56 protein-coding genes, 1 pseudogene and 2 riboswitches (1 of these 59 running past the window's edge) are annotated in these 55181 nt (G+C 71.8%); of the genes and pseudogenes, 13 read left to right on the forward strand and 44 right to left on the reverse strand.

All coding sequences use genetic code 11. The annotated features are described in order from the left end of the window. The 17 genes from IEZ20_RS34040 to IEZ20_RS34120 form a co-directional block, all read right to left on the reverse strand. A protein-coding gene (locus tag IEZ20_RS34040; protein ID WP_189305914.1) for a helix-turn-helix transcriptional regulator crosses the window boundary here: on the reverse strand, positions 1–140 show its start. The gene continues 2899 nt to the left of window position 1, outside the view; the window shows 140 of its 3039 coding nt (coding positions 1–140); it begins with the start codon at positions 138–140; its stop codon lies off the left edge, out of view. 242 nt (positions 141–382) lie between these two features. Then, a complete protein-coding gene (locus tag IEZ20_RS34045; protein WP_373304024.1) occupies positions 383–634 on the reverse strand; it encodes a hypothetical protein in 252 nt (83 codons plus the stop codon). Positions 635–775: 141 nt separating this feature from the next. Beyond that, the gene (locus IEZ20_RS34050; RefSeq protein ID WP_189305916.1) at positions 776–1333 is read right to left on the reverse strand and encodes a hypothetical protein; all 558 of its coding nucleotides are present in this window, start codon (positions 1331–1333) and stop codon (positions 776–778) included. A gap of 35 nt (positions 1334–1368) precedes the next feature. Next, complete coding sequence (locus tag IEZ20_RS34055) at positions 1369–1944, reverse strand: GNAT family N-acetyltransferase (protein ID WP_189305918.1); 576 nt, start codon at positions 1942–1944, stop codon at positions 1369–1371. Then, positions 1922–4153 (reverse strand): MMPL family transporter, encoded by a 2232-nt coding sequence (locus IEZ20_RS34060; protein ID WP_189306045.1) that lies wholly within the window; start codon positions 4151–4153, stop codon positions 1922–1924. Before IEZ20_RS34060 ends, IEZ20_RS34055 begins: the two co-directional genes overlap by 23 nt. 112 nt (positions 4154–4265) lie before the next feature. Beyond that, a complete protein-coding gene (locus tag IEZ20_RS34065) occupies positions 4266–4712 on the reverse strand; it encodes a hypothetical protein (protein ID WP_189305920.1) in 447 nt (148 codons plus the stop codon). Positions 4713–4837: 125 nt separating this feature from the next. Next, entirely contained in the window at positions 4838–6352 is a 1515-nt protein-coding gene (gene gatB, locus IEZ20_RS34070) for an Asp-tRNA(Asn)/Glu-tRNA(Gln) amidotransferase subunit GatB (RefSeq protein WP_189305922.1), read from the reverse strand. Between the two features lie 16 nt (positions 6353–6368). Next, the gene (locus IEZ20_RS34075; RefSeq protein WP_189305924.1) at positions 6369–6608 is read right to left on the reverse strand and encodes a hypothetical protein; all 240 of its coding nucleotides are present in this window, start codon (positions 6606–6608) and stop codon (positions 6369–6371) included. Then, on the reverse strand, positions 6605–8098 hold the full coding sequence (gene gatA / locus IEZ20_RS34080; RefSeq protein ID WP_189305926.1) for an Asp-tRNA(Asn)/Glu-tRNA(Gln) amidotransferase subunit GatA: 1494 nt from the start codon (positions 8096–8098) through the stop codon (positions 6605–6607). The genes IEZ20_RS34075 and gatA overlap by 4 nt, the downstream gene beginning before the upstream one ends. A gap of 4 nt (positions 8099–8102) precedes the next feature. Next, positions 8103–8399, reverse strand: a complete 297-nt coding sequence (gene gatC, locus IEZ20_RS34085; RefSeq protein WP_189305928.1) for an Asp-tRNA(Asn)/Glu-tRNA(Gln) amidotransferase subunit GatC — start codon at positions 8397–8399, stop codon at positions 8103–8105. Between the two features lie 94 nt (positions 8400–8493). Continuing rightward, positions 8494–8988 (reverse strand): cupin domain-containing protein, encoded by a 495-nt coding sequence (locus IEZ20_RS34090; RefSeq protein ID WP_189305930.1) that lies wholly within the window; start codon positions 8986–8988, stop codon positions 8494–8496. Between the two features lie 146 nt (positions 8989–9134). After that, positions 9135–11369 (reverse strand): putative bifunctional diguanylate cyclase/phosphodiesterase, encoded by a 2235-nt coding sequence (locus tag IEZ20_RS34095; protein WP_189305932.1) that lies wholly within the window; start codon positions 11367–11369, stop codon positions 9135–9137. Between the two features lie 259 nt (positions 11370–11628). Next, positions 11629–13824 (reverse strand): NAD-dependent DNA ligase LigA, encoded by a 2196-nt coding sequence (ligA, locus tag IEZ20_RS34100; RefSeq protein ID WP_189305934.1) that lies wholly within the window; start codon positions 13822–13824, stop codon positions 11629–11631. Between the two features lie 15 nt (positions 13825–13839). Continuing rightward, entirely contained in the window at positions 13840–14847 is a 1008-nt protein-coding gene (locus IEZ20_RS34105) for a methionine synthase (RefSeq protein WP_189305936.1), read from the reverse strand. Between the two features lie 32 nt (positions 14848–14879). After that, positions 14880–15263, reverse strand: coding sequence for a hypothetical protein (locus IEZ20_RS34110; protein WP_189305938.1), 384 nt, complete (start codon positions 15261–15263; stop codon positions 14880–14882). After that, positions 15260–15958 (reverse strand): SDR family oxidoreductase, encoded by a 699-nt coding sequence (locus tag IEZ20_RS34115; RefSeq protein ID WP_189305940.1) that lies wholly within the window; start codon positions 15956–15958, stop codon positions 15260–15262. Before IEZ20_RS34115 ends, IEZ20_RS34110 begins: the two co-directional genes overlap by 4 nt. Positions 15959–15965: 7 nt before the next feature. Further along, complete coding sequence (locus IEZ20_RS34120; RefSeq protein WP_189305941.1) at positions 15966–16505, reverse strand: LOG family protein; 540 nt, start codon at positions 16503–16505, stop codon at positions 15966–15968. Positions 16506–16596: 91 nt separating this feature from the next. Between IEZ20_RS34120 and IEZ20_RS34125 the strand changes: the two genes are divergently transcribed. Continuing rightward, positions 16597–16920, forward strand: a complete 324-nt coding sequence (locus IEZ20_RS34125; RefSeq protein WP_189305943.1) for a DUF427 domain-containing protein — start codon at positions 16597–16599, stop codon at positions 16918–16920. Positions 16921–16957: 37 nt separating this feature from the next. Continuing rightward, entirely contained in the window at positions 16958–17740 is a 783-nt protein-coding gene (locus tag IEZ20_RS34130; protein ID WP_189305946.1) for an alpha/beta fold hydrolase, read from the forward strand. A gap of 75 nt (positions 17741–17815) precedes the next feature. Here the strand turns inward: IEZ20_RS34130 and mnmA are convergent, their stop codons facing one another. Next, a complete protein-coding gene (mnmA, locus tag IEZ20_RS34135) occupies positions 17816–18943 on the reverse strand; it encodes a tRNA 2-thiouridine(34) synthase MnmA (protein ID WP_189305948.1) in 1128 nt (375 codons plus the stop codon). A gap of 60 nt (positions 18944–19003) precedes the next feature. Between mnmA and IEZ20_RS34140 the strand changes: the two genes are divergently transcribed. Further along, positions 19004–19696 (forward strand): N-acetylmuramoyl-L-alanine amidase, encoded by a 693-nt coding sequence (locus tag IEZ20_RS34140; RefSeq protein WP_189305950.1) that lies wholly within the window; start codon positions 19004–19006, stop codon positions 19694–19696. A gap of 53 nt (positions 19697–19749) precedes the next feature. On the opposite strand, the gene IEZ20_RS34145 is transcribed toward IEZ20_RS34140, so the two are convergent. The 3 genes from IEZ20_RS34145 to IEZ20_RS34155 form a co-directional block, all read right to left on the reverse strand. Then, complete coding sequence (locus IEZ20_RS34145) at positions 19750–20919, reverse strand: cysteine desulfurase family protein (protein WP_189305952.1); 1170 nt, start codon at positions 20917–20919, stop codon at positions 19750–19752. A 283-nt stretch (positions 20920–21202) separates the two neighbouring features. Beyond that, positions 21203–21481: a DUF4190 domain-containing protein gene (locus IEZ20_RS34150; RefSeq protein WP_189305955.1), complete on the reverse strand. Its 279-nt coding sequence runs from the start codon at positions 21479–21481 to the stop codon at positions 21203–21205. 52 nt (positions 21482–21533) lie between these two features. Beyond that, on the reverse strand, positions 21534–21701 hold the full coding sequence (locus IEZ20_RS34155; protein WP_189305957.1) for a hypothetical protein: 168 nt from the start codon (positions 21699–21701) through the stop codon (positions 21534–21536). Positions 21702–21847: 146 nt separating this feature from the next. On the opposite strand from IEZ20_RS34155, the gene IEZ20_RS34160 reads away from it, so the two are divergent. Beyond that, positions 21848–22474: a TetR family transcriptional regulator gene (locus tag IEZ20_RS34160; RefSeq protein ID WP_189305959.1), complete on the forward strand. Its 627-nt coding sequence runs from the start codon at positions 21848–21850 to the stop codon at positions 22472–22474. Between the two features lie 82 nt (positions 22475–22556). Here the strand turns inward: IEZ20_RS34160 and IEZ20_RS34165 are convergent, their stop codons facing one another. Next, complete coding sequence (locus IEZ20_RS34165) at positions 22557–23540, reverse strand: helix-turn-helix transcriptional regulator (RefSeq protein WP_189305960.1); 984 nt, start codon at positions 23538–23540, stop codon at positions 22557–22559. A gap of 113 nt (positions 23541–23653) precedes the next feature. On the opposite strand from IEZ20_RS34165, the gene IEZ20_RS34170 reads away from it, so the two are divergent. Continuing rightward, positions 23654–24253, forward strand: coding sequence for a TIGR03086 family metal-binding protein (locus tag IEZ20_RS34170; protein WP_189305962.1), 600 nt, complete (start codon positions 23654–23656; stop codon positions 24251–24253). Here IEZ20_RS34170 and IEZ20_RS34175 read toward each other — a convergent pair. Further along, positions 24240–25100 carry a thioesterase family protein gene (locus IEZ20_RS34175; protein ID WP_189305964.1) on the reverse strand — a complete coding sequence of 287 codons (861 nt, stop codon included), beginning with the start codon at positions 25098–25100 and terminating at the stop codon, positions 24240–24242. The genes IEZ20_RS34170 and IEZ20_RS34175 overlap by 14 nt on opposite strands. A 150-nt stretch (positions 25101–25250) precedes the next feature. Between IEZ20_RS34175 and IEZ20_RS34180 the strand changes: the two genes are divergently transcribed. Then, positions 25251–26540: an alpha/beta hydrolase gene (locus IEZ20_RS34180; protein ID WP_189305966.1), complete on the forward strand. Its 1290-nt coding sequence runs from the start codon at positions 25251–25253 to the stop codon at positions 26538–26540. On the opposite strand, the gene IEZ20_RS34185 is transcribed toward IEZ20_RS34180, so the two are convergent. From IEZ20_RS34185 to IEZ20_RS34230, 10 genes are all read right to left on the reverse strand, one after another. After that, positions 26449–27108: a trimeric intracellular cation channel family protein gene (locus IEZ20_RS34185; RefSeq protein WP_189305968.1), complete on the reverse strand. Its 660-nt coding sequence runs from the start codon at positions 27106–27108 to the stop codon at positions 26449–26451. The genes IEZ20_RS34180 and IEZ20_RS34185 overlap by 92 nt on opposite strands. Positions 27109–27155: 47 nt before the next feature. Next, positions 27156–28547 carry a M1 family metallopeptidase gene (locus IEZ20_RS34190; RefSeq protein WP_189305970.1) on the reverse strand — a complete coding sequence of 464 codons (1392 nt, stop codon included), beginning with the start codon at positions 28545–28547 and terminating at the stop codon, positions 27156–27158. A 98-nt stretch (positions 28548–28645) separates the two neighbouring features. After that, on the reverse strand, positions 28646–30211 hold the full coding sequence (locus IEZ20_RS34195; RefSeq protein ID WP_189305972.1) for an ABC transporter ATP-binding protein: 1566 nt from the start codon (positions 30209–30211) through the stop codon (positions 28646–28648). Further along, positions 30208–31299 carry an ABC transporter ATP-binding protein gene (locus IEZ20_RS34200; RefSeq protein ID WP_189305974.1) on the reverse strand — a complete coding sequence of 364 codons (1092 nt, stop codon included), beginning with the start codon at positions 31297–31299 and terminating at the stop codon, positions 30208–30210. Before IEZ20_RS34200 ends, IEZ20_RS34195 begins: the two co-directional genes overlap by 4 nt. Next, complete coding sequence (locus IEZ20_RS34205; protein WP_189305976.1) at positions 31296–32303, reverse strand: ABC transporter permease; 1008 nt, start codon at positions 32301–32303, stop codon at positions 31296–31298. The genes IEZ20_RS34200 and IEZ20_RS34205 overlap by 4 nt, the downstream gene beginning before the upstream one ends. Positions 32304–32375: 72 nt before the next feature. Beyond that, positions 32376–34127 (reverse strand): ABC transporter substrate-binding protein, encoded by a 1752-nt coding sequence (locus tag IEZ20_RS34210; protein ID WP_444545266.1) that lies wholly within the window; start codon positions 34125–34127, stop codon positions 32376–32378. Positions 34128–34182: 55 nt separating this feature from the next. After that, positions 34183–35181 carry an ABC transporter permease gene (locus IEZ20_RS34215; protein ID WP_189305980.1) on the reverse strand — a complete coding sequence of 333 codons (999 nt, stop codon included), beginning with the start codon at positions 35179–35181 and terminating at the stop codon, positions 34183–34185. A 350-nt stretch (positions 35182–35531) separates the two neighbouring features. Further along, positions 35532–36350 (reverse strand): enhanced serine sensitivity protein SseB C-terminal domain-containing protein, encoded by an 819-nt coding sequence (locus tag IEZ20_RS34220; protein ID WP_189305982.1) that lies wholly within the window; start codon positions 36348–36350, stop codon positions 35532–35534. 165 nt (positions 36351–36515) lie between these two features. Further along, a complete protein-coding gene (locus IEZ20_RS34225) occupies positions 36516–37307 on the reverse strand; it encodes an enhanced serine sensitivity protein SseB (protein WP_189305984.1) in 792 nt (263 codons plus the stop codon). Positions 37308–37397: 90 nt separating this feature from the next. Continuing rightward, positions 37398–38066, reverse strand: coding sequence for an AAA family ATPase (locus tag IEZ20_RS34230; protein ID WP_189305986.1), 669 nt, complete (start codon positions 38064–38066; stop codon positions 37398–37400). 179 nt (positions 38067–38245) lie between these two features. Then, a riboswitch (glycine riboswitch) is annotated at positions 38246–38343 on the forward strand. Then, positions 38344–38457: riboswitch (glycine riboswitch) on the forward strand. 42 nt (positions 38458–38499) lie between these two features. Between IEZ20_RS34230 and gcvT the strand changes: the two genes are divergently transcribed. From gcvT to IEZ20_RS34250, 4 genes are all read left to right on the forward strand, one after another. Next, positions 38500–39618: a glycine cleavage system aminomethyltransferase GcvT gene (gene gcvT / locus IEZ20_RS34235; RefSeq protein ID WP_189305988.1), complete on the forward strand. Its 1119-nt coding sequence runs from the start codon at positions 38500–38502 to the stop codon at positions 39616–39618. 138 nt (positions 39619–39756) lie between these two features. Next, positions 39757–40134, forward strand: coding sequence for a glycine cleavage system protein GcvH (gene gcvH, locus IEZ20_RS34240; protein ID WP_189305990.1), 378 nt, complete (start codon positions 39757–39759; stop codon positions 40132–40134). 14 nt (positions 40135–40148) lie between these two features. Next, positions 40149–41414: a serine hydroxymethyltransferase gene (gene glyA, locus IEZ20_RS34245; RefSeq protein WP_189305992.1), complete on the forward strand. Its 1266-nt coding sequence runs from the start codon at positions 40149–40151 to the stop codon at positions 41412–41414. Positions 41415–41476: 62 nt separating this feature from the next. Beyond that, on the forward strand, positions 41477–42844 hold the full coding sequence (locus IEZ20_RS34250; RefSeq protein ID WP_189305995.1) for an L-serine ammonia-lyase: 1368 nt from the start codon (positions 41477–41479) through the stop codon (positions 42842–42844). A 76-nt stretch (positions 42845–42920) separates the two neighbouring features. On the opposite strand, the pseudogene IEZ20_RS34255 reads toward IEZ20_RS34250, so the two are convergent. Next, positions 42921–43898: pseudogene (locus tag IEZ20_RS34255) on the reverse strand (M28 family metallopeptidase); the annotation flags it as partial. 197 nt (positions 43899–44095) lie between these two features. Here IEZ20_RS34255 and IEZ20_RS34260 point away from each other — a divergent pair. Beyond that, entirely contained in the window at positions 44096–45127 is a 1032-nt protein-coding gene (locus IEZ20_RS34260) for a phosphatidylinositol-specific phospholipase C domain-containing protein (protein ID WP_189306049.1), read from the forward strand. Between the two features lie 36 nt (positions 45128–45163). Further along, positions 45164–45718, forward strand: a complete 555-nt coding sequence (locus IEZ20_RS34265; RefSeq protein WP_189305997.1) for a glycoside hydrolase family 25 protein — start codon at positions 45164–45166, stop codon at positions 45716–45718. Between the two features lie 81 nt (positions 45719–45799). On the opposite strand, the gene IEZ20_RS34270 is transcribed toward IEZ20_RS34265, so the two are convergent. The 4 genes from IEZ20_RS34270 to IEZ20_RS34280 all read right to left on the reverse strand — a co-directional run bounded on the left by IEZ20_RS34270 (position 45800) and on the right by IEZ20_RS34280 (position 48020). Further along, positions 45800–46492 carry an NADPH-dependent F420 reductase gene (locus tag IEZ20_RS34270; protein ID WP_189305998.1) on the reverse strand — a complete coding sequence of 231 codons (693 nt, stop codon included), beginning with the start codon at positions 46490–46492 and terminating at the stop codon, positions 45800–45802. 70 nt (positions 46493–46562) lie between these two features. Continuing rightward, on the reverse strand, positions 46563–46685 hold the full coding sequence (locus IEZ20_RS40845; RefSeq protein ID WP_373304026.1) for a hypothetical protein: 123 nt from the start codon (positions 46683–46685) through the stop codon (positions 46563–46565). 150 nt (positions 46686–46835) lie between these two features. Continuing rightward, positions 46836–47048 (reverse strand): EF-hand domain-containing protein, encoded by a 213-nt coding sequence (locus tag IEZ20_RS34275; protein ID WP_189306000.1) that lies wholly within the window; start codon positions 47046–47048, stop codon positions 46836–46838. A 60-nt stretch (positions 47049–47108) separates the two neighbouring features. Further along, positions 47109–48020: a MerR family transcriptional regulator gene (locus tag IEZ20_RS34280; protein WP_189306002.1), complete on the reverse strand. Its 912-nt coding sequence runs from the start codon at positions 48018–48020 to the stop codon at positions 47109–47111. Positions 48021–48067: 47 nt separating this feature from the next. Between IEZ20_RS34280 and IEZ20_RS34285 the strand changes: the two genes are divergently transcribed. After that, positions 48068–48739, forward strand: a complete 672-nt coding sequence (locus tag IEZ20_RS34285; RefSeq protein ID WP_189306004.1) for a GNAT family N-acetyltransferase — start codon at positions 48068–48070, stop codon at positions 48737–48739. On the opposite strand, the gene IEZ20_RS34290 is transcribed toward IEZ20_RS34285, so the two are convergent. The 6 genes from IEZ20_RS34290 to IEZ20_RS34315 all read right to left on the reverse strand — a co-directional run bounded on the left by IEZ20_RS34290 (position 48706) and on the right by IEZ20_RS34315 (position 55030). Then, on the reverse strand, positions 48706–49893 hold the full coding sequence (locus IEZ20_RS34290; protein WP_189306006.1) for a YncE family protein: 1188 nt from the start codon (positions 49891–49893) through the stop codon (positions 48706–48708). The two genes, IEZ20_RS34285 and IEZ20_RS34290, sit on opposite strands and share 34 nt — an antisense overlap. Then, a complete protein-coding gene (locus tag IEZ20_RS34295; protein ID WP_189306008.1) occupies positions 49893–50684 on the reverse strand; it encodes a polysaccharide deacetylase family protein in 792 nt (263 codons plus the stop codon). The genes IEZ20_RS34290 and IEZ20_RS34295 overlap by 1 nt, the downstream gene beginning before the upstream one ends. An 81-nt stretch (positions 50685–50765) precedes the next feature. Next, positions 50766–51269 (reverse strand): ATP-binding protein, encoded by a 504-nt coding sequence (locus IEZ20_RS34300; RefSeq protein ID WP_189306010.1) that lies wholly within the window; start codon positions 51267–51269, stop codon positions 50766–50768. A gap of 299 nt (positions 51270–51568) precedes the next feature. Beyond that, positions 51569–52336: an enoyl-CoA hydratase/isomerase family protein gene (locus tag IEZ20_RS34305; protein ID WP_189306012.1), complete on the reverse strand. Its 768-nt coding sequence runs from the start codon at positions 52334–52336 to the stop codon at positions 51569–51571. A gap of 79 nt (positions 52337–52415) precedes the next feature. Further along, entirely contained in the window at positions 52416–53642 is a 1227-nt protein-coding gene (locus tag IEZ20_RS34310; RefSeq protein WP_189306050.1) for a L,D-transpeptidase, read from the reverse strand. Between the two features lie 164 nt (positions 53643–53806). Continuing rightward, positions 53807–55030 carry a L,D-transpeptidase gene (locus tag IEZ20_RS34315; protein ID WP_189306014.1) on the reverse strand — a complete coding sequence of 408 codons (1224 nt, stop codon included), beginning with the start codon at positions 55028–55030 and terminating at the stop codon, positions 53807–53809. Positions 55031–55181: the final 151 nt, after the last annotated feature.

Consider the following 55181-nt stretch of genomic DNA (forward strand, 5'->3'; position numbering starts at 1 on the left):
ACGCCTGCCTCGCCGCCGAGCAGCAGCGCCTGCGGCTCGGCCGCGGCGGCACGGGCGAGCGCGTCGTTCAGCGTGTCCAACTCGTCGGTCCGGCCGACGAACACGGGACTGACGGACCTGGTCTCCACGGGCCCGAGCATCGCACGGGGCCGGGACGATCGGTCACCGGTTTTCCACAGCCCCGGTGTGATCGTCGTACTGATGGCCGGAGGAGCCGCCCCGGCCGTGCCCGGACCCGTACCGGCCACCGCCGGAGCGGTACCCGCAGGCTGCAAAGTCGCACCCACGGCCGGAAGGGCCGTACGGCTCCCCCACTGGGGAGCCGTACGACCCTGGACCGTCGAGCGGCCGACCCCCGTACGGCCGCCCCGCGCCCCCGTGGTCACGCGGTGCGCGGCAGCCGCAGCCGGCGGGGACGGTCCGTATGGGACTCGGCGGCCGGGGCCCCGTGACCGGCATCCGCCTGGCGGGCGGCGCGGCGGGCGCGGACGGCCTCGCGGGCCAGGCGGTGCTGCTGGGCCTCGCGGCGCAGTTCCGCCGACCGCATCCGGTGGAGTTCGAACTCGTGCATGGCAGGTCCCTCCGGGGAGACGATGTCGTGGTGGTCGTGCCTCGCGTTCTGCGATGACTCCACTTTCGTCTCCCAGCGGGGTCCGCCACATCGGGAGAGTTCCGCATCTTCGGCCGGCCGCCGTGCCGTACGCGCGTGTAAGGGGCCTTAGGAGGCCCGCGAGATGCTCACGGACTCCCTAAGGCCCCTGGGACGTGCGGCCGCTCAGCCGGCCGAGGGCAGGCCGAGGAGGGCGTCGGAGTACTTCAGGACGGCCAGGAGCAGGCCGATGACGCCGAGCGAGACGCCCGCCCAGGCGACCGACCTGATCCAGGGGGCCTGCGGGCGGCCGGGGGCGCCGAACGCGGGCCGCACCAGCACGACCACGGCGGTGACCAGCGCCGCCAGCGCGAACAGCCCGGCCCACAGGGCGGTGGTGTGCCAGGCGTCGCCGTAGACCTCCTTCAGCTGCGTGGCGACGCTCGCGCCGGTGGAGGTGCGCAGCTGGCCGACGAGCTGCTCCCGGGCCCCGGCGACGGTGCCGATCCAGCCGCCGCTGAGCGAGACCAGGCCGAGGGCCGCGGAGACGACGGCTCCGGCGCCCTGGCCGACCCCGGAGGGCACCCGGTCGGCGACCACGCCCTCCAGCTCGTCGTCCTCCTCCGAAGGGGTCCGCGCCTCGCCCCCGTCGGTCTCCTCCTCGGTGGTGCCGGCCGCCACCGTCTCGTCGTCCTTGTGCGCCTCGGTGCCGGCCTCGGCGCCTTCCGCTGTCTTCGTTGCCATGCCCGGCACCGTACGGACGCTGTCTGAGAGGTCTCTTAATGATCGTCGTGCGCGGTACGCGCGCGTGCCGCACGCCACTCGGGTGCGAGCACCGCCCAGATCTCGGTGCTGGTGCGCACCCCGTGGTGCGGGTAGTTCTCGCGGAGCACGCCCTCGCGGGTCATGCCGAGCCGCCGGGCGACGTTGATGCTCGGCTCGTTGGCCGGGGACACGCGCCACTCCACCCGGTGCATGCCGCGCTCCTCGACGGCCCAGTCGAGCAGCACCCGCATCCCGCGCGTGACCAGCCCCCGCCCGGCCGCCGCCGGCTCCAGCCAGCAGCCGGCCTCGCAGACCCCGCTCGGGGTGTCCCAGACGCGGAACAGCAGCCCGCCCACGAGCGTGCCGTCCAGCCAGATCCCGTGCAGGCTGCCGGCGTCCGCGGCGCGCTTGTCGGCGTACGACTTCAGCCAGGCGCGGGCGCCGGCCAGGTCGGACACCGCGTCCGCCAGGCCGATGTGCCGGCCGATGAACTCCCGTCCCCGGTCTATGTTGGCCAGCACCTCCTGCGCGTGCCACACCTCCAGGGGCCGCAGTTCGGCGCCGTCCTCACCGAGCGATGTCGCGTACATCGTGCCGTTCTTCCTTCCGCAGTTCGTGCACCGGGACCCGGCCGAGCCTCTCATGCCGGGCACGGCAGCCGGGCGGCTCGATGCTGACGTGCGGCAGGCGGCACCGGAGCCAGCGGGGCAGCCACCAGTTGGCGGCGCCGAGCAGATGCATCAGGGCGGGAACGAGGAGCGTACGCAGGACGAAGGCGTCGACGGCGACCGCGGAGGCGAGCGCGATGCCGAACATGGCGATGACGCGGTCACCGCTGAGCACGAAGGCGAGGAACACCGAGATCATGATGACCGCGGCGGAGTTGATCACCCGGCTGGTCTCGGCGAGGCCCACGCGGACGGCGCGCCGGTTGTCGCCGGTCTCCAGCCACTCCTCGTACATCCGGCCGACCAGGAAGACCTGGTAGTCCATGGAGAGCCCGAAGAGCACCGAGACCATGATCACGGGCAGGAAGGGTTCGACGGGGCCCGCGCGGCCGAGGCCGAGCGGTTCGCCGCCCCAGCCCCACTGGAAGACGGCGACGACGACGCCGAACGCGGCGGCGACGGCGGCGATGTTCATCGCGGCGGCCTTCAGCGGAACCCCGAGCGAGCGGAAGGCGACCAGCAGCAGGAGGCAGCCGAGGCCGACCACCCCGCCGACGAACAACGGCAGTTTGCCGACGATCACGTCCGCGAAGTCGTCGTAGCCGGCGGTCACCCCGCCCACCCGCACGTCCAGCGAGGTGCCGCGCTGCGCGCGCGGGAGCACGTGGGTGCGCAGCCGGTCGACCAGGTCGCTGGTGGCCTCCGACTGCGGCGCGGACCCGGGGACGACGGTGAGGTACGCGGTGTCCCCGCCGGTGGCGTAGGTGACCGGGGTGACCGAGGCGACGCCCGGGGTGGCGCGCAGGGTGGCGTCGAGGTTGTCCAGCGCGAGTTTGTCGTCGCCGCCGTCCACCCGGGTCACCAGGGTCAGCGGCCCGTTCACGCCGGGTCCGAAGCCCTCGGCGAGCAGGTCGTAGGCCCTGCGGGTGGTGGCGGTGCGGGGGTCGTTGCCCTGGTCGGAGGTGCCGAGGCGGAGCGAGAGGGCCGGCAGGGCGAGCACCGCGACGACCAGGAGGGCGAGCGAGCCGAGCAGCTTGGGACGGCGTTCGACCAGCGCCGACCAGCGGGCGGCGAGACCGGTGGGCAGTTCGGGGCACGGCCCCTCCTCGGCGAGCCGGCGCCGCTCGCGGCGGCTGAGCGCGCGCGTGCCGAGGTACGACAGCAGGGCGGGCAGCAGGGTCACGGAGGCGGCGACGGTGAGCACGACCGTCAGGCAGGCGGCGACGGCGACCCCGTTGAGGAAGCCCAGCCGCAGTACCAGCATCCCCAGCAGGGCGATGCACACCGTCGCGCCCGCGAAGACGACGGCGCGTCCGGCGGTGGCGACGGCGCGCTCGGCGGCCTCGGCGACGCCCAGGCCGCGTTTCAGGCCGCGCCGGTGCCTGGTCACGATGAACAGGGCGTAGTCGATGCCCACGCCGAGACCGATCAGCGTGCCGAGCACGGGGGCGAAGCCGGCGACCGTCATGACGTGTCCGAGCAGCCCGGTACCGGCGTACGCGGTGCCGACACCGACCAGCGCGGTGGCGATCGGCAGCAGTGAGGCGGCGAGCGAGCCGAAGGCGAGGTGGAGGACGACGGCGGAGACGAGCACCCCGACCGCCTCGGCGGTGTGCCCCCGCGGGGACTCGGTGAGCCCGATCGCGCCGCCGCCCAGCTCCACCCGGAGTTCCTCGCCCGCGGCGGCCCTGGCGGTGCGTACGACGGCCTCGGCCTCGGCCGGGTCGATGTCCTCGGCCGGCCGGGCGAAGGTGACGGTGGCGTAGGCGGTGCGGCCGTCGGCGCTGATCCGGTGGGTGTCCTGGTCGCCGTAGGGCCCGGAGACCGAGGCCACGCCGGGCAGGGCGGCGATCCGGCGCAGGGTGCGGGTCATGGTCTGCTCGACGTCGGGGGCGCGGACCGTGCCGCTGACGGTGTGCCAGACGACGGTGTCGCTGTCGCCGCCGAGGCCCGGGAAGGCGTCCCGGAGCAGTCGGGCCGCGCTGCCGGACTCGGTGCCGGGGACCTCGTAGTCGTCCGTGTACGCCGAACCGGCCAGGGCCGCGCCCGCCGTGACCCCGCCGAAGGCGAGGAGCCACAGCAGGACGGTGGTCAGGCGGTGCCGGACACACCAACGCGCGAGGTCTGCCACGGGCATGCTCCCAGAAGACGATGTGTGATCTTTGGCCGGGAACAATCGCCCATAAACCGGATGCAGTCCGCGAAGAGGGTCATATCCGCCCGCATCGCGCGGATGCGGGACGTCAGTCGAACTGGTCGCCGAACGCCATGACCATCGTCCCGGCGATCAGCAGCCACAGGGCCCTGCGGGTACGGCCCCGGAAGCCGAGGACCGCCGCGAGGGCGCAGACGGCGGCACCGAGGGCGTAGGCGGCGGGTACGAGCGCGGGGGCGGAGCCGGCGGCCCTGAGCAGCGCGGCGGCCAGTCCGGCGAGGGTCAGCAGCGCGCCGGTGCCGGCCGCGGTCCACCGCGCCCGCCCGGCATCCCCGGCGTGCTCCCCGTCCTCGTCCTGGTCCTCGTACTGCTCCTGATCCCCGTACTGCTCCTGGTCCTCGCGGTGCTCGTGGTTCTCGCGGTCCTCGCGTTCGCGGTCCTCGTGGTTCTCGCGGGTTTCGCTGTCGCGGTCCCCGCGTTCCTCGCCGGCCGCGAATATCGGAGGCTCGGTGTCGGAATCGGTGCGTCCACTCATGGCGGGCGAGCGTACCGCCTCGGGCGGGGAGGCCCCGGTGCGGGGCGGTGCCTCGGCCGCGGACGGGCGAGGAAACCGTACGGCCCCGGAGGGCAGGCCTCCGGGGCCGTACGGCGGAGCGGGGATCAGCCCTCGCCGACGCCCAGCTTCTGAAGGATCAGCTCCTTGACGCGGGCCGCGTCGGCCTGGCCGCGGGTGGCCTTCATGACCGCGCCGACCAGGGCGCCGGCCGCGGCCACCTTGCCGCCGCGGATCTTGTCCGCGATGGCCGGGTTGCCGGCGATGGCCTCCTCGACGGCGGCGGTCAGCGCGCCCTCGTCGGAGACGACCTTCAGGCCGCGCTTCTCCACGACCTCGTCCGGGGTGCCCTCGCCCGCGAGGACGCCCTCGATGACCTGACGGGCCAGCTTGTCGTTCAGGTCACCCTTCGCGACCAGCTCGGTGACCCGGGCCACCTGCTGCGGCGTGATCGCCAGCTCGTCCAGCGCCTTGCCGGACTCGTTGGCGCTGCGCGCCAGTTCACCCATCCACCACTTGCGGGCGGCGGCCGCGTCGGCACCGGCGTCGATGGTGGCGACGATCAGGTCCAGCGCGCCGGCGTTGGTGATCGCCTGCATGTCGGTGGCGGAGATGCCCCACTCGGCGAGCAGCCGGGTACGGCGGGCCAGCGGCAGCTCGGGCAGGGCCGCGCGGATCTCCTCGACCCACTCGCGCGAGGGTGCGACCGGCACCAGGTCGGGCTCCGGGAAGTACCGGTAGTCCTCGGCCTCCTCCTTCACGCGGCCCGAGGTCGTGGACCCGGTGTCCTCGTGGAAGTGGCGGGTCTCCTGGACGATCGAGCCGCCCTCGCCCAGCACGGCCGCGTGCCGCTGGATCTCGAAGCGCACCGCGCGCTCCACCGAGCGCAGGGAGTTGACGTTCTTCGTCTCCGAGCGCGTACCGAACTTCTCGCTGCCCTTGGGCATCAGCGAGAGGTTCACGTCGCAGCGCATCTGGCCCATCTCCATGCGGGCCTCGGACACACCGAGGGCACGGATCAGCTCGCGCAGCTCGCGGACGTACGCCTTCGCCACCTCGGGGGCGCGCTCGCCGGCGCCCACGATCGGCTTGGTGACGATCTCGATCAGCGGGATGCCGGCGCGGTTGTAGTCCAGCAGGGAGTGGGACGCGCCGTGGATACGGCCGGTGGCGCCGCCGACGTGCGTCGACTTGCCGGTGTCCTCCTCCATGTGGGCGCGCTCGATCTCCACGCGGAAGGTCTCGCCGTCCTCCAGCTGCACGTCGAGGTAGCCGTTGAAGGCGATCGGCTCGTCGTACTGGGAGGTCTGGAAGTTCTTCGGCATGTCCGGATAGAAGTAGTTCTTCCGGGCGAAGCGGCACCACTCGGCGATCTCGCAGTTCAGCGCGAGACCGATCTTGATCGCGGACTCGACGCCGGTCGCGTTGACGACCGGGAGCGCGCCGGGCAGGCCGAGGCAGACCGGGCAGGTCTGGGTGTTCGGGCCGGCGCCGAGCGAGGTCGAACAGCCGCAGAACATCTTGGTCTTGGTGCCGAGTTCGACATGGACCTCGAGGCCCATGACGGGGTCGTACGACGCCAGCGCGTCCTCGTACGACACCAGGTCGGTCGTGGTGGTCACGGTGAAAACTTCCCTCTCAGCCCAGCAGGACGTCGTCGTCGCCCAGCCGCTTCAGCTCGCGGTAGAGGATGGCGAGGCCGGTGGCGATGCCGGCGGCGGTGACGACGGCGTCGACGAGCCGCAGCGTGTCGTTCTCGGCGCGGGCCTTCTTGATCTGCTTCACGGCGCCGACCGCGCCGAACGCGGTGGCGGCCATGGACAGGTACGTACCGGACCTGGACTTCTTGAAGCCCTTGGCCTTGGACAGTGCGCTCACAGCGACGGTGCCTCCTCCAGCAGCGGGTGACCCCACTTTTCCACGAAGGCGGCCTCGACGGCGGCGCCCACCTTGTACAGCCGGTCGTCCTTCATCGCCGGGGCGATGATCTGCAGGCCCACCGGGAGGTTGTCCTCCGGGGCGAGGCCGCAGGGCAGGGACATGGCCGCGTTGCCCGCCAGGTTGGTCGGGATGGTGCACAGGTCCGCGAGGTACATCGCCATCGGGTCGTCGGTGCGCTCGCCGATCGCGAAGGCGGTCGTCGGGGTCGTCGGGGAGACGATCACGTCGACCTGCTCGAAGGCCTTCTCGAAGTCACGCGTGATGAGCGTGCGGACCTTCTGCGCCGATCCGTAGTACGCGTCGTAGTAGCCGCTCGACAGGGCGTACGTGCCGAGCATGATGCGGCGCTTGACCTCGGGGCCGAAGCCCGCCTCACGGGTGAGGGAGGTGACCTCCTCGGCCGAGTGGGTGCCGTCGTCGCCCGTGCGCAGGCCGTAGCGCAGGCCGTCGAAGCGGGCGAGGTTGGAGGAGCACTCGGACGGCGCGATCAGGTAGTACGCCGACAGGGCGAGGTCGAAGGACGGGCAGTCCAGCTCGACGATCTCGGCGCCCAGCTCCTTGAGCAGCTCGACCGACTCGTCGAAGCGCTGGATGACACCGGCCTGGTAGCCCTCGCCGCGGAACTGCTTGACCACGCCGACGCGCATCCCCCGGACGCTGCCGCTGCGGGCGGCCTCGACCACCGGCGGGACCGGGGCGTCGATGGAGGTGGAGTCCAGCGGGTCGTGCCCGGCGATCACCTCGTGCAGCAGGGCCGCGTCCAGGACCGTGCGGGCGCAGGGACCGCCCTGGTCGAGGGAGGAGGAGAACGCCACCATGCCGTAGCGGGACACCGCGCCGTACGTCGGCTTCACGCCGACGGTGCCGGTGACGGCGGCCGGCTGGCGGATGGAGCCGCCGGTGTCGGTGCCGATGGCGAGCGGGGCCATGTGCGCGGCCAGCGCGGCGGAGGAGCCGCCGCCGGAGCCGCCGGGGATCTTGGTGAGGTCCCACGGGTTGCCGGTCGGGCCGTAGGCGCTGTTCTCGGTGGAGGAGCCCATGGCGAACTCGTCCATGTTGGTCTTGCCGAGGATGACGACGTCGGCGGCCTTCAGCCGCTGGGTGACCGTCGCGTCGTACGGCGGGATCCAGCCCTCCAGCATCTTCGAGCCGACGGTCGTGGGCACGCCCTCGGTGGTGAAGATGTCCTTGAGCGCGAGCGGGACGCCGGCCAGCGGGCCGAGCTTCTCGCCGCGCTCGCGCTTGTCGTCCACGGCGCGGGCCTGGGCGAGTGCGCCCTCGCGGTCGACGTGCAGAAAGGCGTGCACCTTCTCGTCGACCGCTTCGATGCGGGCGAGGTGGGCCTCCGTGACCTCGACGGCCGTCAGCTCGCCGGAGGCGATCTTCTCGGCGGTCTCGGCGGCCGTGAGCTTGATGATGTCCGTCATGGGATCAGTCCTCCCCCAGGATCTGCGGCACCTTGAAACGCTGCTGCTCCTGGGCCGGGGCGCCGGAGAGCGCCTGCTCGGGGGTGAGCGAGGGACGGACCTCGTCCGACCGCATGACGTTCGTCAGCGGGAGCGGGTGTGAGGTCGGCGGTACGTCTTGGTCGGCGACCTCGCTGACGCGGGCGACCGCGCCGATGATGTCGTCCAGCTGGCCTGCGAAGTGATCGAGTTCTTCGGGCTTCAGCTCCAGACGCGCCAGCCGGGCGAGGTGGGCGACCTCCTCGCGCGTGATGCCAGGCATGCAGCGATCCTCTGGGGTGAGAGTGTGTGGTTTGGGCCCAATCCTATGGGGCCCGGGCACGTGCCCGTGAAACGGTTTCCCCCGGGCCCCCTGCTCAGCGACGCCGTCCGTCCCAGGTCTCGCTCTTCAGGAAGTGGTTGTCGTACAGCTCCTGCACGCCGAGGATGCTCTCCGGGGTGGCCTCGCCGAGGCGGACGCGCTGCAGATGACGGAAGTACTCGAAGCGCTCGACGCCCGGCGCGATGACGATGAGCAGGTCCGCGGTGCTGCCGGGGACGGCGGCGAAGGCATGCGGGCGGTCGGGCGGGACGATGATCAGGTCGCCGCGGCGGGCGGTCACCACGTCGTCGCCGGAGAGGACCTCCGCCTCGCCGTCGAGCAGGTAGAACATCTCCGCCGAGTTGTGGTGCACATGCGGACGGGCCCCGTCGGCGCCCTCGGCGAGCGTGACCCGCACGGTGGACAGCGCGCCCCCGGTCGCGCTGCTGTCGGCGAGCAGTCTCACCCCGACGGGCGCCCCGCCGACCATCTCGGCCTCGGCCTCCCGGACGAGCACGGTCTCGTCGAACGCCGGCACGAACAGTGACACGGTGGATCTCCCTGTGTGAGGTGACGTCCTACGAGATTGTGAGGTGACGTCCTACGAGGTGTCGCCGGACCGCGAGGAGCAGTCCCGCACCGCTCCGCCGCCGCGCCGGCCGAGCCGGGGGGTGAGGCGTCCCGGAGGGGCAGGACCTACTCGGTGGCGGGCAACGCGGCGCGCGGGCGCTGCCAGCCCTGGGATCCCCGCGCCAGCAGCCACGCCGTGGTCTCCTCGGGCGGCATCGCCGCGGCGACCAGCCAGCCCTGCACCGCGTCGCAGCCCAGGTCCCGCAGCCGCTCCCAGGTCTCGTCGTCCTCCACACCCTCGGCGACGACCAGCAGGCCCAGGGAGTGCGCCAGATCCACCGTGCAGCGCACGATCTCGGCGTCCTGGGCGTCGACCGCCAGCCGGGCCACGAAGGAGCGGTCGATCTTCAGCTCGCTGACCGGCAGCCGCCGCAGGTGCACCAGGGACGAGTAGCCGGTACCGAAGTCGTCCAGGGACATCTTCACGCCGTGCGCGGTGAGGCCGGCGAGGGTGTCGGCGGCCCGCTGCGGGTCCTCCAGCAGGACGTGTTCCGTGATCTCCAGCTGGAGCGCTCCGGCGGGGACCCCGTGCCGGGCGAGGCGGGCGGCGACGGATCCGGCGAAGCCGGGCGTGTGGACGTCGCGCGGGGAGACGTTGACGGCGACCGGCACCCTGAGCCCCTGGGCGCGCCACCGGGCGACCTGTGCGAGGGCGGTCTCCAGCACGTACTCGGTGAGGTGGGGCATCAGCCCGGAGGACTCGGCTATCGCTATGAACTCGTCCGGCGGCACCTTGCCGCGCTCCGGGTGCACCCAGCGGACCAGCGCCTCCAGGCCGGCCACCTGTCCGTCGAAGCGGACCTTGGGCTGGTAGTGGAGCTGTACCTCGTGCGCGTCCAGCGCCCGGCGCAGGTCGCCCAGCAGGCCGAGGCGGTCCGGGGTGTTGGAGTCGCGCTTGGACTCGTAGACCTCGACGCCCGTGCGGTCCCGCTTCGCCTGGTACATCGCGACGTCGGCGCGGCGCAGCAGGCCCTCGGCGTCCAGGGCGTGGTCGGGGAAGACGGCGACGCCGGCGCTGGCCTCCAGGACGAGGGTGAGTCCGTCCAGGTCGAGCGGGGAGCTGAGGGCGGAGACGAGGCCGCGGGCGACGCGCGTGGCCGACGTGGTGGAGTCGGCGACGGGGAGTAAGACGGCGAACTCGTCACCGCCGAGCCGGGCGGCCTCGGCGCCGCGGGGCAGGGCGAGCCGGAGCCGGTCGGCGATCTGGAGCAGCAGCCGGTCACCGGCCAGATGGCCGAGGGTGTCGTTCACCGAACGGAAACGGTCGAGGTCGATCAGCATGAGGGCGGTGCGGGCCCCGATGCGCTCGGCGTCGTCCAGGGCTGTCCAGATCCGCTCCAGCAGCCACTGCCGGTTGGGCAGCCCGGTCAGCGGGTCGCGCAGCTGCTCCTCGGCGCGGGCGCGGGCCATCCACAGCGTGGAGTCCAGGGCGATGAGCGGGATGGCGAACAGCGGCAGCAGGATCGGCTGGGCGTCGGCGACGACGCACAGCAGGGGCGCGATCCCGAGCAGCGCCACGGCGACCAGCCCCTGTCTGACCAGGGCGGTACGGGCGACGGTGGGCACCCCGCCGCGCGGGGCGTGCAGGTACCACAGCAGGCCGCGGCTGACCGCGAGGTAGGCGACGGCGACCAGGACGATCTGCGGGGCCGTGGCGACGGTCCAGCTGTCGGGCCGCCAGGGCTGCTCGACGCTCGGCACCCGGCCGAACGCGCCGAGCAGCAGGGCGCCGACGCCGATGCCGAGGATGTCCACCGCGCCGTGCAGCACCCCCTGCCGCCAGCGGTGCCGGCGGGCGATGCCGACCAGGACGACGACGGTGAGGCTGACCAGGCCGGCGGGCACCCAGCCGTACAGCAGCAGGACGGCGAGGGTGAGGGCGGCGCCCGATCCGGTGCCGCCCCACCAGCGGGCGCGGCCCAGCATGACGAGGTGGCCGACGATGACGCCGGTCAGCAGCGCCAGCGCCCAGCCGACCGTGCCGCAGGGGAAGAGGGCGTGGTGGCCGGTGTAGGCGCGGTAGAAGCCGGCGCCCAGCACGCACCCCGCGGCGGCGACGAGGGCCGCGGGCAGCGTCGGCCAGGACGGGTGGCGTTCGGTGTCGGCGCCGGCCAGACCGGGGGCGGGCTCGATGGCCGGCAGCGGCGCGTGGGACTCGGTGGCGGTGCCCGGTCCGGCCGGGCGGGGCTGCACGCCCGTGCGCCCGTGGGGCCGCCCGGTCCACCGGTACCCCCGCCACGCGACCGCGCGGCGGCGCAGACGCAGCCGTGAGTCCGGGGCGGCGCTCTCGGTCGGTTCCATTCCCGTCCCTCTCACAGCCGGCGGTGCCCACGCCACGCGGCCCGATGCCCGACAACCATCAGCAGCTCCGCGCCGAAGAAACCTTCCCCGCGCTCCTGGAGAGCACGGCGGTGCCCCAGCCGCAGCTGGGCACGGCAGGCGCACACCTCAACAGTAGGCCGCGGAAGGCTTCCACGGGCAGCGGTCTCCGACGGTTGCCCGAATGCGCCCGGGCCACCCGTATGCATCTGATATGCGCCGATCGGGTGGCCTTCAACCGCTACTCCCCGGTCGGAAGCGCGACTTCGGCCGCGGCTTCGGGGCCCTGTTCCAGAAGGACGCTGAAACCGTCCTCGTTCAGAACGGGAACCTTCAGTTGCATCGCCTTGTCGTACTTCGATCCGGGGTTGTCACCCACTACGACGAACGAGGTCTTCTTCGACACCGAACCGGTCACCTTCGCGCCCTGGCCCTGCAGCGCCTCCTTGGCCCCGTCCCGGGTGAAGTTCTCCAGGGTCCCGGTGACGACGACCGTGAGCCCCTCCAGCGGACGCGGCCCCTCGTCCTCGCCGGACGACTCGTCCTCCAGCGGGACGCCCGCGGCCTTCCACTTGCGGACGATCTCGCGGTGCCAGTCCTCGGCGAACCACTCCTTGAGCGCGGCGGCGATGATCGGGCCGACGCCGTCGGTGGAAGCCAGCTCCTCCTCGGTCGCCTGTTCGATGCGGTCGATGGACCGGAACTCGCGCGCGAGGGCCTGCGCCGCGACCGGTCCCACGTGCCGGATCGACAGCCCGTTCAGGAAGCGGGCGAGGGGGCGGGACTTGGCGGCCTCGATGTTCGCCAGCAGGGCGAGGGTGTTCTTCTTCGGCTCGCCCTTCTGGTTGGCGAAGACCGTGACGACCTTCTCCTCGCCGGTCTTCGGGTCGTGCTTGGGCAGGCCGCTGTCCGGGTCGAGGACGTAGGCCTTGATGGGCAGCAGCTTCTCCACCGTCAGGTCGAACAGGTCGCCCTCGTCCACCAGCGGCGGCTCGGCCGGCTCCAGCGGGCGGGTGAGCGCGGCGGCGGCCACCGCGCCGAAGTGCTCGATGTCCAGGCACTCACGGCCGGCGAGGTAGGAGACCCGCTCCCGCAACTGGGCCGGGCAGGTACGGGCGTTGGGGCAGCGGAGGTCGATGTCGCCCTCCTTCATAGGCCTGAGCGCCGTCCCGCACTCGGGGCACTCGCTCGGCATCACGAACTCCCGCTCGGTGCCGTCCCGCAGGTCGACCACCGGGCCGAGGATCTCCGGGATCACGTCACCGGCCTTGCGCAGCACCACGGTGTCGCCGATGAGGACGCCCTTGGCCTTGACGACCTCCTGGTTGTGCAGGGTGGCGAACTCCACCTCGCTGCCCGCGACCGTGACCGGCTCGACCTGCGCGTACGGCGTGACACGGCCGGTGCGGCCGACGCCCACCTTGATGTCGACCAGCTTGGTGTTGACCTCCTCCGGCGCGTACTTGTACGCGATGGCCCAGCGGGGGGCCCGCGCGGTGGAGCCGAGCCGCCCCTGGAGGCGGATCTCGTCCAGCTTGACCACGACTCCGTCGATCTCGTGCTCGACGGAGTGGCGGTTCTCGCCGTAGTGGGCGATGAACTCCCGTACGCCGTCGAGGTCGTCGACCACGCGGTTGTGCGGCGAGGTGGGCAGGCCCCAGGTCCTGAGCAGGTCGTAGGCCTGGGAGAGCCGGGTCAGGCCCGTGAAGCCCTCCAGGGCGCCGATGCCGTGGACGACCATGTGCAGCGGACGGGTGGCGGTGACCCGCGGGTCCTTCTGGCGCAGCGAACCGGCCGCGGCGTTGCGGGGGTTGGCGAACGGCTTGTCACCGGTGGCGACCAGGCGTTCGTTGAGTTCGAGGAACTTCTCCATCGGGAAGTACACCTCGCCGCGGATCTCCACCAGGTCGGGCACCTTGTCGCCCGCCAGGCGGTCCGGGATCTCCGCGATCGTCCGTACGTTCGGCGTGATGTCCTCGCCGGTGCGGCCGTCACCGCGGGTCGCCGCACGCGTGAGGCGGCCCTTTTCGTAGGTGAGGTTGACGGCGAGGCCGTCCACCTTCAGCTCGCACAGGAAGTGGTACGTCTGGTCGCCGAGTTCCCGGGCGATGCGGTCCGCCCAGGCGGCCAGCTCGTCGTCGTTGAACGTGTTGTCCAGGGAGAGCATCCGCTGGCGGTGCTCGACCGCGGTGAACTCCGTCTCGTACGACCCCGCGACCTTCTGGGTGGGCGAGTCCGGGGTGCGCAGCTCCGGATACCGCTCCTCCAGGGCCTCCAGGGACTTCAGGAGCTGGTCGAACTCCGCGTCGCTGATGACGGGAGCGTCCTTCACGTAGTACCGGAAGCGGTGCTCCTCGATCTGCTCAGCGAGCTGCGCGTGCTCGTCACGTGCCTCGGCGGGCACTGCCGTCTCCGCCTGCTGCTTGTCGCCGGCCACCGTGTTGTCCTCCCGTTACTCTGGGTTGTCCGCGAGGGATCTCGCCGCCCGGGCGCAGTGGGCGAGCACCTGGCGCGCGTAGGCGGGGGAAGCCCCCGCCAGACCGCACGCCGGGGTCACCGTGACCGCTTCCGCGAGCAGCCCCGGATGCAGGCCCAGCCTGCGCCACAGCGTCCTGACACCCATGACGCTACCGGCAGGGTCTGACAACGGGCCGTCCGTGCCCGGCACGACACCGGCGAACAGACTGGTGCCGCTCTCCACGGCCTCGCCGATCGTGTCGTCGTCACGCTCGGTGAGAAGGGCGAAGTCGAAGGAGACGGCCGCCGCACCGGCCCGGCGCAGCAGCGCGAACGGGACGTCCGGGGCACAGGAGTGCACCACCACGGGCCCGCCGGCGTGCGCGCCGACGACGTCCCGCAGCGTGGCCTCCACGATCTGCCGGTCCACGGCGCGGTGGGTGCGGTAGCCGCTGGCGGTCCTCACCTGTCCGCGCAGGACGGCGGTGAGGGAGGGCTCGTCGAGCTGGAGCACGAGCCGGGCGCCGGGCACGCGCCGGCGCACCTCGGCGAGGTGGAGGCGCAGGCCCTCGGCGAGCGAGGCGGCGAGGTCACGGCAGGCGCCGGGATCCGCCAGGGCGGACTCGCCGTTCTTCAGCTCCAGGGCGGCGGCCAGCGTCCACGGGCCGACCGCCTGCACCTTCAGATCACCCTCGTAGCCCTGGGTGAACTCCTCCAGGGCGTCCAGGTCCTCCCCCAGCCAGGACCGCGCCCGCTTGGTGTCCCTCCCGGGCCGGTCCCCGATCCGCCATCCGCTGGGCTCCACGCGCGCGTACAGCTCCACCAGCATCCCGGCGGTACGGCCGATCATGTCGGCACCGGGCCCGCGCGCGGGCAGCTCCGGCAGGAACGGGAAGTCCTCGAAGGATCCGGTGGCGGTTTTGGCGGCCTCGCGGGCATCGCCACCGGGCAGGGACCCGACACCGGTGGCTCCTGGGAACCTGAACTGGCTGTTTTCGCTCACCCCCGCAGGGTACGTAACGCGGGCCCGTGACCTCACAGCCAGTGAGCGCCGTACCGGCGCAGCAGGGCGCGCAGTCCCGGCGGGTCGGCCACGGCGAGGTTGTTGCGGAAGCGGCCCCGCTCCCACGCGAGGTCCGTCCCCCCGTGGAGGCTCGCGGAGCCGATGACCAGGCCCCGGGCGTCGAGCAGGGCCACCGTCAGGCTTCCGGGGCACCGGCAGATGTCGTCGGTGAAGTCGCCCTCGGTGGCGAGATGGCGCAGCTCCGCGAGGCGGGCGTCGTCGAAGATCTCCCCGAGGACCGGCCGGTCGGCGAGCGAGGCGCGCACGTCACCACCGGCGAGGACGAGCGCCGCCTCGGCCCGCGGCCACGCCTGCGCCAGCCAGAGCCGGACCTCCGCCCCGCTCGCCCGCGTCACCGCCCCGGTCGTACCGTCAGGTCGTTGACCTCGGCATCCTTGGGCAGGTCGAGGGCCATGAGGATGGTCGTGGCGACGGACTCGGGGTCGATCCACTTCGAGGCGTCGTACTCCTTGCCCTCCTGCTGGTGGACCTTGGCCTGCATGGGGCTGGCGGTGCGGCCGGGGTAGACCGAGGTGACGCGGACGCCGTGCGCGTGCTCCTCCTGGCGCAGGGAGTCGGCGAGGGCCTTGAGGCCGTGCTTGGAGGCGGCGTACGCGGACCAGCCGGCGTGGGCGCTCAGACCGGCGCCGGAGTTGACGAAGATCACATGGCCGCGGGCGGCCCGCAGCTGCGGCAGGAAGTGCCGGGTCAGCTCGGCGGGCGCGATCAGGTTGACGGCGAGCTGGTGGCGCCAGGACTTCGGGGTCAGCTCGCCGACCTCGCCGAGGTCGACGACGCCGGCGACGTGCAGCAGGGAGTCCACCCGGTCCGGCAGCGTCTGGTGGGAGAACGCCCAGGAGAGCTTGTCCGGGTCCGCGAGGTCGCCGACCAGGGTCCGGGCGCCGGGGAACTCCGCCGCCAGCTCCTTCGCGCGGCCCGCGTCGCGCGCGTGCAGCACGAGTTCGTCCCCGCGCGCGTGCAGCCGGCGCGCCACGGCCGCGCCGATGCCGGACCCGGCCCCGGTGATCACATGAGTAGCCATGCCCGCCATGCTCGCATCAGTGCGCGGCGGTCTGCTCCTCCAGGTAGGCCAGCGCCTGAACCGGCTCGTCCGCGAAGAAGACCAGCTCGGCCAGCGGGCGGGGCAGGAAGCCCTCGCTCTCCATGCGGTGGAACTGCTGCTTCAGGCCGTCGTAGAAGCCGGCCGTGTTCAGCAGCACCACGGGCTTCTCGGTGCGGCCGTGCTTCTTCAGCTCCAGGATCTCGGTGGCCTCGTCCAGCGTGCCGGTGCCGCCCACCATGATCACCACGGCGTCGGCCTTCTCCAGCAGCAGCTTCTTGCGCTCGGCCAGGTCGGCCGCGATGACCATCTCGTCGGCGCCGGGCCGCGCCTTGTTCGCGAGGAACTCCACGGAGACGCCCAGCAGCCTGCCGCCCGCCTCCTGCACGCCGTCGGCCACCACCTTCATCAGACCGACGTCGGAGCCGCCCCAGACCAGCGTGTGACCGCCCTTGCCCATCAGTTCCGCGAACTCGCGCGCGGGGCGGGTGTAACGCTCGTCGAGGTCGGCGGCGGAGAGGAAGACGCAGATGTTCATGGCTTCTACCGTACGGTGCCCGGTCGGGGCGGAAAGTACGGTGCCCGGTCCGGGCGGGAAGAAGAACGGCCCGTCCGGACGCTGAACGGGTATGACCCAAGGACACACGATCACCATCGAGAAGAGCGGGCGGCACGTGCGCGTGGAGCGCGACGGCCGGGTGCTCGCCGAGTCGGACCGCGCCCTGGAGCTGCACGAGACGGGCTGTCCGGTGCGGTACTACCTCCCCGCCGAGGACGTACGCCTCGATCTGCTGACCCCCTCCGACACGCACACCGTCTGCCCCTTCAAGGGGACGGCGTCCTACTGGTCGCTGCCGGACGCGCCCGACCTCGTCTGGGCGTACCCGGACCCCAAGCCGGAGGTGGCGGAGATCAAGGACCACTACTGCTTCTACGACACCGACGTGTCCTGACCGGTCGGTCCCCCGTCGTACGGCAGTCTGCACGGCCATGGACAAGAAGACGACTTCCCGCGACGGCACCTCCCTCGCGTACCACGTGACCGGCCAGGGGCCCACGGTGATCCTGGTGAGCGGCGCGATGTCCACCGGCGGCACCATGATGCCCCTGGCGCAGCGCCTCTCGGACAGCTGCACGGCCGTCGTCTACGACCGCCGGGGCCGCGGCGAGAGCGGCGACACGCCACCGTACGAGGTCGACCGTGAGGTGGAGGACCTGGCCGCCCTGCTCGACGCGGTGGGCGGCGACGCGGCGCTGTTCGGGGTCTCCTCCGGCGGCGCCCTGGTCCTGCACGCGGCGGCGAGCGGGCTGCCGGTGGCCCGGGCGGCGGTGTACGAGGTGCCGTACGCCGACCACCTGGCGGACGGTGCCGCGCGGGAGGCCGTCTACAAGGAGCAGCTGGGCAAGGCGCTCGCCGAGGACCGGCGCGGGGACGCGGTGGAGCTGTTCCTGCGCCTGACGGGCCTCGCCGAGGAGATGATCCGGCGCGCCCGCCAGTCGCCGATGTGGGCCGGCATGGAGGCCCTCGCCCCCAGCCTCGCCCACGACGACGCCGTCATGGGCGACGGCCTGCTCCCCCGGGACCGGCTCGCCGCCGTCCGGGTCCCGGTGCTCGCGGTCACGGGCGGCGCGAGCCCGGAGTGGATGCACCGGGCGGGCCAGGCGGTCGCCGAGGCCGTGCCGCGGGGCACCTACCGCGTCCTGCCGGGCCAGACGCACGCGGTCGAGCCGGAGGTGCTGGGGCCGGTGCTGGCGGAGTTCCTCGCGGGCTAGGGGGTGGACACCTCGCCGGGCGGGCGGCCCCGGACGGCTCAGACCGCCGCCGTCGCGCGGGCGGCCCCGGACGGCTCAGACCGCCGCCGTCGCGCGCGTGGTGGACGCGATCGTCGCCGAACCCACCACGCGCGTGCCGTCGTACAGCACGATCGCCTGGCCGGGGGCGACGCCGCGGACCGGTTCGGTGAAGGTCACCCGCAGCTCGCCGTCGACCGGCTCGGCGGTCACCTCGGTCTCGCCGCCGTGGGCGCGCAGCTGGGCGGTGTAGGTGCCGGGGCCGGTGGGGGCGGTGCCGCACCAGCGGGGCTTGATCGCGGTGAGGGCGGTGACGTCCAGGGCGGCGGCGGGGCCGACGGTGACCGTGTTGGTGACCGGGGAGATGTCGAGCACGTAGCGCGGCTTGCCGTCGGGGGCCGGGGTGCCGATCCGCAGGCCCTTGCGCTGGCCGATGGTGAAGCCGTACGCGCCCTCGTGGGTGCCCAGCCGGGTGCCGGACTCGTCCACGATGTCGCCCTCGGCCTTGCCGAGGCGCTTGGCCAGGAAGCCCTGGGTGTCGCCGTCGGCGATGAAGCAGATGTCGTGCGAGTCGGGCTTCTTGGCCACGGCCAGGCCCCGGCGCTCGGCCTCCGCGCGGATCTCCTCCTTGGTGGTGACCGTGTCGCCGAGCGGGAACATCGCGTGCGCGAGCTGCTTCTCGTCCAGCACGCCCAGGACGTACGACTGGTCCTTCGCCATGTCGGAGGCGCGGTGCAGTTCGCGGGAGCCGTCCGCGTTCACGATCACCTTGGCGTAGTGCCCGGTGCAGACGGCGTCGAAGCCGAGGGCCAGCGCCTTGTCCAGCAGCGCGGCGAACTTGATCTTCTCGTTGCAGCGCAGGCACGGGTTCGGGGTGCGGCCGGCCTCGTACTCGGCGATGAAGTCCTCGACCACGTCCTCGCGGAAGCGGTCGGCGAGGTCCCAGACGTAGAACGGGATGCCGATGACGTCGGCGGCGCGACGGGCGTCGCGCGAGTCCTCGATCGTGCAACAGCCCCGCGCGCCGGTTCGGAAGGACTGCGGGTTCGCTGAGAGCGCGAGGTGGACGCCGGTGACGTCGTGGCCTGCTTCCGCGGCCCGCGCGGCGGCGACGGCGGAGTCGACCCCGCCGGACATGGCGGCGAGGACGCGGAGGGGGCGGGTGCGCTGCGGGGTGTCAGTCATAACCCTTCCAGAGTACGGGGGCGCGGGAACCCGGACGGCCGGATATCCGTTGACGATCACATGGGGGCGACGACTGGGGCGACCACGGGGTCGCCGGCGGGCGACGGGGACCGGCGGCTGGGGCGGCGGGCCCTGCTGGCGGGCGGCCTCGCGGCGGCCGTGGGCACGGCGGTGCTGGCCCGGGAGGAGCTGTCCCGGCTGTGGTGGCGGCTGCCCGGGGTGGACAGGCCGCGGGTGGCGGGCGCGGTGGACTTCCGGGGTGCGCGCTGGGTGGCGGCCTCGGCGGCGAACTACCGCCGGGCGGACCGGCCGTCCGACTACCGGGTGGACCGGGTGGTCGTTCATGTCACCCAGGGTGGCTACGCGTCGGCGGTGAAGGTGTTCCAGGACCCCGCGCACGGCGCCGCGGCGCACTACATCGTGCGCAAGGACGGGCGGATCACCCAGCTGATCCGCGAGCTGGACGTCGCCTTCCACGCGGGCAACCGCGAGTACAACGAACGCAGCGTCGGCATCGAGCACGAGGGTTTCGTGGAGGACGCCGCGTCGTTCACGGACGCGATGTACGCGGCCTCCGCCCGGCTGACGGCGGCGATATGCGGGCGGTACGGGATACCCGTGGACCGGGAGCACATCATCGGGCACGTGGAGGTGCCGGGCACGGACCACACGGACCCGGGGCGGTTCTGGGACTGGGACCGGTACATACGCCTGGTCCGCGCCGAACGGGCCAGAGCCTCCGCTGCGGGGTGAGCACCGCGGCCGGGTGAACGCCCGGGGCCGGGTGGGCGCCGGTGAGCGGGTGGCTAGGTGAGGCCCGCCGCCCGGGCGCGTTCGACCGCCGGGCCGATCGCCTTCGCCACGGCCTCGACGTCGTCCTCGGTGGAGGTGTGGCCCAGGGAGAAGCGCAGGGTGCCCCGGGCCAGCTCGGGGTCGGCGCCGGTGGCGAGGAGGACGTGGCTGGGCTGGGCGACGCCCGCGGTGCAGGCGGAGCCGGTGGAGCACTCGATGCCCTGGGCGTCCAGCAGGAGCAGCAGGGAGTCGCCCTCGCAGCCGGGGAAGGTGAAGTGCGCGTTGGCCGGGAGCCGGCCCTCGGGTGCCGGGTCGCCGCCGAGCAGCGCGTCCGGTACGGCCGTACGGACGGCGTCGACCAGCTGGTCGCGCAGGGCGCCGATCTCCCGCGCGAACCACTCGCGGTGCTCGGCGGCGAGCCGGCCGGCGACGGCGAAGGAGGCGATGGCCGGGACGTCGAGCGTGCCGGAGCGTACGTGCCGCTCCTGGCCGCCGCCGTGCAGGACGGGTACGGGGGTGTACTCACGGCCGAGGAGCAGGGCGCCGATGCCGTACGGACCGCCGATCTTGTGGCCGGAGACGGTCATGGCGGCGAGGCCCGAGGCCTCGAAGTGGACCGGGACCTGACCGAAGGCCTGGACCGCGTCGGCGTGCAGCGGGACACCGAACTCGGCGGCGACGTCGGCGAGTTCGCGGACCGGCATGACCGTGCCGATCTCGTTGTTGGCCCACATCACGGTGGCCAGGGCGACGTCGTCGGGGTTGCGGGCGATGGCCTCGCGCAGCGCGTCGGGGTGGACGCGGCCGTAGGAGTCGACGGGGAGGTACTCCACGGTGGCGCCCTCCTGCTCGCCGAGCCAGTGCACGGCGTCCAGGACGGCGTGGTGCTCGACGGGGCTGGCGAGGACGCGGGTGCGGGCCGGGTCGGCGGAGCGGCGGGACCAGTACAGGCCCTTGACGGCCAGGTTGTCGGCCTCGGTGCCGCCCGAGGTGAAGACGACCTCGCTGGGGCGGGCGCCGAGCGCTTCGGCGAGGGTCTCGCGGGCTTCCTCGACCGTACGGCGGGCCTGGCGGCCGGACGCGTGGAGGGAGGAGGCGTTGCCCGTGATGCTCAACTGGGCGGTGAATGCCTCTGCCGCCTCCGGGAGCATCGGGGTGGTCGCGGCGTGGTCGAGGTAAGCCATGGTGACGCCGATTCTACGGCGCCGGATCCCTGTGGTCGGCGGCGGCCGGGATCGGGTGCGGGCGGGTCTTCGGGCGCCCTGGGCCGACTGCACCCGGGCTGGGTGGCGAGGCACCCGGCACTGCCTGCCGTGTCCACCTGTTCCGCGATGCGCAATGACTGCCCACGGCGGTACGGCGGTCGCGGCGGTGCGGCCCGGCCACCTGCGGGAGGGCGGCGGTCTTCGCCCGGTCGCCCGCGGCGGGTCGCGCGGTTGCCCCGTCGTCCTCGGGGCCCGTCGCCGGTCACAGGCTCCAGGAGACCGTGCCCGAGATCTGCATGGCCGCGATGAGGACCGCCAGGTCGGCGACGCCGAGGGCGAGGCCCAGGTAGGCGCGGCCGCGGCGGGTGGTGCCGCGCCAGAGGGAGACCGCGGCGAGGACGATGGCGACCGGGCCGAGGAAGAGGTTGAGGACGAGCAGGCCGAGGAGGCCGAGGATGAAGGACGCGACGGCCATGCCGTCGGCGTCGCGGGTGCGCGGGCGGGTGTCGGTGCGGCCGTCGGCCGGTGCGGTGAGTTGCATGGTGCTCAGCTCCTTGGGTCCGTGGTCCCTGGGTCTCGGGTCCTGCCCGCGGTCAGTTCGTCGAGGTGCGGCGGCGACGCCCGTGGCGTTCGCGGATCGCGAAGACGCCGAGCCAGACGGCGATGACGGCGGCCAGGACGGCGGTGACGGTCAGCGGTGCGTGGGCGACGGTGCCCAGCACGACTCCGAGCAGCATGAGCGCGGCGACGAGGAACAGCATGGGATCGGATCCCCCCTCCTTGGTGCCTCGTGTTTCAGCCGGTGTGAAGTTTCGGTGAACAGTTGTAGTAACAGTTGTTCACTGACTTCGAGTCTAGCGCTCCCGGTGGCTTTAAAATTCCAGAGAACAGTTGTTAACTGGATGACATGAGTCACACCCTCGGCATCCGGCAGGCCCAGAAGCAGAAGACCCGGCAGGCGTTCCTCGACGCGGCCCTCGCCCTGCTCGAGGAGCAGAGCCTGAGCAGTCTCGGCCTGCGTGAGGTCACCCGGGCCGTCGGGGTCGCCCCGACCGCCTTCTACCGGCACTTCCGCTCGACCGCCGACCTCGGTGTGGCCCTGGTCGACGAGGCGCTGGGCAGCCTGCATCCGATGGTGCGGACGACGGTGTCCACCACGGGCGACAGCGAGGAACGCATCACGCGTGCCATCGAGTTGATCGCCCGTCATGTAGACGCGTACCCCGCACATGTCCGTTTTATCGCCCGGGAACGGCACGGCGGGGTCCAGCCGGTACGCGAGGCCATCCGGGCGCAGCTGGCCCGGTTCGCCGAGGAGGTGAAGACCGAGCTGGCCAAGGACCCCGAGGCGGCCGGCTGGAGCGACGACGACCTGCTGATGCTCGCGCACCTCTACGTCGACCAGATGCTCGTCACCGCCTCCCTGTTCCTGGAGGCACTGGAGGCCCCGGAGGAGGAGCGGGAGCGGGTGACGCAGCTCGCCACCCGCCAGCTGCGGCTCATCAGCATCGGCCGCAGCCACTGGCTCGACTGAGCCGCCTCCCGGCCCTGCCGGGCTCCCGCCGGAGCGCCGCAGCCACCGCCCACCGCTGCCGGAGGAGCAGGAGGAGGACGAGTCACCCGAGCCGCGCGCGGCCGGCGGCCCCCTCGTACAGCGCCGCGACCGAACGCACCGCCGCCAGCAGTTCCGCGCGCGCCTCGGGCGGGTCCAGGACCTCCACCTGGTCGGAGAGTCCGAGGAGTTGCCGAACCGCGCGGAGGTTCGGGTAGGCCAGCCGCGCGGTGGCCCACTCGCCCGTGCCGGTGTCGTCGGGCAGGGCCGTCAGCTGGGCGGCGACCAGCCGCTGGAACAGGTCGAGCCGCTCCCGCCGGACCCGCACGGTGACCTCGACCGGGTTCTCCCGCTCCTCCACCTGCCGGCGCAACTCCTCCCAGGCGTCGGCGAGTTCGACTCCGGGCCGGCGCCGTACGGGCTCGTCCAGCGGCCGGGCCGAGCGGATCCGGTCGGCGCGGAACAGCCGGGGCAGGCCGCGCCGGTCGGCGACCAGGTACCAGATGCCGGCCTTGGCGACGAGGCCGTAGGGATCCACGGTGTACGACCGCGGCTCGCGCTGCCCGCTGTGCCGGTAGCGGAGCCCGAGGCGCCGGTCGGAGAAGACCGCGTCCTGGAGCACCTCCAGGTCGACGGCCTGCTGCGGGCCGCTCTTCCAGCGGGTGGCGTCGACCAGGATGCGACGGCTGGTCACCTCGGCGGCGGGCCGGTGCGGCGCCGGGAGCGCGGCCATCACCTTCCGCAGGGCCGAGCCGAGGGCCGCGTCCAGCCCGAGCGCCGCATGGGCGCCCTGGGCGGCCAGGATGAACAGGGCCCGGGACTCGTCGGCGGTCAGCCCCGTCACGTCGGTGCGGAAACCGGGGAGGAGTTCGATGCCGCCGTGCCGGCCGCGCTCGGCGTACACCGGGACCCCCGCGGCGGACAGCGCCTCGACGTCCCGGTAGATGGTGCGGACCGACACCTCCAGCCGGTCGGCGAGTTCGGGGGCGGGGACGCGGCCCCGGGTCTGCAGGAGCAGCAGGATCGACAGGAGCCGGTCGGATTTCACGCGCCCAGGATCGCGCCGCCGTCGAGTGCCGCGCAAATGTTGACGGGAGGTGTCAGGTTATCCGCGCATCCTCTCCTCACCGACCACGAGCACCACCACGGGAGAGACAGACCATGACCGGCACCGAGTTCATCGACCCGCGCCCCTTCTACGTCCGCGCCACCGAACAGGCGGCCGCCCTGATCAAGACCGTACGGCCGGAGGACATGGACCGGCCGACCCCCTGCAGCGAGTTCGACGTACGCGGGCTGCTGGGCCACATCGTCGGCGGCACCCGGCGGATCGCGGTGGTCGGCGAGGGCGGCGACGGACTCGCCGTGGACCCGTCCGCCGAGGGGGTCGCGGACGACGGCTGGGCCGCGGCCTACGACGAGGTGCGGGTCCGGGTCCTGAAGGCCTGGGAGAGCGACGAGCGGATGACGACGCCGGTGCGGGTGCCCTGGGGCGAGGTCCCCGGCCACGCGGCGCTCTCGGGCTACGTCATGGAGATCGTCACGCACACCTGGGACCTCGCCGAGGCGATCGGCCACCGGGACGGACTCGACCCGGAGCTGGCCGGGTTCGCGCTCGCCACGGCCCGCGCGGTGCTGCCGGACTCCCGCCCCCGCGACGCAACGACGCCCTTCGCCGCCCGTCGCGAGACGCCGGACGGGGCCGGCGTCCACGAGGAGCTGGCGGCCTGGCTGGGCCGCGAGCCGCTCAGCCGAGCCTGACGCGGGCCAGCTGGCGCGACTGGGCGACCAGCCGGTCCTCGCTGTCCCAGACCTCGGCGTCCTCCTCCAGGAAGCCGCCGGCCAGGTTGCGGGTGGTGATCGCCACCCGCAGCGGGCCCGGGGCCGGGCGGTGGCGGACGTGGACGGTGAGCTCCACCGTCGGGACCCAGCCCTTCAGGCCGATCTCGAAGGCGGTGGGCGGGAGGGCGTCCACGGCGAGGAGCAGCGAGAGCGGGTCGGCGTCACGGCCGTCGGCGAGGCCGAACCAGGCGCGCATCTCGCCCCTGCCGGAGGGCGCGCCGAGCGCCCAGCCGAGGGTCGCGGGGTCCAGCTTGAGCATCAGCCGGTCGGCGATGGCGGAGCTGCCGTCGACCGGGGCCGGCCCGTCCTCCGGGCCGAAGCACTGCTCCAGCGGCGGGATCGCGGGCGGGGTGGCCGTCGTACGGACGTCGTCGGGGAGGGCGGCGAGGTCGCCGTAGGAGGCGAGGACGCGGATGCGTTCGACCTCGTTGCCCTCGCCGTCGTACTGGTAGAGCGAGGCCTGGCCGGTGGAGAGGGTGCGGCCGGTGCGCACGGTCTCGGTGCGGACGACCGCCGGGCCGGGCTGCGAGGCGGTCAGGTAGTGCGCGGAGACGGTGAACGGGTCCGGGTGCGGCAGGGTGTCCGCGAGGGCCCGGCCGAGCACGGCCAGCAGATAGCCGCCGTTGACGGCGCTGATGATGGTCCAGCCGGCCGAGAGGTCGATGTCGTAGACGCCGGGCTCGCGCCGGGTGACCGCGGTGTCGCGGTCGAATTCGCTGTCGCCGATCAGGGCCGGGGCGGCGGGGACGGAAGCTGCTTCTGGCATGGCTGAACGGTACAGCAGGAAACTACTAAGCGGTAGCTTTTCTCGCTTGGACGGGGCGGACACCGGCCGTCAGGTGAGGGTCCGGCAATTTCTCGGTAAGTGTCCGGACTCGTCCTCAACCCCGGGCCCCCGTTCTCCCTCTAAGGGGACATGAGCCTCACCGGGACCCCGTTCCTCTACACGACCGTCGTGCTGTCCGTGGTCGCCCTGTTCCTGCCGCTCGTCCTGTGGTCACGGATGCGCGGACCCAGGCCGCTGCGCGCGGCGGCCCGGGTGCTGATGCTGCTGTTCGCCCAGGGCACGGCCGTCACGCTGGTCTTCGTGCTGGTCAACAACCAGAACAACCTGTACGACAACTGGGCCGACCTGCTCGGCACCGGCGACCACGTCCAGCAGGCCGCCGACCTCGGCCGGGACGGCACCGGCGGGATCTCGGTGAAACGATTGCCCAAGGTGCGCCAGACCTTCAGGCAGGCCCAGGGACCCGGCATGCGCGCGGCCGGCGGGGTGCGCGTCACCCAGCTCAGGGGCCGGGTCTCCGGCGTGAACGCCGAGGTCTACGTCTGGCTGCCGCCGCAGTACGACGACCCGGCCTACCGGCACAGGAAGTTCCCGGTGGTGGAGGTGCTGCCGGGCTACCCCGGCTCCGCCAAGGCGTGGTTCGGCTCGCTGAAGGCCCACGAGCAGCTGCTGCCGCTGATGCGCAGCGGCCGGGTGGCGCCGTTCATCCTCGTCGCCCCGCGCACCAACCTGCTGGCCGGCGTCGACACCGGCTGCGCCAACATCCCGGGCCAGGTCAACGCCGACACCTGGCTCAGCATCGACGTCCCGAAGATGGTCACGGACAACTTCCGGGCCGAGCCGGCCCCCCGGGGCTGGGCGGTGGCCGGGTACTCGGCGGGCGCGCACTGCGCGGTCAAGCTGGCCGTGGCCCACCCCGACCGGTACCGGGCCGCGGTGAGCATGTCCGGCTACAACGACCCGATCGGCGAGCGCAACTCGCTCGCCGCGCAGACCCCCGCCCTGCGTGCCGCGAACAACCCCTACCTGATGCTGCGGAAGGCCGCCGCCCCGCCCCCGGTCGCGCTGTACCTCTCCGGCCAGTCCGGCGACGGCTACCAGGCGGGCCTGGCCCTGGAGGCGGCCGCCAAGGCGCCGACCACCGTGCGGGTGGTGTTCCTGCCGCGCAGCGCGGGCGGTCACACCATGGCGCTGTGGCGCCCGCAGGTGGACACCGTCTTCCGCTGGCTGACCCTCCAGATGGGCGAGAGCCAGGCCAAGGGGCGCGACACCTCCGTCGCCGGGACCGCTCCCGGAACTCCCGGAACCGCGCCGGGAACTCCCGGGGCTACTCCTCGGTCACCGTCGACCGGCGGTTCCACGCGCGCGGCGCTCGCCAGTGGTACCGCATCGCGAGCAGGCGCAGCACGAAAGCCGTGACGACCGCGAGCCCGCTGGTGAACGGGGTGAGGGCGTCGTAGCGGATGCACAGCACGACCATCGTGGCGCCGACGATCGCCGGGACCGCGTAGAGGTCGCGGTCCCAGCGCAGCAGCGAGGGCACCTCGTTGGCCAGCACGTCCCGCAGGACACCGCCGCCGACGGCGGTGGCGAGGCCCAGCGTCGCCGACGCGGTCAGGCCGAGGCCGAAGCTGTACGCCTTCGTCGTACCGCTGACGCAGAACAGGCCGAGGCCGGCCGCGTCGAAGACCAGCACCGCCGCCTGGATGCGCTCGACGTGCGGGTGCAGGAAGAAGACGACGAGCGTGGCGAGCAGCGGGGTGACGAAGTACCCCAGGTCGGTGAAGGCGGCCGGGGGCACGGCCCCGATGACCAGGTCGCGGAACAGCCCGCCGCCCAGCGCGGTGACCTCGGCGAGCACGGCGATACCGAAGACGTCGAAGTTCTTCCGTACCGCCAGCAGGGCGCCGGAGATCGCGAACACGAAGATGCCGATCACATCGAGCGTGTGCTGGACGGAGGGACTGAAGAGTTGCTGGAGCTGCACCCTGACATTCTCACCTGTCGCGGGGCGTGAACCTTACAAAGCCAGGCTCACAGGGCGGGCTTCCCTGTGGTGAACAGCCAGGTGCCGAAGAGATCGTCCAGCCGCCGCCCGCTCACCCGCTCGGCGAGGCGGACGAAGTCGTCGGTGTCCGCGTTGCCGTACCGGTGGAGCCGCGTCCAGGCGGGCAGCAGCTCGAAGAAGGCCTTGTCGCCGATCCGCTCGCGCAGCACCTGGAGCGTCATCGCGCCACGCTGGTAGACGGCGGAGGAGAACATCGTGTCCCGCTGCGGGTCGGCGACCTCGGTCTGCCAGAAGGCGGAGTCGGCGGGGCGGGCGTTGTACCCGGCGAGGAAGGAGTCGTGGGCGGAGCGGGTGCCCTGGTGCTCGGCCCACAGCCACTGGGCGTAGGTGGCGAAGCCCTCGTTGAGCCAGGTGTCCTTCCACCGCGCCACGCTCACCGAGTCGCCGAACCACTGGTGGGCCAGCTCGTGCACGATGGTCGTCTCGTTGCGCACGGCCGAGTAGACGGGCTTGCTCTGCACCTCCAGCGAGAACCCGGCCTGCGGCATGTCGTCCACGATCGCACCGGTCTCCTCGAAGGGGTACGGCCCGAAGACCTGCGACCAGTAGTCGGTGGCGGCGGCGGTGACGCCGTAGACGTCGACGCCGCCGCTGTTCTTCAGCACGGGGTCGACGGCGACGTAGACGGGGATTCCGCCGGGGGTGCGGCCGGTGCGCACGTCGAACTTCCCGATGGTGGCGGTGGCGAGGTAGGTCGCCATCGGCTTCGACTCGCGCCAGTGGGTGTAGGTCGAGCCGCCCTTGTCGTACGTCGACACCAGCCGGCCGTTGGAAACGGCGGTCAGGCCCCGCGGGGCCTTGATCCGGATGTCGTAGGTGGCCTTGTCGGCGGGGTGGTCGCTGGACGGGAACCAGGTCGAGGCGGCGTTGGGCTCGCAGGCGACGAAGACGCCGTCGCCGGTCTTCATCCAGCCGTACGCGGAACCGAAGATGATGGGGCCGCCGAGCGGTTCGGGCACGCCGCCGTAGGTGACGGAGACGGTGAAGACACGGCCCTCGGACAGCGCCCGGCGCGGGGTGACGGTCATCTCGTCGCCGTCACGGGAGAACTCCGCCCGTCTGCCGTCGACCTGGACGCCGGTGACCTCCAGGCGCTGCAGGTCGAGATCGAAGGAGGAGAGCTTCTGGGTGGCGCGTGCCGTGAGCGTCGTACGGCCGTCCAGGCGGCCGGTGTCCGGGGCGTAGGCGACGTCGAGGTCGTAGTGGCGGGCGTCGTAGCCGCCGTTGCCGAGCTGCGGGAAGTAGGGGTCGCCGATGCCGGGGGCGCCCGGGGTGGGGGCGGAGGAGGCGGCGACGACGAGGAAGGAGGCCGCCGCGGTGGCCGCGGCCCCCAGACGTGCCGAACGGGAGAGTGACATGAGTCGTCCCTTTCGAGCGTGCCGATCAGTGGTCGGACACGGACGACTCTGCACTCTCCCGTTCAGGCATGTACATGACTTTGCCCAGTCGTCATGTGCTACTTGTCGGTCGACTCCTGGGTACCGGCGCTGCCGGCGGTGTCGGCCTCGTTCGTGGTCTTCGCACCGGGGCCGGTCTTCTTGCCGGAGGTCTCCACCGCTTCGGCGGCCTCGGCGCCCTCCGGAGCCTCCGCGGTCTCGGCGGCCTCCGGAGCCTCGGCCGTCTCGGCGGCTTCCGCAGCTTCCGCGGTCTCGGAGGCCTCTTCCGTGGTCTCCGTGACGTCCGTGGTCTCCGTGGTCTCCGAGGCGTCCGCAGCCGTCTCCGACGCCTCGGAAACCTCTTCGGTCTTGGAGGACCCGGTGGGCTCGACGGGCGCCTCGGCAGCCTTCTCCGGCTCGGAAGCCTCAGCGGCCTCCTTCACCTCGGAAGCCTCGACGGCCTCCGCCGGCTCGGGAGCCTCCTTCGCCGCCGGCTCCTTCTCCGCCGAACCTCCGGAGGCCACCGCGTCCGGGACCAGTTCCGAGGCCTCCTTCGCCGCCGTCAGCAGGACCGTGTCCTGCGGGGCCTGGTCGGCGAAGTTCTCGGGGTGGTGGCAGGCGACCCGCTGGCCCGGCCGCAGCTCGACCAGCTGGGGCTCGGTCGTCCTGCAGATCTCCGTCGCCTTCCAGCAGCGCGTGTGGAAACGGCAGCCGGAGGGCGGGGCGATCGGCGAGGGAACGTCGCCGCGGAGCAGGATGCGCTCGCTCTTCTGGCCCCGGCGCTTCGGGTCCGGCACCGGCACCGCCGACATCAGCGCCTTGGTGTACGGGTGCATCGGCGACTCGTACAGCGAGGTGCGGTCGGCCAGCTCCACGATCTTGCCGAGGTACATCACCGCGATCCGGTCCGAGACGTGCCGGACCACCGAGAGGTCGTGGGCGATGATCACGTAGGTCAGGCCCAGTTCCTCCTGGAGGTCGTCCATGAGGTTCACGACCTGCGCCTGGATCGACACGTCCAGCGCGGAGACCGGCTCGTCCGCCACGACCAGCTTCGGCTTCAGGGCGAGCGCGCGGGCGATGCCGATGCGCTGGCGCTGACCGCCGGAGAACTCGTGCGGGTAGCGGTTGTAGTGCTCGGGGCTGAGGCCGACCAGCGACAGCAGCCGCTGGACCTCCTTCTTCACCCCGCCCTCGGGCTCGACGCCCTGGAGCCGGAAGGGCGCCGAGACGATCGAGCCGATGGTGTGCCGGGGGTTCAGGGAGCCGTACGGGTCCTGGAAGATCATCTGGATGTCGCGGCGCAGCGGGCGCATCTGCCCGGTCTTGAGCCGCGTGATGTCCCGGCCCTCGAAGGTGATCTTCCCGCCCGTCGGGTCCTGGAGCCGGGTGATGACCCGGCCCATGGTCGACTTGCCGCAGCCCGACTCGCCGACCACGCCCAGGGTCTCGCCCTTGCGCACCTCGAAGTCGATGCCGTCGACGGCCTTCACGGCGCCGACCTGCCGCTGCAGGATGCCCTTCTTGATCGGGAAGTGCTTGGTCAGGCCCTCGACCCTGAGCAGCACCTCGCGGTCCGCCGAGCCCTCGGAGGCCGACGCCTGCTGAGGGATCGCGGCCTCGTCCGTCTTCTTGGTCTCACTCACAGCTTGGGCGCAATCTCTTCGGTCCAGATCCGCTGGCGGTCCTCGGCCGAGAGGTGGCAGGCGGACCAGTGCCCGGTGCTCACCAGCTCCAGCTCGGGGCGCACCGTGCGGGTGACGTTCCCCTTGGGGATGTCCGCGTACGGGCAGCGCGGGTGGAAGGCGCAGCCCGAGGGGACGTTGATGAGGCTCGGCGGCGAGCCCTTGACCGGGATGAGCCGCTCGGAGGTCTCGCGGTCGATGCGGGGCATCGAGCCGAGCAGACCCCAGGTGTAGGGGTGCTGCGGCTTGTCGAAGACCTCGTCGGCCGGCCCGCGCTCCACGCACCGGCCGCCGTACATCACGAGGACGTCGTCGGCGATCTCGGCGACCACACCGAGGTCGTGCGTGATCATGATGACCGCGGAGCCGAACTCCTTCTGCAGGTCCCGGATCAGGTCGAGGATCTGCGCCTGGACGGTCACGTCGAGGGCGGTGGTCGGCTCGTCGGCGATGAGCAGCTCTGGGTTGTTCACCAGGGCCATGGCGATCATGGCGCGCTGGCGCATACCGCCGGAGAACTCGTGCGGGTAGCCGTCGACACGCTTGGCCGGCTCGGGGATGCCGACCCGGTCGAGCATCTCGATGGCCCGCGCGCGGGCGACCTTCTTGCTGACCTTGTGGTGCACCCGGTAGGCCTCGACGATCTGGTCGCCGACCTTGTAGTAGGGGTGCATCGCGGACAGCGGGTCCTGGAAGATCATCGCCATCTCGCGGCCGCGGAGCTTGCGCACCTCGTCCGGGGCGGCGGAGACCAGTTCCTTGCCGTCCAGCCAGATCTCGCCGGACATCCGCACGTTCTTGCCGCGGGTGCCGAGCCGGTGCAGGCCCATGATGGCCTGCGAGGTGACCGACTTGCCGGAGCCGGACTCGCCCACGATGGCGAGGGTCCTGCCCTTCTCCAGCGAGAAGCTGAGTCCGTCGACGGACTTGACCAGGCCGTCGTCGGTCGGGAAGTGCACCTTGAGGTCGCGGACCTCCAGGAACGCCTCGGGCGCCTTGGCGGGGGTGGGCTCGCCCACGGCCGCGCCGGTCTTGGAGAGTTCGGTCACGAGAGCCTCACCCGCGGGTCGGCGGCGGCGTAGAGCACGTCCACCACAAGATTTGCGATCACGACGAAGAAGGCGGCGAGCAGGGTCACGCCGAGGATCTTGGGCAGGTCGTTGTCGGTGATGCCCTGCACCGCGTACTGGCCGACACCGGGCAGCGAGAACACGTACTCGGTGATCACGGCGCCGCCGAGCAGAAGGCCGACGTCCATGCCGAACACGGTGATGATCGGGGTGAGGGCCGCGCGCAGACCATGCCGGACCACGACGTTGCGCTCGCGCAGGCCCTTGGCGCGGGCCGTGCGGATGAAGTCCTCGTTCATCGTCTCCAGCATCCCCGAGCGGGTCAGCCGCGCGTAGATGGCGGAGTACAGCAGGGCGAGCGAGCACCAGGCCGGGAAGAGAGTGTTGGCCCACTGAGAGGGGTTCTCGGTGAACGGCACATAGTCGCGGCCGAAGATCGGCAACTGTTCGGTGAAGAGCAGGAGCGCCAGGTTCCCCGTGAAGAACATGGGCAGCGAGACGCCGGCGAGCGCGACGCCCATGAAGGCCCGGTCGTAGACCGACCGCGGCTTCAGCGCGGAGATGACACCGGCCACCACACCCGAGAGCAGCCACAGCACCGCGGCGCCCACGGCGAGCGAGAGCGTGATCGGGATGCGGGAGGTGAGCTCCGGCCACACCGCCTGGTGGTTCTTGAAGGAGTAGCCGAAGCAGGGCGCGTCGCAGTGCACCGTGGTGGGGCCGATGCTGTAGTCGGCGCCGGCCACGATCCCCTTGATGAAGTGCCAGTACTGGACGTAGACGGGCTGGTCCAGACCGAGGTTGTGCTTGACCGCGGCGATGTCCGCCTTCGACGGGCTCTTGCCGATGTACTGCTGCGCCAGCTGGTCCGCTGTCTGGCCGGCGAGGCGCGGCAGCAGGAAGAAGATGGCAAAGGTGACCGCGGAGACGACCAGCAGCAGGATCACTGCCGCGAACGTCCGGCGGAGGATGTACGAGATCACGGGGATCGGCGCTGGTGCCCGCGGGCCGCGAGGCCCGCGGGCACCAATGCCTTCACCTGCCTTCCGGGGCTGCTACTTCGACGCGACGCCGATGTTGAGGTAGTCGTACTGACCGCTGAAGGCCGCCGTGGAAACCAGGTTGGTGTAGTTCTGCGGGCGGGCGAGCAGGACCTTGAAGTAGGTCAGCGGGACGAGGACGGCGTCGTCCATGGTCTTCTTGTCGATCTGCGTGTAGAGGCTGTTGCGCTCAGTGGTGTCCTGAGTGCCGATCGCCTTGGACAGCAGGTTGTTGACGTCCTTGCTGTCGTACTGCGCCAGGTTGGTGTTGCCGGACTGGCTGATCGCCTTGCCGTTCAGGATCTGCTGCAGGAAGCCGTAGCCCGAGGGCCAGTCGGCGCCCCACTGCATCATGATCAGACCGAGGTTCTGCTTCTCGGTGAACTTCGGCACACCGGCGTAGTCGGTGAAGTACTTGCCGGACGGGTACTGCTTCAGGCTGGCGTTGATGCCGACCTTCTTCAGCGAGTTGATGATCGCCGTGGCGGCGTCGACCTCCTGCGGACGGTCCGAGCGGGCCGAGATGTTCGTGGAGATGGACGACTTGCCGCAGGCCTTCAGCTGCGCCTTGGCCTTGGCGACGTCACCCTTGTTGCCGGAGGTCGCGTAGACGTCCGACTTGGCGTAGCCAGGGATGTCCGGCGGCAGCACGGTGGACGCGATCTCACCGCGGATCGGGCCGCCCTCGGCGGTCTGCACCGAGACCTTGTCGATGGCGTACTGGACGGCCTTGCGGCACTCGACCTTGTCGAACGGCGCGACCTTGGTGTTGATCGCCATGTAGACGAGACGGCCACCGAAGGTGTTGTCGGTGCCTGCCTTCTTGTCCGGGTCGGTGATGACGTCGGCCTGGGTCGAGGCCTGGACGCCGGTACCGGCCAGGTCGATCGCCTTGCCGGCGAGGACGTCCTGGTCGATCGTCTCCGGGTTGACCTTCAGCTTGACGACGATCTTGTCCGGCAGCTGCTTGCGCAGCGGGTCGGTCTTCGCGTCCCAGTTCTCGTTGCGCACCAGGATGGCCTGCTTGCCGTCCTCGTAGCTCTGGAACTTGTACGAGCCCGAGGAGACGATGCTCTTGACGTAGTCGACGCCCTTGTCCTTCGCCTTCGGCACCGGGGCCGTCTGCGGGGCGGCGACCAGGTAGTCGAACTCCTGGAAGGCCTGCTTCAGGTGGAAGACGACGGTGGTGTCGTCCGGCGTCTCGATGGAGGACAGGCCCTTGTCGCTCTTGTCCTTGTACGGGCCCTTGTACTTGTCGCCGCCGGCCAGGAACTGCTGGAAGTAGTTCGGGCCGAGGGAGAGCACGTCACGCGCGAAGTTCGAGCGCTCGACGGCGTACTTGACGTCCTTCGAGGTGATCGGCGAGCCGTCCTCGTACTTCAGGCCCGAACGCAGCTTGTACGTCCAGGTCTTGCCGCCGTCGCTCGGGACGCCCTTGCTCGCGGCGAGGTCCGGGACGAGGGTGTTGCCCTCCTCGCCGGCGCCCGGCTTGAAGGTCATCAGCGGGCGGGCCCACAGCCGGCTCAGGTTGTACATGTACGCGTAGTACGTGTTGCCGGGGTCGAACGAGTCCGGGACGTCGGACAGCTCGTAGGTGAGCGTGCCGCCCTTCTTGTCGGACGCGTTGACGACGCCCTTGGTCGCGGCGTTGGCCCCGGCCGACTTGGTGCCGTTCTCGTTCTTGTTGTCATCGGCCTTGCTGCAGCCTGCAACGAGCAGGCTGGCGGAGCCGATGGCCGCGATCGCGGCCAGCGCTGACCTTCGCATGATGGGCGCTTTCCCCTCCATTGTTGGAAACTTTTCAGGCTCTCTGTGGCAGGCGTCAGCGACTGCGCGGGTCGAGAGCATCGCGTAGACCGTCGCCCAGCAGGTTGAACGCCAGCACGGTCACGAAGATGGCGAGTCCGGGGACGATCATGAACTGGGGGTCGACCTTGTAGAAGTTGACCGCCTCGCGGAGCATGCCGCCCCAGGACGCCTGCGGGGGCTGGATGCCGACGCCGAGGAAGCTCAGGGATGCCTCGAAGAGGATGTTGGTCGGGATGAGCAGCGTCGAGTAGACGATGATCGGGCCGACCAGGTTGGGCATCAGCTCCCGGAACAGGATGTACGGAGCCTTGGCGCCCATGCCCCGGGAGGCGTCGACGAACTCGCGCTCGCGCAGGGCGAGCGTCTGACCCCGGACGATCCGGCCCAGGTAGGGCCAGTTGAAGAAGCCGATGACGAAGATCAGCACGCTCAGGTGGAGCGGCAGTCCGTTCAGGCCGAACGCGCCGCCCTGGAGCGTGGCGGAGATGGAGATGGCGAACAGCAGGAGGGGGAAGGCGAGGAAGGTGTCCATCAGCCGGCTGATGATCGAGTCGACCCGCCCGCCGTAGTACCCCGCGATGACGCCCATGACGGCGCCGATCACGTTGGACAGGATGGTGGCGCCGAAGGCGACCACCAGCGACACCCAGGAGCCTTCCAGGATGCGGGTGGCGATGTCCCGGCCGAACTTCGGATCCACGCCGAGCGGGTGGTCCGCGCTCATGCCGCCCCAACTTCCCTTGGGCAGGGAGGTGTTGGGATCGATCAGGTCCTGGTTGAAGGCGTTGGGGTCAAGGCCGAGCAGGGACTGGATGGGCCGCGAGAGGACGGCGAGGAGGATCAGCAGGATCACGATGATGCCGCCCGCGACGGCCACCTTGTCCTTCTTGAACCGGGTCCAGGCGATCTGGCCCAGGGAACGACCCTCGATCTGCCCCTTTCCGACACCCTCCAGCACAGCCTCCGGCTGTGCCTCGGCTGCCGCCCCGGTGGTCTCGATCGGTGCGGTCACGGTGAGCGACCCCTCTCGCCGGTGGTGACCGGCCTGCGCCTGCCGCGGATTGCGGCTTTGTCGACTTGCCATCGATCATGAGGTCTCGACCTCACGTCTGAGTCGGGAGTCTTCAGCGTCGTCGCGATCACCCGCCAGAGCTGACGGCGAAAGTATGCGCAACCGTGATGCAGTCCAGGGGATTCCGTTATCCGATCAGTGGGTAACGGGTATCGGACGCACATCAGTTGGGACAGAACGGCGAATCCGCGCGGTTCGGGACGATCGGGCGAAGTCTACGCGCGCAGAAGTGTTTCGGCCTTGTAAATTCTTCGGCCCACGCTCAAAAAGCCTGTCGCTCCGCCCGGTTGTCAGTAACCGCCGCGCACCGGCGGGTAGCCGTATCCGGCGGCCGGTGACTGCGGCGGGGCCTGGAGCTGGGGCTGCGGCGGGGGCGCGGGGACGTGGGCCTCGCGGTCGTAGAAGGGGCGCGCGTTGGCCCGCATCCACATCACCACCGGGTCGTAGTCGTCGGTCATGGCGACCGTCGAGACCGGCAGCCCCTCCGGGACCGCGCCGATGGACTGCTGCATCATCGCGCGCACCGAGTCGACCGCGGCCGGCGAGGTGTCGTACACGTCCAGACCGATGGCGAGATACGGCGCCCCGAGCGCCGGCTGCACCCAGGCGCGGCGCAGCGAGCGCAGCGCGGGGGTCCGGTGCGCGTTCTGCGCGAGCAGGGCGTAGAACGCGGGGATCTCGATGCCGGGCTCCGACAGCCGCAGGGGCCCCGCGGGCTGGCGGTCCAGGCCGGCGGCGATGCGGCGCAGATCCAGCCAGGGGATGCCGACGCCGCCGCCCGGGGCGTGCGGGTTGAGCCAGAGGCCGTAGTGGTCGGGGTAGAGGGTGCGCGCCACGTCCAGGCCGTCGACCACTTCGTACGAGCGGTTCCAGCCGCTGGCCGACAGCTCCTGGGCGGAGGTGACGCAGGGGGCGTAGTGGCAGCCGTCGACCTCCATGTCCCCGTACTGGGCGTCCGGGGAGCCGGCCTGGCCGTGCCACAGGAGCATCCAGATCTGGCCGGAGGAGGGGGTGGCGAGGGCACGGAGCAGGGCCTCGTAGGCGTCGTAGCGTCCGGGCGTGACCTGGCGCAGCGTGTGCTCGACGCTGCCGCTGTGGCTCGCGCTCACCTTGTCGTGCCCTTCTTCGTCGGTGCCCCGCGTTCGGAGACAGCTTATGCGCCTGGTGGGCCGGGGCCTTCTGTTCGTTCGCGGGTGCGGGTCGTCCGTGGGTGGTCGCGCCCCGCGGCGGGGCCGCATGTCGGATGCGGCCCCGCGCCCCTGCGGGGCGCTTCTTCAGTGACCCGACTGATAGAAGGGGCGCACGCTCGCCTTCAGCCAGGTGGCCACCGGGTCGTCCGTCACGTCCATGAGGACCAGGCTGACCGGCCACCGGACCGGCACCTTGGCCAGCGCCCGGCCCAGGGCCTCCAGGGGGCGGGTGCGGAGGTCGCCCTCCCACTGGGAGAGTTCCACGCCGACGAACATCACCGGGTCGGCCGTCTCGACGGCGGCCAGGCAGCGGCGGGCGGTGAGGACCACGCCGGTACCGGCGAACTCGGCGGAGGCGGCAGAGAGGAAGTCGACCGGGTCGTCCTGCCAGTCGGGCTCGAAGAGGCGCACCCGGCCGCCGGTGTTGGGGCCGTCGAGCGGGGTGCGGCCGGCCCGGCACAGCTCGGCCACGGCGTCGGGCGGCAGCGGGACGCCGACCACACCGCCCGGGTTGACCGCGATGCCCGCCTGCGGGGGCAGGCCGCGGGCGAACTCCAGGGCGGGGGCGACGGTGTACGGCATGTGGGCACCGGCCACCTGGCGCAGCTGTTCCTCGGAGCTGAACACGGGGACGTACGTCTGGCCCTCGATGTCCGTCGTCGGCAGGTCCAGCGGGCCGCTGTCCGGGCCCCCGCCGTTCGGCAGCGGTATCCACAGGAGGCTGCGGCCGAGGACCTCGATGATCCGGCCGCCCGCCGAGGGCACGCCGAGGGAGGCCGAGAGCACCTCCTCCAGCTCGTTGCCGGGCCACCCGCCGTGCGGGTGGGGGTGCGCCTGTGCCGGGAAGTCCGCGGGAAGGTCCGCCGGGAAGTCCATGTGCCTACCGCCTGCTGGGGATCACTGCTGTGCGCGAAAAGGCTAGCGGGTGGCGGTGACAGTGCCTCACCGCGTGAGAGCCGGCGTCCCTCACCGGGTGAAGCCGACGCGGCCGAGGACGTCCGCCGCGTCCCGGTCCAGCAGCACGGCCGCGCCGCAGCCGGCGGGCAGCTCGCCCCGCTCCACCGCGCGCAGCAGGCGGGCGGTGGAGCGGCGGTGGCGGCGGAAGGCGTAGCGGGACACGCCCCGGCCGCGCTCGCGCTGGCCCTCGCGGGCCGCCTCGGGGCTGACGTCGAGGAGGAGCAGGTGCAGGGTGGCGCCCCGGCGGCGGGCCTCGCGGGCCAGCCAGGCGCGCACCCAGGACTGGGTGCCGCAGTCGTGCACGACGACTCCCTCGCCGGTGCGCAGGGCGCGGCGCAGTCCGGCGTAGTGGGCGAGGCGGACCAGGGGGCGGTACAGGGCGTAGGGGAGGAAGCCGGGGACGCGGGCCTGCCAGCGGTCGCGGGTGTCCTGGGAGTCGATGCGCCGGCCGGTGACCGCGCGGTGCATCAGGGTGGACTTGCCGCTGCCGGGCAGTCCGGTGACCACCACCAGGTCGCGGGGGCCGAAGAGCAGGGCGTGCGGGCTGCGGCCGGCGCGGTCGCGCAGGTCGCGCACGACCGGTGCGGGGCGGTCCGCGCCGCGCTCACGGGACAGGGCGGGGGGCTGCTTCGGCACCGCGATGCCGGCGTCGGCGGCGTAGGCCGAGATCCTGTTCACCGTGATCGTCCTCCCCTGTGGGCTCGGTCAATCCCATGCCCGTTGTATGTAAAGAGAAGGTAATGGGCAACGGTCGGCGGTTCGTGTGCGTACGGCCACAGGTTGGTCACAAGGAGCGTGCTCTGGCTGGGCGGGGTGCGGCGTGCAATGATGACCCCGCCAACTGCATACCGGCCGCTTGAATCCGCGCGGGAGAGTTCCCAGCAGTCTTCGCTGGGACGCCGAAGGAGCAAGTCCCTCCCTTGAATCTCTCAGGCCCCGTTACCGCGCGGGCGAGGCACATCTGAAAAGCGGGCCGCTCCAGACAGTGGCTCCACCCAAGGTGCAAGCCGTGATCGTCCCCGTGGCGGTCGTGGCGAACCTCTCAGGTTCCGATGACAGATGGGGAGGAACGTTCCTCGCCTGTCCGCCTGCCCTGGGAGACGACCGTCCGATGAGCAGTTCTGCACCCCGCCACACCGCGCTCGATGCCGTGCATCGCTCGCTCGGTGCGACGATGACCGACTTCGCCGGCTGGGACATGCCGCTGCGCTACGGCTCCGAGCGCGACGAGCACCTCGCCGTGCGCACGAAGGCCGGTCTCTTCGACCTCTCGCACATGGGCGAGATCACCGTCACCGGCGCCGAGGCCGCCGCGTTCCTGAACTTCGCCCTGGTCGGCAACATCGCCTCCGTCGGCGTGGGCCGCGCCCGCTACACCATGATCTGCCAGGCCGACGGCGGCATCCTGGACGACCTGATCGTCTACCGGCTGGCCGAGACCGAGTACATGGTCGTCGCCAACGCCTCCAACGCCCAGGTCGTGCTGGACGCGCTCACCGAGCGCGCCGCCGACTTCGACGCCGAGGTGCGTGACGACCGGGACGCGTACGCGCTGATCGCCGTGCAGGGCCCGGAGTCCCCGGGGATCCTGAAGTCGCTCACCGACGCCGACCTGGACGGTCTGAAGTACTACGCCGGCCTGCCCGGCACGGTCGCCGGTGTCCCGGCGCTGATCGCCCGCACCGGCTACACCGGCGAGGACGGCTTCGAGCTGTTCGTGAAGCCGGAGCACGCCGTCGAGCTGTGGCAGGCGCTGACCAAGGCCGGCGAGGGCGTCGGCCTGGTGCCGTGCGGGCTGTCCTGCCGGGACACGCTGCGCCTGGAGGCGGGCATGCCGCTGTACGGGCACGAGCTGACCACCTCCCTCACGCCGTTCGACGCCGGGCTCGGCCGGGTGGTGAAGTTCGAGAAGGAGGGCGACTTCGTGGGCCGCGAGGCGCTCACGCGGGCCGCCGCCCGGGCCGAGGAGAACCCGCCGCGGGTGCTCGTCGGCCTGGTCGCCGAGGGCCGCCGGGTGCCGCGCGCCGGGTACGCCGTCGTCGCCGGCGGCGAGGTGATCGGCGAGGTCACCTCCGGCGCCCCCTCCCCCACCCTGGGCAAGCCGATCGCGATGGCCTACGTCGACGCCGCGCACGCCGCGCCGGGCACCGAGGGCGTCGGCGTGGACATCCGGGGCACCCACGAGGCGTACCGGGTCGTGGCGCTGCCGTTCTACAAGCGCCAGAAGTAAAGACTGGGCGCGGTCGGCCGTCTCCGGGGCCCCCGTCCCGTGGCCGGCACGTGACCCTGCGCACATTCGGCCGCTCACCAGCGGTTTCCGCAGTCCCCCCGTCATCAGCACTCCCGCGTGTACAGGAGAATTCAGGCCATGAGCAACCCCCAGCAGCTGCGCTACAGCAAGGAGCACGAGTGGCTGTCGGCCGCCGAGGACGGCGTCGCGACGGTCGGCATCACGGAGCACGCGGCCAACGCGCTCGGTGACGTCGTCTTCGTCCAGCTCCCCGACGTCGGCTCCACCGTGTCCGCGGGCGAGACCTGCGGCGAGCTGGAGTCGACGAAGTCGGTGTCCGACCTGTACTCGCCGGTCACCGGTGAGGTCACCGAGGTCAACGAGGACGTCGTCAGCGACCCGTCGCTGGTGAACTCCGCTCCCTTCGAGGGCGGCTGGCTGTTCAAGGTACGCGTCGCGGAGGAGCCGGCCGATCTGCTCTCCGCCGACGAGTACACCGCCTTTTCCGCCGGCTGAGGAGTCGTAGCCGTATGACTGTTCTGAACACGCCCCTGCACGAGCTGGACCCGGAGATCGCCGCCGCGGTCGACGCCGAGCTGAACCGTCAGCAGTCGACCCTGGAGATGATCGCCTCCGAGAACTTCGCGCCGCTCGCGGTGATGGAGGCGCAGGGCTCGGTCCTCACCAACAAGTACGCCGAGGGCTACCCGGGCCGCCGTTACTACGGCGGCTGCGAGCACGTCGACGTCGCCGAGCAGATCGCCATCGACCGGGTCAAGGAGCTGTTCGGCGCCGAGTACGCCAACGTGCAGCCCCACTCCGGCGCCTCCGCGAACCAGGCGGCCCTGTTCGCGCTGGCCCAGCCCGGGGACACCATCCTCGGCCTGGACCTGGCGCACGGCGGTCACCTGACCCACGGGATGCGGCTGAACTTCTCCGGCAAGCAGTTCGACGTCGTCGCCTACCACGTGGACGCCGAGACCGGCCTGGTCGACATGGCCGAGGTCGAGAAGCTCGCCAAGGAGCACCGCCCGAAGGTGATCATCGCGGGCTGGTCGGCGTACCCGCGTGAGCTGGACTTCGCCGAGTTCCGCCGGATCGCCGACGAGGTCGGTGCGTACCTGTGGGTCGACATGGCGCACTTCGCGGGCCTGGTCGCGGCCGGTCTGCACGCCAACCCGGTGGAGTACGCGGACGTCGTCACCTCCACCACCCACAAGACGCTGGGCGGGCCGCGCGGCGGCATCATCCTGGCGAAGAAGGACTTCGCGAAGAAGCTGAACTCCTCCGTCTTCCCGGGCTTCCAGGGCGGTCCCCTGGAGCACGTGATCGCGGCGAAGGCGGTCTCCTTCAAGGTCGCCGCCTCGGAGGACTTCAAGGAGCGCCAGCGTCGTACGGTGGAAGGTGCGCGCATCCTCGCCGAGCGGCTGACGGCTCCGGACGCGCGCGAGGCGGGCGTGAACGTGCTGTCCGGTGGCACCGACGTGCACCTGATCCTCGTGGACCTGCGTGCGTCGGAGCTGGACGGCCAGCAGGCCGAGGACCGGCTCCACGAGGTCGGCATCACGGTCAACCGCAACGCCGTCCCGAACGACCCGCGGCCGCCGATGGTCACCTCGGGTCTGCGCATCGGTACGCCGGCCCTGGCGACCCGCGGCTTCACGGCCGAGGACTTCGCCGAGGTCGCGGACGTGATCGCGGAGGCGCTGAAGCCGTCCTACGACGCCGAGGCCCTCAAGGCGCGCGTGAAGGCGCTCGCCGACAAGCACCCGCTGTACCCGGGTCTGAACAAGTAAGCCCCCGGTGGGGCACCCGGACGAGGGTGCCCCGCCACCCCCTGTTGTCTTGAGGAGTGACCGTGGCCATCTCGGTCTTCGACCTGTTCTCGATCGGCATCGGCCCGTCCAGCTCCCACACGGTCGGCCCGATGCGGGCGGCGCGGATGTTCGCCCGCCGCCTGCGCAACGAAGGCCTGCTGGAGAAGGCCGCCTCCGTCCGCACGGAGCTGTACGGCTCCCTGGGCGCGACCGGACACGGCCACGGCACCCCGAAGGCCGTCCTGCTCGGCCTGGCCGGCGACTCGCCGCGCACGGTGGACGTGGAGACGGCGGACGCGCGCGTGGAGGCGATCAGGACCGAGGGCCGGATCAGGCTCCTCGGCGAGCACGAGATCGCCTTCGACTTCGACCGGGACCTGGTGCTGCACCGCCGCAAGGCCCTGCCGTACCACGCCAACGGCATGACGCTGTGGGCGTACGGCGCCGACGGCGAGGAGCTGCTCTCCAAGACGTACTACTCGGTCGGCGGCGGCTTCGTCGTCGACGAGGACGCGGTGGGCGCGGACCGGATCAAGCTGGACGACACGGTCCTGAAGTACCCGTTCCGCACGGGTGACGAGCTGCTGCGGCTGACGAAGGAGACGGGCCTGTCGATCTCCTCGCTGATGCTGGAGAACGAGCGGGCCTGGCGCTCCGAGGAGGAGATCCGCGCGGGCCTGCTGGAGATCTGGCGGGTGATGCGCGAGTGCGTGCAGCGGGGCATGTCCCGTGAGGGCATCCTGCCCGGCGGTCTGAAGGTCCGCCGCCGCGCGGCCGTCTCGGCCCGCCAGCTGCGCGCCGAGGGCGACCCGCTGGCGCACGCCATGGAGTGGATCACGCTCTACGCGATGGCGGTGAACGAGGAGAACGCGGCCGGCGGCCGGGTGGTGACGGCCCCCACCAACGGCGCGGCCGGCATCATCCCGGCGGTCCTGCACTACTACATCAACTTCGTGCCGGGTGCCGACGAGGAGGGCGTGGTCCGCTTCCTGCTGGCCGCGGGTGCCATCGGCATGCTCTTCAAGGAGAACGCGTCCATCTCCGGCGCCGAGGTCGGCTGCCAGGGCGAGGTCGGCTCCGCCTGCTCCATGGCGGCGGGCGCGCTCGCCGAGGTGCTCGGCGGCTCCCCCGAGCAGGTGGAGAACGCGGCCGAGATCGGCATGGAGCACAACCTCGGCCTGACCTGCGACCCGGTCGGCGGCCTGGTCCAGATCCCGTGCATCGAGCGCAACGGCATGGCCGCGGTGAAGGCGGTCACCGCCGCGAAGATGGCGATGCGCGGCGACGGCTCGCACAAGGTGTCCCTGGACAAGGTCATCAAGACGATGAAGGACACCGGCGCGGACATGAGCGTGAAGTACAAGGAGACGGCGCGGGGCGGGCTCGCGGTGAACATCATCGAGTGCTAGCCCGGCCGGGCGGGACGGTGAAAGGGAGGCGGATCCCCTGTGGTCCGCCTCCCTTCGCCGTCCCGCCGGCGGCTCAGCCGGCCGAGACCGCCTGCTTCCACAGCGTGTAGGCGACACCGTCCGCGCTGCGGTTCAGGCCGGTGGCGTTGATGTTGGCGGTGGTGTCGCAGGAGGAGTGGTAGCAGCGGTCGTACGCGGCGCCCGCCGTCCCGCCCCACTTGGCCGCCTGCGCCGAGGTCTTGCGGGCGCTCGCGCCCATGGCGTAGCCGGAGGTCGGGATGGAGTAGGCCTCGAAGGAGTAGTCGTCGGAGCGGCCCGCGCCCTCGGTGTTCTCCTCCGGCCGGAGGTTGAGCGAGTCCCAGTACGCCTTCATCGGCGCGGCGGCGGCGGAGTCGATGTGGTTGATGAAGTAGCCGCCGTTGGGCGAGGCGACCATGTCGAAGTTGTAGTACGCCTTGATCGCGGAGCGCTGGGCGGAGGTGAGGGAGCGGACGTAGAAGTCCGAGCCGTTGAGGCCTGCCTCCTCGTCCGTCCACCAGCCGAAGCGGACGCGGGCCGCCATCGCGGGGCGGGTCTCGGCGAGTTTCAGGGCGACCTCCAGGAGGGCCGCGCTGCCGGAGCCGTTGTCGTTGATGCCGGGACCGGCGGAGACGCCGTCGAGGTGGGAGCCGAACATGTACACCTTCGACGCGTCGCCGTAGGGCCACTCGGCTATCAGGTTGGGTCCGGCGCCGCGGGTGCAACCGGAGGAGCAGGCCTGCTCGGTGACGGTGTATCCGGCCGCCTGGAGCTTGCCCTTCACGTAGGCGACCGAGTCGCGGTAGCCCTGGCCGGTCGATCTGCGGTTGCCGCCGTTGCGGCTCGCTATGGCGCCCAGTTCGGTGAGGTGTGCCTGGACCCTGGCGACGTCGATGTCGGGCGCGGTCGCGGCCGGGGTGGGGTCCTGGGGGCGCGGGGAGGCCGCTTCGGCGTTCGGGGGCAGTGCGGCGAGGCCGGCGGCGGCCGTGGCGAGCGCGAGGCCTGCCAGGGTGAGTTTTCTCGGTCGTACCACCATGTCTCCTTGTGGGGTGGAGGAAACGGGGGGTGGGTGTCCGGCCCGGTGAGGCCGTGCACACCTCAGTGTGAGCATGCTCATGCCAAGGCCATGCCAAGCATGGACTCCGGGAAGGATGTTCCCCCTGGGGCTACCGTACGGTAACCGCTCGGCCCTACGCTGCCGCCAACTGGACTGCGGCGAAAGGGATTTCGGTGATACGCGGACTGAGACGGCTGGCGGCGCTCGCGGGCGCCGCCGCTCTGCTGGCGGTGGCACCGGGCAACGCCCACGCGGCGTCGCCGAAGTTCTCCGAGACGACGGCCATCGGTACGCACAACGCGTACGAGAAGGCCAAGTACACCTACTTCGCCCAGGCTCTGGACTCCGGGGCCTCACTGCTGGAGCTGGACGTCTACGTCGACAGCATCAGCCACCGCTGGCGGGTCAGCCACAGCAACCCCCTGGGCAACGACAACAACTGCGAGGCGGCGAAGACCCCGGGCGAGCTGTACAGCAAGAGCCGCAACCAGGACCTCGGCGGCTGCCTGGACAACATGGCCGCGTGGAACCAGCTCCACCCCGACCACCCGCCCATCCTCGTCAAGGTCGAGATGAAGGTCGGCTTCAACGACAAGGGGGGCCTCGGACCGGACGAGTTCGACACACTGGTCGCGCAGAAGCTGGGCGGCAGTGTCTACAAGCCGGCCGACCTGCTCGGCGGGACGTACAGCACGCTGGACGCGGCGGCCAAGGCCAACGCCTGGCCCGACCGGGACTCCCTCAAGGGCAAGTTCCTCTTCGACCTGATCCCGGGCACGGTGGAGCAGTCCAACCCGTTCGACAGCTACTGGACGGACGAGGAGTACGGCGACCACCTGCGCGACCTGTACGCGGCCGGCCGCATCTCCTCGGCCCAGGCCTTCCCGGCCGTGCTCGGCGCCGAGAACGGCGACCCGCGCACCGGCCGCTACGACGCCTCGATCCGCCCCTGGTTCGTGTTCTTCGACGGTGACGCGGCCAGTTACGCGAACAACGGCTACGACACCTCGTTCTACTCCGCGAACCACTACATCCTGATCGCCACGGACGCCCACAACGTGTCCCCGGCGATCTCCTCCACCAGTCCGACGGACGCCGAAGTCGCCGCGCGCCTCGCCCTGTTGGCCAGGAACCACGCGAGCCTGATCACCTCGGACTGGTCGGCGAAGCCGGCGTCGGTGCTGAGTTCGGTGACCACCCGAAGCTGAGGTTCCGGACCGGCGCCCACGGGGGACAACCTTCACATGCTGCATGGCATCGACGTGAGCGCCTTCCAGTCCTCCTCCTACGGGACGGGCGGCCTCTCCTTCGTCTTCATCAAGGCGACGGAGGGCCGTTCGTACGTCAACCCGAAACTCGCGGCGCAGACCAAGCGCGCCCGCGACGCGGGCCTGGTCGTCGGCTTCTACCACTTCCTGTGGCCCGGCAACCTCACCGCCCAGGCCGAGCACTTCCTCGGCCACGCCCCCGACCGCCGCGGCGACCTCCTCGCCGTCGACTGGGAAACCACCGGCGAGGGCACCCACGCGAGCAACGCGGAGAAGGACCGCTTCATCCGCAAGCTCAAGGAGTTACGGCCGCACAACCGGGTCGTCCTCTACTGCAACCGCCACTTCTGGCTGAACGTCGACACCACCTCCTATGCCGGGGACGGCCTGTGGATCGCCGACTACGTCACCGCGGGCAAGCCGCGCATCGAGGCCAAGTGGCGGTTCCACCAGTACACCAGCGAGCCCCACGACAAGGACGTGGCGCACTTCGCCGAGGAGGGCGACCTGCGCGACTGGGCCACGCCGTAGGGCCTCTCCCGACCCCGGCGTGATCCGGAAGAGAGGCCCTGGGCCCGGGCGGGGACCCCGGGCCCGGAAGGCGGGCGCGGGTCAGGCCCGGAAGTCCGCGGGGCGTTCCGGGGTGGCCTCCGCCAGGGCCTTCTCCACGGCGGGCGTGCCGGCGCGGAGGCCGTAGACGGGGGTGCCGGGCTGCTGGCGCCAGGAGTCGGCGATGGTGCCGGCGTCGACCGTGTCGAAGCCCAGCTCGTCGATCAGGGTGCGGACCGTGCGCTTGGCGCCCTCGTCGTCGCCGGCGACGGGGAGGGCCATGCGGTCGGGGTCGCCCGCGGGGCGGGCGCGGTCCAGGAGGTCCTGGGCGTAGGTGCCGTTGAAGGCCTTGATCACGGGGTGGCCGAGGTGCTGCTCGGTCCAGCGGCTCTCGGTGAGGCCCTCGTCCTCGATGGCGGCGATGCGGCCGTCGCGCTGTGGGTAGTAGTTGCCGGTGTCGATCACGACGGCACCCTCGGCCGCGCCGTCCAGCAGGCCGGAGGGAAGGCCGGGGACGGCCTTCAGGGGGACGGTGACGATCACGACCTCGGCGCCCTCGGCCGCGTCCTCGGCCCGGACCGGGGTGGCGCCGGTCTCCTCGGCCAGTTCGCGGAGTGTCTCGGGGCCGCGGGAGTTGGCGACGGAGACGTCATGGCCGAGGGCGGTGAGCCGCCGGGTCAGGTTGCCGCCGATGTTCCCCGCGCCGATGATGCCGATCTTCATGGCTGACCTTCCGGATGATCCATGCGCGTGCATGCTTCTGTCGACCGCGACAACCTCCCCGCGCCGGGGAGTATTCCGCCCCACCCCCGGACGGGTGACGGCGTCACCCCCGTCCGCGCAGGAGTTCCAGCGGCTGCTGCTCCCGGACGAGCCGGTGACCGGACTGGACCCGCCCGGCCGGGAGCGGCTGGGTGCCGGCCTCCGGGCCGGTCGCTTCCGTGCTCACCGGGGACCGGGTCGGCGCCTGTTTCGGCCTGCCGCTGGCACTGGAGCGGCACGGGGGCCGCTGGAGCGTGCGGATCCGGCGCGTGCGGTGACGGTGTGACGCAGGGGGTGTCCGGGCCGTTCGGCGCGGGCACCCCCTGTCGTCGCCGGGTCACTTGTTCAGGTAGGCCCAGAACTCGTCGAACGACAGCACCTTGTCGCCGTTGAGGTCGCGGGACTTGATGACGGCCTCCGCGACCGTCTCGGTGACGTTCCAGTCACCCTGCTGCGCCAGGGCGGACTTGAACTCCGCCGCGGTGATGAATCCGTCACCGTCCGCGTCGATCCGCTGGAACTGCTTGCGTGCTTCCTCGATGTCCGCCACCGATCCGCCCCTTTTTGTTCGTGTTTCTCATGCCGTGCTGGCGTACTGACGCTGGTCAGATTAACGGCCCGCACGAGCACGGAGTGCGGCGACCACCCAGGCGAAGTCCTCGGCGTGCGGTGGAGCGGGCTGCCGGTTCACCACGGCGAGCAGTTCCCGGTAGCGGGCCACGCGCTCGTCGAAGCCGGCCGTCATGCGCTCCAGCGCCTCGGCGCGGTCGGCGTCGCCGAAGAGTTCGCGCAGCACCTCCTCCGCTTCCGGGGCCGTGGGCTCGACGCCGCGCTCGCGGGCCGGTGCCACCAGGTCCACGAGCCGCCTGGCGAACCACAGGGACCGCCCGCGCGGCTCGCCGGGCCTCCGGCCGGCCGCGTTGAACTCGACGGCCCGGCGCATCTGCGCCCGGAACTCCGGGTCCTGGAGCATCTCGGCCAGCTCCACCCAGGCATCGACCTCCTCCGGGGTGGGGTCCTCCGCCAGGTGGACGGCGGTGCGCCGGATCCGCTCCCGGACGTCGGGGTCCACGGTGTCCAGTCCGTGCAGCGTCTCGGCCACGAACTCCTCCATGATCCGCTGCCGTTCGGCGGCGGACAGTCGCGCCAGCTTGTTCACGAGGGTCGTCTCCTCTGCGGTGGAACCGCGTCGCGCCACGGTCGACAGCACCGCACGGGTCACCCCGAGCGACCGGATCCGCGCGTCCAGCGCCGCCACGTGCGTGGCCGCGACCTGGGCCACGGTCCGCTCGCCGGCCAGCACCCCGCGCACGTCCTGAAGGCCGAGGCCCAGCTCGCGCAGGGTGCGGATCAGCTCCAGGCGGGCGACGTCCCCGGCGCCGTAGAGCCGGTAGCCGCCGGCCGACCGGGTCACCGGGAGGAGCACGCCCTCGTCGGACCAGTAGCGGATGGTGCGCACGGTCAGTCCGGTGGCGCGGGCCAGCTCGCCGATGGTGAGGAGTCCGGTGCCGTCTTCGATCATGTCTGCGAGTCTGGGCCTTCCAGTGGGTGGAGACTCAAGGAGCGGCCTTGGAGACCTTGCGGGACATTCTCGACGCGGCGGCGGCCGGGGTCTTCCCGTCGCCGGACGGCGGTACGACGGTCGTACCGCAGCCCTCGCCGCGGGATGCCGGGGTGATGTCGTTCACCGCGCACACCGTGATCTTCACCGACGAGGACCCGGCGTGGATCCGCGCGACCCTGGCCGGCCTGGACTGCGATCCGCTGGCGGCCACGATGAACCCGTGGTTCCTGACCGCCCTCCTGGAGCGGACCGGACGCCGGGCGGAGACCGTCGACGCGGTCCTGGTGGGCGGCCCGCTGGCGGGCGAGCCCCCGCTCGCGCTGACCGAGGTGCAGGGCGCCGGACACCCCCGGGCGGCCTACGCCCGGCACCGGCGCGACGACGTCCGGGTCTGGACGGCGGACGGCGGGGTGCTGGTCATGGGGCGCGGGGTCGCCGGACGGCTGGAGGTGTCGGTCGAGGTGGACGAGCCCTGCGCGCCGGGGCCCACGGCCCGGCGGCGGGGGCTCGGGCGGCTGCTGGTGACCGCGGCCCGGCACCTCGCCGGGGAGCCGCTGTGGGCGCAGGTCTCCCCGGGCAACGCCCGCAGCCTGCGGGCGTTCCAGGCGGCCGGGTACCGTCCGGTGGGGGCCGAGCTGCTGCTTCAGCGGAAGATGCCGGTGTGCCCCAGTGAGTAGCGGCCGGGCTGGGGGTAGACGGCGAGCCCGTGCGGGCCGCTGCCGACCTTGATGCGGGCCAGCTGGGCGCCGGTGCGGGTGTCGATGGCGTACACCTCGGAGTTGTAGCGGCCGGACAGCCACAGGACCTTGCCGTCGGCGGAGACACCGCCCATGTCGGGGCTTCCGCCGCCGGGCAGGTGCCACTTCCTGGTGAGCCGGTCCTGGGCGAAGTCGAAGACGGAGATGGTCCCCTCGCCGCGGTTGGAGATGTACATCTCGCGGGAGTCGCGGCTGACGTAGAGGCCGTGGGCTCCCTTGCCGGTGGCCAGGAACCGGGGCCGGGTGAACCTGTCGCCGTCCAGGATCCACACGCCGTGGGCCATCATGTCGGCGATGTAGAACAGCTTGCCGTCCGGGGAGATCTTGACGTCCTGCGGCATCGCGCCGCGCAGCGGCAGTTTCTCCTGGGCGACGACCTTCATCCCGGCCGTGTCGACCTTGAGGATCTCGCCGCTGAACTCGCAGGAGACGATGAAGTAGCGGCCGTCGATGGAGAAGTCGGCGTGGTTGACGCCGTAGCAGCTGACCGGGACGGCCTTGACGACCTTCATGGTGTGCGCGTCCCGGAAGACGAGCTGTCGGTCCATGGAGGCCATGACGACGGCGTACCGGCCGTCGGGCGTGAAGTACAGGTTGTACGGGTCGTGCACGTCGACCGGTGCGCCGGCCTTGCCGGTCCGCGGGTCGATCGGGGTGAGGCTGTTGCCGAGGTCGTTGTTGACCCAGAGGGTCTTCAGGTCCCAGGACGGCACGACGTGCTGGGGCTGGCGGCCGACCTTGATGGTCTCGACGACCCGGTAGGTCGCGGGGTCGATGACGGTGACGGTGTCGGAGTTGGTGTTGGGGACGTACACCCGGGTGGGGAAGTCCTTGACCACGGGCGAGAGCCGGTTCGGCCGGTCGGCGGCGTACAGGTCGGTCGGGTCCTCGACCGGTGGCATCCCGGGCAACACGTTCACCCGCGGCTTCTTCACCTGCGGCCGGACCGGCGCCTTGGTGCCGAGGGCCTCGCTCTCGCGGTCCCCGCTGCCGCCGCCGCACGCGGAGAGCAGGGTCAGGGCGGTGACGGCGGCACCGGCGGCCAGCAGGCGGGCGGCTTTCGTGGTTCGCATCAGCTCAGCAGCTCCGTGGTGGTGACCGCGCGCAGTCCGCGGCGGCCGAGTTCGGTCAGGACGTCGGGGAGGGCGGCGACCGTGTCCGGGTAGCCGAAGTGCAGGCTCACCACCGATCCGTCGCGTACGCCGGCGAGGACCTGCCGGGTGACGGCGGCGGCGCCGGGGCGGGTGTAGTCGAGCGAGTCGACGTCGTACGACAGCACGTGCGGGTAGCCGGCGGCGCGGGCCAGCCGGGTGACGAGCGGGGAGGCGGACGGGGCGCGGGAGGGCCGGAACCAGGTGCCGATGGAGCCGGTGAGCCGCTTCAGCCGTTCGGCGCAGTCGGTGATCTCCCGGCGGGCCTCCGCCTCGGGCAGGGAGTTGACGCCGATGTGCCGCTGGGTGTGGTTGCCGAGGTCGTGGCCGCCGTCGAGGACGCGGCGGGCGAGGTCCGGGTGCTCGTCCAGCCAGCTGCCGACGGCGAGCACGGTGAGCCGGGCGCCGTACCGCTCGGCCGTCGTGAGCAGCGCGCGGGCCAGGGCGGGGTCGCCCTGGCCGTGGAAGGTGAGGGCCACCTGGGGACGGGTGCGCGGACCGTGGGTGATCTGGGCGGGGTGGCCGGGGTAGGCCCGGGGGGCGGGGGCCGCCGACGGGGGTGCGGAGGGCGAGGGCGAGCGGGCGGGGGAGGCCGGGGCGGGCGGAGCGGCGGCCCGGCCGGTGCCGCACCCGGTGGTGAGGGCACCGCCGGCCACGATCCCGGCGCCGGCGCGCAGCACTTCACGGCGGTGGGTGGAGGTCACACGCACCATTTAAGGGTGGTTTGGCGGGAAAACCGGAGATTAGCCCGGTTCGCCATGGCGTCGGGTCGTGCGGCGGCACCCCGGGCAGGGCTACCGGTCGGCGACCCTCATCTCGAACCACGTCGTCTTGCCCCGCGGCAGCAGGTCGACGCCCCAGCGGTCGGAGAGCTTGTCCACCAGGAACAGTCCGCGTCCGCTGACGTCGAGTTCCTGGACCGGCATCAGACAGGGCAGCCCGCGCGAGGGGTCGCGGACCTCCACCCGGATCCAGCCGGGGCGCCGGCGCATCCGCAGGCCGAAGACCCGGGCGCCGGTGTGCCGTACGGCGTTGCCGACGAGCTCGGAGACGAGTAAGACGGCGTCCTCGGCCAGCTTGGGGGTGAGCCGCCAGGTGCGCAGGACGACCACCTGGGCGAGCCGGCGGGCGGTGGCGGCGGACTCGGGGCGGGACGGCAGCGGCACCTCCGCCTCCGTCGGGTTACCGAACAGTTCGAGCGCCTTGAGCGCCTGCTCGTCCTCGACCGCGGGCGACCAGCGTGCCGCGGCTGCACGGCTGTGTCCCCGCGGCTGTTCGATGCCCTCCAGCCCCGCCATGCCCCCATGATGGCCGTCCGGAGCGGGCTTGGGGGCCGTTCCGGAGGAATACGCCCCCCGCACGCCCCGGTTCCGCACCTGCTCATCGGCATATGCCGTCGACATGTCGATGTCCGGTACGACCCTGCTGACCTGCGGCGACGACTCGCTTCCCGGCAATCGACGGACTCCCTCGACACAGCAGGCTTAAGGCTGCCTTAAGGCTCCCATAAACCGCCCCATCGAGGGACCCGAATGAGACGACGCGTCAACTGCAAGGCGACCCACCGCGGTCGGCGGAGCGTTCACGCGGTCGGCCGTCAGACGAACTTGGCCTTGCCCGGCCCCTCCTCCACGAAGCTGCGCATGCCCCGCTCGCGGTCCTCGGTGGCGAACAGGCCCGCGAACCAGTTCCGTTCGACGGCGAGCCCGGTGTCGATGTCGGCCTCCAGGCCGGTGTCGACGGACTCCTTCGCCGCGCGCAGCGCGATCGCCGGCCCCTGGGCGAGCTTCGCGGCCCAGGCGTGCGCCTGCTCGTACACCTCGGCGGCCGGGACGACCCGGTCCACCAGGCCGATGGCGAGGGCCTCGTCGGCCCTGACCTGACGGCCCGTGAAGATGAGGTCCTTGGCCTTGGAGGGGCCGATCAGCCGGGGCAGCCGCTGGGTGCCGCCGGCGCCCGGGATCAGGCCGAGCAGGATCTCGGGCTGGCCGAGCTTGGCGTTGTCGGCGGCGATGCGGTAGTCGGCGCACAGGGCCAGCTCGCAGCCGCCGCCGAGCGCGTAGCCGGTGATGGCGGCGACGACGGGCTTGGGGATGCGGGCCACGGCGGTGAAGGAGTCCTGCAGGGCGCGGGAGCGACGGACCATCGCGGCGTGGTCCATGTTCTGCATCTCCTTGATGTCCGCGCCCGCCGCGAACACCCGCTCACCACCGTAGATCACCACGGCGCGCACGTCGTCGCGGTCCGTGGCCTCCTCGGCCAGCTCTTTCAGCCGGTCCTGGGTGGCGATGTCCAGGGCGTTCATCGGCGGCCGGTCCAGCCGCAGGGTGCCGACGCCTTCGGCGACTTCGAGAGTGACGGTCATGGAGGCAGGTTAACGGGCACTAACGGCACGGGGCCCGGTGCCGTAGGTCACAGCACCGGGCCCTCGGGTCGGACCGGGCTCACTTCTTCCAGTCCGCCCACGCCATGTTCCAGCCGTTGAGGCCGTTGTCCGGGGCCACCGTGGCGTCGTGGGAGTTCTTGACCACCACCACGTCACCGACCATCGAGTGGTTGAAGAACCAGGCGGCCGGGACGGAGCCGTCGTAACCGCCGCGCACGTCGCGCAGGCCGACGCAGCCGTGGCTGGCGTTGTAGTTGCCGAAGGCGCCGCCGCCCCAGTAGTTGCCGTGGATGAAGGTGCCGGAGGTGGTGAGGCGGATGGCGTGCGGGACGTCCTTGATGTCGTACTCGCCGCCGTAGCCGACGGTCTCGCCGTTCATCCGGGTGACGGCGAGCTTCTCGCTCATGACCATCTGGCCGTTCCAGGTCTCGTAGCCGGGCTTGCCGGTGGTGACCGGGAGCGTCTTGACGACCTTGCCGTCCCGGGTGACCTTCATCGTGTGCTTCTTGGCGTCCACGACGGAGACCTGGTTGCGGCCGATGGTGAACTTCACGGTCTTGCGCTGCTTGCCGTAGACGCCGTCGCGGCCCTCGACGCCGTCCAGGTCGAGGTCGACGGTGACCTTGGTGCCGGCCTTCCAGTACTTCTCGGGACGGAAGTCCAGGCGGTCGTTGCCGAACCAGTGACCCTCGACGTCGACGGCCGGCTCGGTCTTGACGCGGACGGCCTTCTCGACCGCCTCCGGGCTGGTGATGCCCCGGGTGAAGCGTATGGAGAACGGCATGCCGACGCCGACGGTGGAGCCGTCCTCGGGCGTGAAGTAGCCGACGAAGGTGTTCTTCGGCGTCAGCGTGGTGAAGGTGGCGTCCTCGGCGGCCTCGCGGCCCTCGGAGTCCTTGGCGACCGCGTGCACCGTGTACTTGGTGGCCGCGGCCAGATGGGTCGACGGCGTCCAGGAGGAGCCGCCGCCGGTGAGGGCGCCGTCGACCTTCGCGCCCTTGGTGTCCTTGACGGTGACCTCGGTCAGCCTGCCCCGGGCCACGCTCACCTTGAGCGCGCCGCTGGTGTCGACGCCGGTCGCCCCGGACCGGGGCGCGATGCTGACGGCGGCCGTGGACTGCCCGCCCTTCCTGCCGTCGTCCTTGCCCTTGCCGTCCCCGGAACCGGACCCCGAGTCGTCGCCCCCGCCGCACGCGGTGAGCGCCAGCACCAGGGCGCCGGCTATGACTGCCAGTCCCCTACGGCCTCGCCGTCCCCGAGCCGACGCCCCCGCCACAGGCCGCATGTTCAAGTTGTTCTCCCCTCGCCGGGCCTGTGCTCAGGCCCGCTCCCCACCACTTCGGTGCGCGCATATTAACTGCCAGGTTTTGAGCGAGGTGTCAGGCATAGGTCACCGTTCCGTCGCGACTTCCGCCCGACACCCGCGTCCCGCCCCCGCCCCTCACCTGGTTACTTCACCGCGCTGCCCGCTTTCCACTCCTTCCAGCCCATGTTCCACCCGCCGAGGCCGTTGTCGGGGGCGACCGTCTTGTCCTTGCTGTTCACCACTTCGACGACGTCCCCGACGAGGCTGCGGTCGAAGAACCAGCCGGCCGGGGTGTCCGAGCCGCCGCCCTTGACGTCCCTCAGACCCACGCAGCCGTGGCTGACGTTGACCTGGCCGGGGGCGTCCGGCGCCCAGTAGTTGCCGTGCAGGAAGGTCCCGGAGTCGGTGAGCTTCATGGCGTGCGGGACGTCGGGGATGTCGTACTCGGCGCCGAGGCCGACCGTCTGGCTGTTCATGCGGGTGACCTCCAGCATGTCCATCACCACCATCTTCCCGTTGTACGTCGGGTGCTTGGGGGCGCCCGCGGTGATGGGGACGGTGGCCAGGAGCTGTCCGTCGCGCCGCACCTCCATGGTGTGCTCGGCCGCGTCGACCAGGGAGACCTGGCTGCGGCCGACGGTGAAGGAGATCGTCTTGTCCTGCAGGCCGTAGACGCCGCGGGCGCCCTCGACGTCCCGCAGGTCCAGGTCGACGGTGACCTCGGTGCCGGGCTTCCAGTAGCGCTCGGGGCGGAAGTCCAGGCGGCCCTTGCCGAACCAGTGCGGGCGGATCTCCACCGGAGGCCGGGCGCTGACGCGGACGGCGCGTTCGACGGCGGCGCGGTCGGTGATCTCCTGGCTGAAGGAGAGCGAAACGATCATGCCGGTGCCGACGGTGGCCCGGTTCTCCGGGCTGACGTAGGCGATGAACCGCCGGTCGGGGACGTAGGTGGTGAAGGTGGTGTGCCGGGCCGTGCGGCGGCCGTGGGAGTCCAGGGCGACCACGTCGACGGTGTACTTCGCGGCCAGCGCCAGCCGGTCCTCGTCCGGCCGCCAGGTCAGCCCGTCCTCGCCGATCCGCCCCGGGACCGGGGAGTCCTGGGCGTCCTGCGACTTCACCACGGTGACCTTCTCCAGCCGCCCGCCGGGCACCCGGACCAGCAGCCGGTCGCCGGGGCGTACGGCCTTGCTGCCGTCGTCGGGGGTCACCCGGATGACGTCCTCGGGGGGCGGGGGCTCGCCCAGTGCCCCGCCCATGCCCAGCGGGCCCGGGCCGTCCACGGAGCAGCCCGCGAGCAGCCCCGCCCATGTCAGTACGGCGGCCAGCGCGGCCCCCGCGCGCCGTGCGCGTCCAGTTGCGTGCCTCACGCGAGACTCAACGACGGCGCCCGCTCCGGGGAAACGTGAGTGCGAGCCACGCGGTGGGCAGAACAGAGGGAAGGACGACAGGCCGGGGAGCCTCCGCCAGTGCGGACGGCGCCCCGGCCCGACACGAGCCGTCGGGGCGCAGCCGTACCGG

The organism is Streptomyces cinerochromogenes, from assembly GCF_014648635.1.
Lineage (GTDB): Bacteria > Actinomycetota > Actinomycetes > Streptomycetales > Streptomycetaceae > Streptomyces > Streptomyces cinerochromogenes.

Excerpts from the sequence above, each read along its gene's own strand:
- IEZ20_RS34050 (WP_189305916.1), bottom strand. The coding sequence starts at position 1,333 with ATGGCAACGAAGACAGCGGAAGGCGCCGAGGCCGGCACCGAGGCGCAC.
- IEZ20_RS34055 (WP_189305918.1), bottom strand. The coding sequence starts at position 1,944 with ATGTACGCGACATCGCTCGGTGAGGACGGCGCCGAACTGCGGCCCCTG.
- IEZ20_RS34065 (WP_189305920.1), bottom strand. The coding sequence starts at position 4,712 with ATGAGTGGACGCACCGATTCCGACACCGAGCCTCCGATATTCGCGGCC.
- gatA (WP_189305926.1), bottom strand. The coding sequence starts at position 8,098 with ATGACGGACATCATCAAGCTCACGGCCGCCGAGACCGCCGAGAAGATC.
- gatC (WP_189305928.1), bottom strand. The coding sequence starts at position 8,399 with ATGCCTGGCATCACGCGCGAGGAGGTCGCCCACCTCGCCCGGCTGGCG.
- IEZ20_RS34095 (WP_189305932.1), bottom strand. The coding sequence starts at position 11,369 with ATGGAACCGACCGAGAGCGCCGCCCCGGACTCACGGCTGCGTCTGCGC.
- IEZ20_RS34115 (WP_189305940.1), bottom strand. The coding sequence starts at position 15,958 with ATGGCGGGCATGGCTACTCATGTGATCACCGGGGCCGGGTCCGGCATC.
- IEZ20_RS34120 (WP_189305941.1), bottom strand. The coding sequence starts at position 16,505 with ATGAACATCTGCGTCTTCCTCTCCGCCGCCGACCTCGACGAGCGTTAC.
- IEZ20_RS34125 (WP_189305943.1), top strand. The coding sequence starts at position 16,597 with ATGACCCAAGGACACACGATCACCATCGAGAAGAGCGGGCGGCACGTG.
- IEZ20_RS34130 (WP_189305946.1), top strand. The coding sequence starts at position 16,958 with ATGGACAAGAAGACGACTTCCCGCGACGGCACCTCCCTCGCGTACCAC.
- mnmA (WP_189305948.1), bottom strand. The coding sequence starts at position 18,943 with ATGACTGACACCCCGCAGCGCACCCGCCCCCTCCGCGTCCTCGCCGCC.
- IEZ20_RS34140 (WP_189305950.1), top strand. The coding sequence starts at position 19,004 with ATGGGGGCGACGACTGGGGCGACCACGGGGTCGCCGGCGGGCGACGGG.
- IEZ20_RS34145 (WP_189305952.1), bottom strand. The coding sequence starts at position 20,919 with ATGGCTTACCTCGACCACGCCGCGACCACCCCGATGCTCCCGGAGGCG.
- IEZ20_RS34150 (WP_189305955.1), bottom strand. The coding sequence starts at position 21,481 with ATGCAACTCACCGCACCGGCCGACGGCCGCACCGACACCCGCCCGCGC.
- IEZ20_RS34155 (WP_189305957.1), bottom strand. The coding sequence starts at position 21,701 with ATGCTGTTCCTCGTCGCCGCGCTCATGCTGCTCGGAGTCGTGCTGGGC.
- IEZ20_RS34160 (WP_189305959.1), top strand. The coding sequence starts at position 21,848 with ATGAGTCACACCCTCGGCATCCGGCAGGCCCAGAAGCAGAAGACCCGG.
- IEZ20_RS34170 (WP_189305962.1), top strand. The coding sequence starts at position 23,654 with ATGACCGGCACCGAGTTCATCGACCCGCGCCCCTTCTACGTCCGCGCC.
- IEZ20_RS34175 (WP_189305964.1), bottom strand. The coding sequence starts at position 25,100 with ATGCCAGAAGCAGCTTCCGTCCCCGCCGCCCCGGCCCTGATCGGCGAC.
- IEZ20_RS34180 (WP_189305966.1), top strand. The coding sequence starts at position 25,251 with ATGAGCCTCACCGGGACCCCGTTCCTCTACACGACCGTCGTGCTGTCC.
- IEZ20_RS34190 (WP_189305970.1), bottom strand. The coding sequence starts at position 28,547 with ATGTCACTCTCCCGTTCGGCACGTCTGGGGGCCGCGGCCACCGCGGCG.
- IEZ20_RS34210 (WP_444545266.1), bottom strand. The coding sequence starts at position 34,127 with ATGCGAAGGTCAGCGCTGGCCGCGATCGCGGCCATCGGCTCCGCCAGC.
- IEZ20_RS34225 (WP_189305984.1), bottom strand. The coding sequence starts at position 37,307 with ATGGACTTCCCGGCGGACCTTCCCGCGGACTTCCCGGCACAGGCGCAC.
- gcvT (WP_189305988.1), top strand. The coding sequence starts at position 38,500 with ATGAGCAGTTCTGCACCCCGCCACACCGCGCTCGATGCCGTGCATCGC.
- gcvH (WP_189305990.1), top strand. The coding sequence starts at position 39,757 with ATGAGCAACCCCCAGCAGCTGCGCTACAGCAAGGAGCACGAGTGGCTG.
- glyA (WP_189305992.1), top strand. The coding sequence starts at position 40,149 with ATGACTGTTCTGAACACGCCCCTGCACGAGCTGGACCCGGAGATCGCC.
- IEZ20_RS34265 (WP_189305997.1), top strand. The coding sequence starts at position 45,164 with ATGCTGCATGGCATCGACGTGAGCGCCTTCCAGTCCTCCTCCTACGGG.
- IEZ20_RS34270 (WP_189305998.1), bottom strand. The coding sequence starts at position 46,492 with ATGCACGCGCATGGATCATCCGGAAGGTCAGCCATGAAGATCGGCATC.
- IEZ20_RS34280 (WP_189306002.1), bottom strand. The coding sequence starts at position 48,020 with ATGATCGAAGACGGCACCGGACTCCTCACCATCGGCGAGCTGGCCCGC.
- IEZ20_RS34290 (WP_189306006.1), bottom strand. The coding sequence starts at position 49,893 with ATGCGAACCACGAAAGCCGCCCGCCTGCTGGCCGCCGGTGCCGCCGTC.
- IEZ20_RS34295 (WP_189306008.1), bottom strand. The coding sequence starts at position 50,684 with ATGGTGCGTGTGACCTCCACCCACCGCCGTGAAGTGCTGCGCGCCGGC.
- IEZ20_RS34300 (WP_189306010.1), bottom strand. The coding sequence starts at position 51,269 with ATGGCGGGGCTGGAGGGCATCGAACAGCCGCGGGGACACAGCCGTGCA.
- IEZ20_RS34305 (WP_189306012.1), bottom strand. The coding sequence starts at position 52,336 with ATGACCGTCACTCTCGAAGTCGCCGAAGGCGTCGGCACCCTGCGGCTG.
- IEZ20_RS34310 (WP_189306050.1), bottom strand. The coding sequence starts at position 53,642 with ATGCGGCCTGTGGCGGGGGCGTCGGCTCGGGGACGGCGAGGCCGTAGG.